Source organism: Streptomyces sp. NPDC058086 (genome assembly GCF_042885015.1).
GTDB lineage: Bacteria > Actinomycetota > Actinomycetes > Streptomycetales > Streptomycetaceae > Streptomyces.
In genome coordinates this window covers 104,970-161,155 of sequence record NZ_JBHVST010000012.1, presented here as the reverse complement: position 1 = coordinate 161,155, position 56,186 = coordinate 104,970, and the positions used below count along the sequence as shown (strand labels likewise).

At 74.1% G+C, this 56,186-nt stretch carries 49 protein-coding genes and 2 pseudogenes (1 of these 51 only partly in view); 11 read left to right on the top strand and 40 right to left on the bottom strand.

Going from position 1 to position 56,186, the window contains the following annotated elements; genetic code table 11:
* From ACFVWD_RS12645 to ACFVWD_RS12635, 3 genes are all read right to left on the bottom strand, one after another.
* Positions 1–65: the start of a YoaK family protein gene (locus tag ACFVWD_RS12645; protein ID WP_389595656.1), read on the bottom strand. 556 nt of this gene lie to the left of the window's left edge; 65 of the gene's 621 nt are visible here — the first part of the coding sequence; the start codon lies at positions 63–65; its stop codon lies beyond the left edge, outside the window.
* A 389-nt stretch (positions 66–454) separates the two neighbouring features.
* Positions 455–1,117, bottom strand: coding sequence for a hydrolase (locus ACFVWD_RS12640; protein WP_389595627.1), 663 nt, complete (start codon positions 1,115–1,117; stop codon positions 455–457).
* A 1,438-nt stretch (positions 1,118–2,555) separates the two neighbouring features.
* Positions 2,556–3,740 carry a glycosyltransferase gene (locus ACFVWD_RS12635; RefSeq protein ID WP_389595625.1) on the bottom strand — a complete coding sequence of 395 codons (1,185 nt, stop codon included), beginning with the start codon at positions 3,738–3,740 and terminating at the stop codon, positions 2,556–2,558.
* 194 nt (positions 3,741–3,934) lie between these two features.
* Here ACFVWD_RS12635 and ACFVWD_RS12630 point away from each other — a divergent pair, with 194 nt between their 5' ends.
* Entirely contained in the window at positions 3,935–5,335 is a 1,401-nt protein-coding gene (locus ACFVWD_RS12630) for an NDP-hexose 2,3-dehydratase family protein (RefSeq protein WP_389595623.1), read from the top strand.
* A gap of 35 nt (positions 5,336–5,370) precedes the next feature.
* Positions 5,371–6,336 (top strand): Gfo/Idh/MocA family protein, encoded by a 966-nt coding sequence (locus ACFVWD_RS12625; protein WP_389595622.1) that lies wholly within the window; start codon positions 5,371–5,373, stop codon positions 6,334–6,336.
* Between the two features lie 133 nt (positions 6,337–6,469).
* Here the strand turns inward: ACFVWD_RS12625 and ACFVWD_RS12620 are convergent, their stop codons facing one another.
* On the bottom strand, positions 6,470–6,892 hold the full coding sequence (locus tag ACFVWD_RS12620) for an ester cyclase (protein WP_067383410.1): 423 nt from the start codon (positions 6,890–6,892) through the stop codon (positions 6,470–6,472).
* A gap of 166 nt (positions 6,893–7,058) precedes the next feature.
* Between ACFVWD_RS12620 and ACFVWD_RS12615 the strand changes: the two genes are divergently transcribed.
* The 3 genes from ACFVWD_RS12615 (at position 7,059) to ACFVWD_RS12605 (ending at position 9,718) form a co-directional block, all read left to right on the top strand.
* Entirely contained in the window at positions 7,059–8,126 is a 1,068-nt protein-coding gene (locus tag ACFVWD_RS12615; protein WP_389595620.1) for a glucose-1-phosphate thymidylyltransferase, read from the top strand.
* A complete protein-coding gene (gene rfbB, locus ACFVWD_RS12610) occupies positions 8,123–9,115 on the top strand; it encodes a dTDP-glucose 4,6-dehydratase (RefSeq protein ID WP_389595619.1) in 993 nt (330 codons plus the stop codon). The genes ACFVWD_RS12615 and rfbB overlap by 4 nt, the downstream gene beginning before the upstream one ends.
* A gap of 129 nt (positions 9,116–9,244) precedes the next feature.
* Complete coding sequence (locus ACFVWD_RS12605; protein WP_101403471.1) at positions 9,245–9,718, top strand: carboxymuconolactone decarboxylase family protein; 474 nt, start codon at positions 9,245–9,247, stop codon at positions 9,716–9,718.
* 27 nt (positions 9,719–9,745) lie between these two features.
* Here the strand turns inward: ACFVWD_RS12605 and ACFVWD_RS12600 are convergent, their stop codons facing one another.
* Positions 9,746–11,077 carry a hypothetical protein gene (locus ACFVWD_RS12600; protein ID WP_389595617.1) on the bottom strand — a complete coding sequence of 444 codons (1,332 nt, stop codon included), beginning with the start codon at positions 11,075–11,077 and terminating at the stop codon, positions 9,746–9,748.
* Positions 11,078–11,255: 178 nt separating this feature from the next.
* Here ACFVWD_RS12600 and ACFVWD_RS12595 point away from each other — a divergent pair, with 178 nt between their 5' ends.
* Together ACFVWD_RS12595 and ACFVWD_RS12590 are read left to right on the top strand one after the other, a co-directional pair.
* Positions 11,256–11,918, top strand: a complete 663-nt coding sequence (locus ACFVWD_RS12595; protein WP_389595615.1) for a hypothetical protein — start codon at positions 11,256–11,258, stop codon at positions 11,916–11,918.
* A gap of 70 nt (positions 11,919–11,988) precedes the next feature.
* A complete protein-coding gene (locus ACFVWD_RS12590) occupies positions 11,989–12,213 on the top strand; it encodes a hypothetical protein (protein ID WP_389595613.1) in 225 nt (74 codons plus the stop codon).
* 113 nt (positions 12,214–12,326) lie between these two features.
* Here ACFVWD_RS12590 and ACFVWD_RS12585 read toward each other — a convergent pair whose 3' ends face one another.
* The 21 genes from ACFVWD_RS12585 to fabD form a co-directional block, all read right to left on the bottom strand.
* The gene (locus ACFVWD_RS12585; RefSeq protein ID WP_389595611.1) at positions 12,327–12,773 is read right to left on the bottom strand and encodes an NUDIX domain-containing protein; all 447 of its coding nucleotides are present in this window, start codon (positions 12,771–12,773) and stop codon (positions 12,327–12,329) included.
* A 29-nt stretch (positions 12,774–12,802) separates the two neighbouring features.
* Complete coding sequence (locus ACFVWD_RS12580) at positions 12,803–13,417, bottom strand: dTDP-4-dehydrorhamnose 3,5-epimerase family protein (RefSeq protein ID WP_389595609.1); 615 nt, start codon at positions 13,415–13,417, stop codon at positions 12,803–12,805.
* Positions 13,418–13,510: 93 nt separating this feature from the next.
* A complete protein-coding gene (locus tag ACFVWD_RS12575; protein WP_190173737.1) occupies positions 13,511–14,974 on the bottom strand; it encodes a DHA2 family efflux MFS transporter permease subunit in 1,464 nt (487 codons plus the stop codon).
* 185 nt (positions 14,975–15,159) lie between these two features.
* Positions 15,160–15,630 carry a nuclear transport factor 2 family protein gene (locus tag ACFVWD_RS12570; protein ID WP_075032262.1) on the bottom strand — a complete coding sequence of 157 codons (471 nt, stop codon included), beginning with the start codon at positions 15,628–15,630 and terminating at the stop codon, positions 15,160–15,162.
* A gap of 107 nt (positions 15,631–15,737) precedes the next feature.
* Positions 15,738–16,307: a cupin domain-containing protein gene (locus ACFVWD_RS12565; protein WP_168500421.1), complete on the bottom strand. Its 570-nt coding sequence runs from the start codon at positions 16,305–16,307 to the stop codon at positions 15,738–15,740.
* Between the two features lie 37 nt (positions 16,308–16,344).
* Positions 16,345–17,826 carry an MFS transporter gene (locus tag ACFVWD_RS12560; protein ID WP_389595607.1) on the bottom strand — a complete coding sequence of 494 codons (1,482 nt, stop codon included), beginning with the start codon at positions 17,824–17,826 and terminating at the stop codon, positions 16,345–16,347.
* Between the two features lie 90 nt (positions 17,827–17,916).
* Positions 17,917–18,825 (bottom strand): TauD/TfdA family dioxygenase, encoded by a 909-nt coding sequence (locus ACFVWD_RS12555; protein WP_389595605.1) that lies wholly within the window; start codon positions 18,823–18,825, stop codon positions 17,917–17,919.
* Between the two features lie 328 nt (positions 18,826–19,153).
* Positions 19,154–20,785 (bottom strand): AMP-binding protein, encoded by a 1,632-nt coding sequence (locus tag ACFVWD_RS12550; protein WP_389595603.1) that lies wholly within the window; start codon positions 20,783–20,785, stop codon positions 19,154–19,156.
* Positions 20,775–21,428 (bottom strand): thermostable hemolysin, encoded by a 654-nt coding sequence (locus tag ACFVWD_RS12545; RefSeq protein ID WP_389595601.1) that lies wholly within the window; start codon positions 21,426–21,428, stop codon positions 20,775–20,777. The genes ACFVWD_RS12550 and ACFVWD_RS12545 overlap by 11 nt, the downstream gene beginning before the upstream one ends.
* Before the next feature lie 44 nt (positions 21,429–21,472).
* Complete coding sequence (locus tag ACFVWD_RS12540) at positions 21,473–22,654, bottom strand: FAD-dependent oxidoreductase (protein ID WP_389595599.1); 1,182 nt, start codon at positions 22,652–22,654, stop codon at positions 21,473–21,475.
* 50 nt (positions 22,655–22,704) lie between these two features.
* Positions 22,705–23,697 (bottom strand): aldo/keto reductase, encoded by a 993-nt coding sequence (locus tag ACFVWD_RS12535; protein ID WP_389595654.1) that lies wholly within the window; start codon positions 23,695–23,697, stop codon positions 22,705–22,707.
* Positions 23,698–23,838: 141 nt separating this feature from the next.
* Positions 23,839–24,705 (bottom strand): ester cyclase, encoded by an 867-nt coding sequence (locus ACFVWD_RS12530; protein WP_389595598.1) that lies wholly within the window; start codon positions 24,703–24,705, stop codon positions 23,839–23,841.
* 82 nt (positions 24,706–24,787) lie between these two features.
* A complete protein-coding gene (locus ACFVWD_RS12525) occupies positions 24,788–25,921 on the bottom strand; it encodes a 3-oxoacyl-ACP synthase III family protein (protein WP_389595596.1) in 1,134 nt (377 codons plus the stop codon).
* Between the two features lie 2 nt (positions 25,922–25,923).
* Positions 25,924–28,293, bottom strand: a complete 2,370-nt coding sequence (locus tag ACFVWD_RS12520; protein ID WP_389595594.1) for a beta-ketoacyl synthase N-terminal-like domain-containing protein — start codon at positions 28,291–28,293, stop codon at positions 25,924–25,926.
* Positions 28,294–28,337: 44 nt separating this feature from the next.
* Positions 28,338–29,627, bottom strand: a complete 1,290-nt coding sequence (locus ACFVWD_RS12515; protein WP_389595592.1) for a beta-ketoacyl-[acyl-carrier-protein] synthase family protein — start codon at positions 29,625–29,627, stop codon at positions 28,338–28,340.
* Positions 29,624–30,241 carry a 3-hydroxyacyl-ACP dehydratase FabZ family protein gene (locus ACFVWD_RS12510; protein ID WP_389595590.1) on the bottom strand — a complete coding sequence of 206 codons (618 nt, stop codon included), beginning with the start codon at positions 30,239–30,241 and terminating at the stop codon, positions 29,624–29,626. The genes ACFVWD_RS12515 and ACFVWD_RS12510 overlap by 4 nt, the downstream gene beginning before the upstream one ends.
* The gene (locus ACFVWD_RS12505; protein WP_389595588.1) at positions 30,238–31,515 is read right to left on the bottom strand and encodes a beta-ketoacyl-[acyl-carrier-protein] synthase family protein; all 1,278 of its coding nucleotides are present in this window, start codon (positions 31,513–31,515) and stop codon (positions 30,238–30,240) included. The genes ACFVWD_RS12510 and ACFVWD_RS12505 overlap by 4 nt, the downstream gene beginning before the upstream one ends.
* Complete coding sequence (locus tag ACFVWD_RS12500) at positions 31,512–31,964, bottom strand: 3-hydroxylacyl-ACP dehydratase (RefSeq protein WP_099938754.1); 453 nt, start codon at positions 31,962–31,964, stop codon at positions 31,512–31,514. Before ACFVWD_RS12500 ends, ACFVWD_RS12505 begins: the two co-directional genes overlap by 4 nt.
* Positions 31,965–31,997: 33 nt before the next feature.
* Complete coding sequence (locus tag ACFVWD_RS12495) at positions 31,998–32,765, bottom strand: SDR family NAD(P)-dependent oxidoreductase (RefSeq protein ID WP_054229243.1); 768 nt, start codon at positions 32,763–32,765, stop codon at positions 31,998–32,000.
* 128 nt (positions 32,766–32,893) lie between these two features.
* Positions 32,894–33,316 carry an acyl carrier protein gene (locus tag ACFVWD_RS12490; protein ID WP_225900738.1) on the bottom strand — a complete coding sequence of 141 codons (423 nt, stop codon included), beginning with the start codon at positions 33,314–33,316 and terminating at the stop codon, positions 32,894–32,896.
* Positions 33,317–33,580: 264 nt separating this feature from the next.
* Positions 33,581–34,699, bottom strand: coding sequence for an ACP S-malonyltransferase (fabD, locus tag ACFVWD_RS12485; protein ID WP_389595587.1), 1,119 nt, complete (start codon positions 34,697–34,699; stop codon positions 33,581–33,583).
* 75 nt (positions 34,700–34,774) lie between these two features.
* Here fabD and ACFVWD_RS12480 point away from each other — a divergent pair, with 75 nt between their 5' ends.
* Positions 34,775–35,371, top strand: coding sequence for a TetR/AcrR family transcriptional regulator (locus tag ACFVWD_RS12480; RefSeq protein ID WP_389595585.1), 597 nt, complete (start codon positions 34,775–34,777; stop codon positions 35,369–35,371).
* A 95-nt stretch (positions 35,372–35,466) separates the two neighbouring features.
* On the opposite strand, the gene ACFVWD_RS12475 is transcribed toward ACFVWD_RS12480, so the two are convergent.
* On the bottom strand, positions 35,467–36,678 hold the full coding sequence (locus ACFVWD_RS12475; RefSeq protein WP_389595583.1) for an FAD-dependent monooxygenase: 1,212 nt from the start codon (positions 36,676–36,678) through the stop codon (positions 35,467–35,469).
* Between the two features lie 252 nt (positions 36,679–36,930).
* Between ACFVWD_RS12475 and ACFVWD_RS12470 the strand changes: the two genes are divergently transcribed.
* Positions 36,931–37,404: a DUF1772 domain-containing protein gene (locus ACFVWD_RS12470; protein ID WP_389595581.1), complete on the top strand. Its 474-nt coding sequence runs from the start codon at positions 36,931–36,933 to the stop codon at positions 37,402–37,404.
* A gap of 96 nt (positions 37,405–37,500) precedes the next feature.
* On the opposite strand, the gene ACFVWD_RS12465 is transcribed toward ACFVWD_RS12470, so the two are convergent.
* From ACFVWD_RS12465 to ACFVWD_RS12415, 11 genes and pseudogenes are all read right to left on the bottom strand, one after another.
* Complete coding sequence (locus ACFVWD_RS12465) at positions 37,501–37,629, bottom strand: hypothetical protein (RefSeq protein WP_389595579.1); 129 nt, start codon at positions 37,627–37,629, stop codon at positions 37,501–37,503.
* Between the two features lie 297 nt (positions 37,630–37,926).
* Positions 37,927–39,153, bottom strand: a complete 1,227-nt coding sequence (locus ACFVWD_RS12460; RefSeq protein WP_389595577.1) for a helix-turn-helix domain-containing protein — start codon at positions 39,151–39,153, stop codon at positions 37,927–37,929.
* 713 nt (positions 39,154–39,866) lie between these two features.
* A complete protein-coding gene (locus ACFVWD_RS12455) occupies positions 39,867–40,649 on the bottom strand; it encodes a response regulator transcription factor (RefSeq protein ID WP_389595575.1) in 783 nt (260 codons plus the stop codon).
* 310 nt (positions 40,650–40,959) lie between these two features.
* Positions 40,960–42,252: an AMP-binding protein gene (locus ACFVWD_RS12450; RefSeq protein ID WP_389595573.1), complete on the bottom strand. Its 1,293-nt coding sequence runs from the start codon at positions 42,250–42,252 to the stop codon at positions 40,960–40,962.
* A gap of 210 nt (positions 42,253–42,462) precedes the next feature.
* Positions 42,463–42,867: pseudogene (locus ACFVWD_RS12445) on the bottom strand (class I SAM-dependent methyltransferase); the annotation flags it as partial.
* Positions 42,868–43,034: 167 nt separating this feature from the next.
* Positions 43,035–43,916 carry a 4'-phosphopantetheinyl transferase family protein gene (locus ACFVWD_RS12440; protein ID WP_389595571.1) on the bottom strand — a complete coding sequence of 294 codons (882 nt, stop codon included), beginning with the start codon at positions 43,914–43,916 and terminating at the stop codon, positions 43,035–43,037.
* A complete protein-coding gene (locus tag ACFVWD_RS12435; RefSeq protein ID WP_389595569.1) occupies positions 43,913–45,940 on the bottom strand; it encodes a polyketide synthase in 2,028 nt (675 codons plus the stop codon). The genes ACFVWD_RS12440 and ACFVWD_RS12435 overlap by 4 nt, the downstream gene beginning before the upstream one ends.
* Positions 45,941–45,970: 30 nt before the next feature.
* Positions 45,971–46,789, bottom strand: a complete 819-nt coding sequence (locus tag ACFVWD_RS12430) for a phosphopantetheine-binding protein (RefSeq protein ID WP_389595567.1) — start codon at positions 46,787–46,789, stop codon at positions 45,971–45,973.
* Between the two features lie 287 nt (positions 46,790–47,076).
* Positions 47,077–47,901 (bottom strand): BTAD domain-containing putative transcriptional regulator, encoded by an 825-nt coding sequence (locus tag ACFVWD_RS12425; protein WP_389595565.1) that lies wholly within the window; start codon positions 47,899–47,901, stop codon positions 47,077–47,079.
* Positions 47,902–48,238: 337 nt separating this feature from the next.
* A complete protein-coding gene (locus tag ACFVWD_RS12420; protein ID WP_389595563.1) occupies positions 48,239–49,873 on the bottom strand; it encodes an acyl-CoA carboxylase subunit beta in 1,635 nt (544 codons plus the stop codon).
* A gap of 75 nt (positions 49,874–49,948) precedes the next feature.
* Entirely contained in the window at positions 49,949–50,143 is a 195-nt protein-coding gene (locus tag ACFVWD_RS12415; protein WP_389595562.1) for an acyl-CoA carboxylase subunit epsilon, read from the bottom strand.
* 573 nt (positions 50,144–50,716) lie between these two features.
* On the opposite strand from ACFVWD_RS12415, the gene ACFVWD_RS12410 reads away from it, so the two are divergent.
* Together ACFVWD_RS12410 and ACFVWD_RS12405 are read left to right on the top strand one after the other, a co-directional pair.
* On the top strand, positions 50,717–51,538 hold the full coding sequence (locus ACFVWD_RS12410) for an AfsR/SARP family transcriptional regulator (RefSeq protein WP_054231258.1): 822 nt from the start codon (positions 50,717–50,719) through the stop codon (positions 51,536–51,538).
* Between the two features lie 587 nt (positions 51,539–52,125).
* Positions 52,126–52,326, top strand: a pseudogene (locus tag ACFVWD_RS12405) (hypothetical protein); the annotation flags it as partial.
* Positions 52,327–52,379: 53 nt separating this feature from the next.
* Here ACFVWD_RS12405 and ACFVWD_RS12400 read toward each other — a convergent pair.
* Both ACFVWD_RS12400 and ACFVWD_RS12395 read right to left on the bottom strand, forming a co-directional pair.
* Positions 52,380–54,590, bottom strand: coding sequence for a condensation domain-containing protein (locus ACFVWD_RS12400; RefSeq protein WP_389595560.1), 2,211 nt, complete (start codon positions 54,588–54,590; stop codon positions 52,380–52,382).
* A gap of 456 nt (positions 54,591–55,046) precedes the next feature.
* Positions 55,047–56,051, bottom strand: a complete 1,005-nt coding sequence (locus tag ACFVWD_RS12395) for a 4'-phosphopantetheinyl transferase family protein (protein ID WP_389595558.1) — start codon at positions 56,049–56,051, stop codon at positions 55,047–55,049.
* Positions 56,052–56,186: the final 135 nt, after the last annotated feature.

The window sequence follows — 56,186 nt, the reverse complement described above, 5'->3', positions numbered from 1 at the left end:
AAGACGTGTCCCAGCCCCAGATAACTGATCGCGTCGATGAGGCCGCTCACCGCCGTCACGATCATCAGCGCCGGCAGCAGCGGCTCACGACCGCCCGGCGCGCCGGGTGCCGAGGAATGATTGAGGTTCACTGTCGTTCCCTTGGGCCACAGCCCGTGTCCGGTTCGGGTTGATCTCGCATGCAGACGTGGTGCGACGTATCGGCTGGACGCCCTGCGGCAGGATCTTCGCGAGTGCCCTCGTCCGCCCGGCCGGCAGCCGCGCGGACGAGGCGTTCGGGCCACTCGCGCGCAGTTCGACGCCTGCCTGCGACATGTGGCGTTCGCCCTGCGGCGCGGGATCATTTCCGCGCCGCTGAAACCCCGGGCATCGGGCGCATCGAGGTCCTGCTTGGCCGGCCGGCGCCGGCCCGGGGCGGAGCGCCCTCGGGCCCGGCGGCCCAGCGGGCCGGCGGTCAGCCCGCGGCGTGGGCGCCGATGACGGACTGGGCGTAGACGACGCCGAGACCGTAGGCGCCGCCGTGCTCCTTGACGATCTCCATGACAGGGAGGTACGTCTCGGCACGGGCCCAGTCGCGCTGCAGCTCGAGCAGCACCTGGATCCAGGTCACCGGCACAGCACCGGCACTGACCATGCGCTCGATGGCGTGCTCGTGCGCCTGCGGGCTGATGCCGCCGGAGGCGTCGGCCACCACGTACACCTCATAGCCCTGCCCGAGCGCGGACAGCACCGGGAGCACGAGGCACACCTCGGTCCAAAGGCCCGAGATGATGATCTTCCTGCGGCCCGTGGCCTTGATCGCCTCGACGACCGCGTTGTCCTCCCAGGCATTCATCGTGGTGCGGTCGATGATCTCCCCGCCCGGGAAGACCTCGGCCAGCTGGGGCAGGAGCGGGCCGGAGAACGACTCGGCGGCCACGGTGGTCAGCACCACCGGGACGCCGAACGCCTTGGCCGCCTTCGCCAGGCCAACGGTGGCATTGACGATCGCAGTGCGGTCGCCACTGCCGGTACCGAAGAACATCTGCGGCTGGTGGTCGACGAACAGCATCACCGAGTTGTCGGGAGTCAGCAGGTCCGGGCTGGGAGCGGCCTTGACGTTGGCGATGTTGAACATGATGGGTTCCTTTTCTTCTGGTACAGGCAGGGACACACGCCTGGCGTGTCTGCCGGCGGGTCCGCCGAAGAGGCGGCCGACCCGTGCGAGCAGTCCCTGCAGTCGGTTCTTGGATGCCGGCATCGCGGCCTCCTTGGGTGTCACGCCGGGGCGGGTGGCCCGTCCCCGGGTAGGACGCTCACACCAATCAATCTTCCACGCGAGATGCTTCCGTGCAAGAAGTTGAATTGTGAACCAGATGGGAGGTGTGTCACGTGAGGGGTGTCACTCCGCGCCTGCGGACTCATGAGCCCACGGCTTCGCCATGTCCCCCGAGTGCGCACGTACGACAGCCGGCCGTACTCGGTGCGCTCGGCCACCCGGACCGGGGAGACACGGGCTCCCGACCACGCCCGGAAAGGCGGCGTGGTGACCTGCGGACACGCCGTCAGGCGCCTGGCGGGTGCGGACAGTTGCCGGCCGGGATACCGGAGAGGTTCCCAACGGGCCCCTCGGCACGCATCGCACTTTCCCGTGGCACGCAGCCCGTCCGGCAACGGGTGGATCCGGTCGGATTGGGTTGGGTTGGGTTACGGCTTACATGAGCCCCGCGTCGGCGGGCGCCACCGCTGCATGGGGCCGATGCAGGTCAGCACGCCTCCCCGGCCTTCGACCCCGGGCCGGCCGTAGTTGCCGTCGACGGCGTCGACGATGACCGCGGCGCCCTTCACCGGGTCACCGGGCTGCTGGTGGTTGAAGCCGGCCGTGTCCGTACGGCGGCGGGGGCGTCCGGTGCGCGCGTGCCGGGGGAATGCACGCGCGCACCGGAGCCGGCGCCCGGGCGGCCGGCGGGCCGGCGCCCGGGGGGGCGGGGTGCGGATCCCTCCGGGGGTTGGGCGGGATACGCACCCGAGGCGGGCTCGGCCGGGCGGACCAGGGCCCCGGGGAGGGGATGGCTCCCGGGAGCGGAAGCCGTCCCCGCCCGGCGTGCGGGAGTCGGTCCTGCGGCGGAGCGGGCGTCACTCCTTCTACGGACGGGACTCCCTTTCTACGGACGGGACTCCCTCGGGAGGGTGGCGGTGAGCGCCCCGGAGGCGGGGCCGGGAACCCCGGGCGCCTTGCCTCCGTCCCCGGGGGCCCGGTCCGCAGGCCCCGGCCGGGGGCCCGGTCCGCAGGCCCCGGCCGGGGGGGCCGGTCCCGCCCCGGGGACGGGAACCGGACACCCGCAGACCGGGTCCGGGCGCGCCGGGTCCGGGCCAGGCACCCGGGACGCGTGGGATCGAGCGCCCGCGGACCCGGGGCCGGGCATCCGGGACCGGAGGCCGGGCACGCCGGACCGGGGATCCGGCGGCCTGGAGCGGGTCCCCGGAGACCGGGGCCGGACACCCGCAGGCCGGGGGTGCCCCTCGGAGACCGGGGCCGGACACCCGCAGGCCGGGGGCAGATGCCCGGGCCGGAGTCAGGTCGTGAACTGCGGGAGGCGGGTGGCGGTTTCGGTGGGGGCGGGCATGGAGGCGATCTCGGTGGCGACCTTGCGGGCCGCGTCGCGGTAGGTCTCGTCGCCCAGGATGCGGCGGGCCTGTGCGGTGACCGCGCCGGCCGTCAGGTCGGCGGCGAGGACCACCTCGCCCGCGCCCGCGTCGCGTACGGCGGCGGCGTTGGCGGGTCCGTCGGCGCCCTGCGGGAGGATCAGCTGGGGCACTGCGGCCGCGAGCGCGGCCAGGGTGGTGCCGGCGCCACCGTGCTGGACGACCAGGGCCGCCCGCTTCAGCGCCTCGGGCTGGGCCACCCACGCGGCCGCCACCACCCGCTCGGGCAGTTCGCCCAGGTCGGCGACGTCCACCACCGGGCCGGTGGCCACCAGGACCGGCACCTCGAGCGGCAGCAGCCCCTCGATGACCGTGCGCAGGACGTCCACCGAGCCCAGTGCGGTGCCCAGGGTCAGGTAGACGAAGGGGCCGTCCGCGTCCCGGATGGCCGCGGGCAGTTCGCCCGGCTCGCCGTAGGCGACGGGGCGCTGCTCGACGCGGGGCAGCGGGGCGGCCAGGAAGCCGCGGTCCTGCAGGGAGGGCGGGCAGATGTCGATGTAGGTGCGGGCCAGGGCCAGCAGCTGGCCGCCGGGCACGCGCACGCCCAGGTCGGCGGCGGTGGCCAGCAGTTCCTCCTGGATACGGGCCTCCTCGGGGCCCATCGCCATCACGCCCACGCCGTGCGCGACGGCGGGCACGCCCGCCAGGTGCGCGGCGAAGGCGGCGCCGGGGTTGAGCGCCTCGTAGACGACGAGGTCGAAGCTCCCGCCGGCCAGGACGGGGGCGAGGTCGGCGGCCACCCAGCGGGGCAGCACCGAGCCGAACACCTTCACATGCAGGTCGGCCAGTACCTCGGGCGGCACGTCCTGGGCGCCCAGGTCGCCGTCGCCCTCGCCGTGTTCGAGGCCGGCACTGCCGCGTACTGCTTCCATGAACGCCTCGGGAACCGAGCGGCCCGCCGCCACCGGCTCGAGGCCGGCCGCCCGCAGGGCCGGGTGCAGCTGCTCGCCGGTGGCGAAAGCGACCTCGTGGCCCGCGGCGCGCGCGGCCTTCGCCAAGGGAAGCAGGGGATACACGTGCCCGAAGTTGCCCGCGCTGGCAAAGAGGATTCTCATACCGCCCCACGGTAGGGACGCCCCCACCCTTTGTCTAGCAGTGACAGGAGATGTAGCACCGGCAGAGCCGGGGGTTCGAGCGGGCGTGCGGGGCGTTTCGAGGCGCTCTCCAGTCACGGCCGATCGCTCTGGCGGATCGTCGTGGCGGCGGCCTGGCCCCGGGCGCGCGGCACACGGCGAAGGAGTCACGACTGATGGCCATCACCCAGGCGGTGCCCCCGGGCGCCCTCACCCCTCTGGGGCGGCGCTTCACGCTGTCGGCCCAGACCCTGGACAGCCCGGTGACGCCCAATCCGGTCTTTCGCGAATGGTTCGCCGAACAGCGCCGCACCAACCGCTACGAGGTGCGGCGCATCCCCTTCCGCGACCTGGTCGGCTGGCGTTTCGCGGACTCCACCGGCAACCTCGTGCACGACAGCGGCCGGTTCTTCTCCGTGGAGGGCCTGCAGGTGCGCGCCGAGTGGGAGGGGCACGCCGCGTCCTGGTCGCAGCCGATCATCAACCAGCCCGAGATCGGCATCCTGGGCATCGTCGTCAAGGAGTTCGACGGCGTCCTGCACTGCCTGATGCAGGCCAAGATGGAACCCGGCAACCTCGAGACCGTGCAGCTGTCCCCCACCGTGCAGGCCACCCGCAGCAACTACACCGGCGTGCACAAGGGCGCCCGGGTGAACCACATCGAGTACTTCGCCCCGCCGCGGACCGCCTCCCGGGTGCTGTTCGACTCCCTGCAGTCCGAACAGGGCTCCTGGTTCCTGCGCAAACGCAACCGGAACATGGTGGTCGAGGCCCTCGGTCCCGTCCCCGCGCACGAGGACTTCGTCTGGCTGACCCTCGGCCAGATCCACCAGCTGCTGCGCGAGTCGAACGTGGTCAACATGGACGCCCGCACCGTGCTGTCGCTGATCCCCTCGTACGCCGACGAGGGAGTCCCGCTGCACAGCATGGAGCACCTCCTCAACCGGCTCACCGAGATCAAGGCCCACCGCGAGCTCGTGCAGACCAGCATGCCGCTGGCCGCCGTGCAGAACTGGCGGCGCACCGAGGACGCGATCGCCCACGACAGCGGCCACCACTTCACCGTCATCGCCGCGTCCGTGGCCGCCGCCAACCGCGAGGTCACCCGCTGGACCCAGCCCCTGCTCGCGCCGGCCGAACAGGGCCTGTCGGCGTTCCTGGTGCGCCGCATCGGCGGCGTGCCGCACCTGCTCGCCCACGCCCGCTCCGAGGCCGGCGTCCTGGACGTGGCCGAACTCGGCCCCACCGTGCAGTGCCAGCCCGGCCGCGCCCTGGCCCTGCCGCTGCCCCGCCGGCCCCGCTACCTCGACCTCGTCCTGCGCGCCGATCCCGGCACGCTGCTGTACGACACCGTGCAGTCCGAGGAGGGCGGCCGCTTCCACCACGCCGGCAACCGCTACGTCCTGATGGAAGTGGGCGGCGAGTTCCCCGTCGACGTACCCGGGGACTTCCTGTGGGTGACCGTCGGCCAGCTGTCCGCCCTGCTGCGGCACAGCAACTACCTCAACATCGAGGCCCGGACCCTGCTGAGCGCACTGCGCGCGGCCTGGGCCCGCGGCGGGGCGTACGCCCGGTGAACGGGCCCCAGCGCACACGAGGAGCGGGCGGGCCGGTGCTGCGGATCGGGGTGCTGGGCTGCGCGGACATCGCCGAGCGGCGCATGCTGCCCTCGATGGCCCGCCAGCCGCTCGTCGAGGTGACCGCGATCGCCAGCCGCAGCCTCGCGAAGGCGCGGGCGTTCACCGGCCGGTTCGGCGGCACGCCGGTGGCCGGCTACGCCGGGCTGCTGGAGCGCGACGACGTGGACGCCGTCTACCTGCCGCTGCCGCCCGAACTGCATGTGGAGTGGACCCTGCGGGCCCTTCAGGCCGGCAAGCACGTGCTGTGCGAGAAGCCGTTCGCCGCCCGCCTCGCGGACGCGGACAAGGCGGTGTCCCTCGCCCGTGAGCGCGGCCTGCTGCTGATGGAGAGTTTCATGTTCCTCCACCACTCCCAGCACGCCCGCGTCCAGCAGCTGCTCGGCGACGGGCTGATCGGCGAACTGCGCCTGTTCGGCTCCGAGTTCGGCATCCCGCTGCGCCGCGACGCCGACAACACCCTGCGGCGGGCCAGCACCCTGCCCGAGGTCGCCGCCTATCCGCTGCGCGCCGCCCAGCTCTTCCTCGGCCCGCACCTGCGGGTGGCCGGCGCCCAGGTGAGCCCCGCCACCGCGCACGGGCCGGCGCCCGCCGGCGGCGCCCTGCTGACCGCCGCCTCCGGGGCCACCGCCCAGCTCGCCTACGGCGTCGAACACGCCTACCGCAGCGGCTACGACCTGTGGGGCAGCCAGGGACGGCTGCGCCTGGAACGCGCCTTCAGCACCCCCGACGAGCACGTCCCCGTCCTGCACGTCGAACAGGGCGGCACTGTCCGCGAGATGCGCCTCGCCCCGGACGCCCACTTCACCAACATCGCCGGCGTCTTCGCCCGGGCCGTCCTCGACCGCGAGGACTTCACCCCGCACACCGAGGCCCTCCTCGCCCACGCCCGGCTCACCGACGCCGTCGAACAGGCCGCGGCCCACCCCGGCCCCGTATAGACAACACACGGACGGCCCGGCCCCCTACCAGCTCACGCACGGGCTCACGGACGGACTCGCGGACGGGCTCACGCACGGGCGGCCCGGTGCGCACCTTGTGCGCGCCGGGCCGCCCGCCCCTGCCCGGCGACGGCTACCGGCCGTCCTGTCCGGCGTGGATGTCGACGCCGAGCTGGCGGAACAGCCCCGCCATGTCCAGCTGGTCCCAGTGCTCGGCCAGCAGCCCGTCCTCGACCCGCCAGAAGTCGATCGACTGGAAGTTCAGCGGCCGCCCGGTGGCCTCGACGCCGAAGAACGTGCCCTGGTGGGTGCCCGAGTACTCGAAACGCCCGGCGATGCGGTCCCCCTCCACGACCAGGTCGTGGGTGACGACCTTGACGTCGGGGAACGCGGCGAAGATCTGCTCCCAGAACGCCGTGTTCGCCTCGATGCCGTCCTCCACGACCGGGTTGTGGTCGATGTGCCCGGGCGCGGTGTGCTCGCTCATGGTGCTCACGTCATGAGCGTTGATCATGTCGACGAAGCGCTGGACGAGTTCACGGTGGTTGTCTGCCATGCCTCAAGCCTTCCTGGGCTCGCGTCACCGAAGCGGGCAGGCGCAGCCGCCCGCCCCGCCGTGTCACCCGAGGATCCCCACCGCCTCTCGAGCCGCCCTGGAGGGGGCCTGTGGGCGCGGCCCATCCCCCATCCCGGCTCAAGTGCCCGCTCCTAGCCTCACCTCCATGAAGGCTCTCGTACTCTCCGGCGGGGCCGGAACCCGCCTGCGCCCCCTCACCCACACATCCGCCAAACAGCTGGTGCCCGTGGCCAACAAGCCGGTGCTCTTCTACGGCCTGGAAGCGATCGCGGACGCGGGCATCACCGAGGTCGGGATCGTCGTCGGGGACACCGCCGACGAGATCATGCAAGCCGTCGGCGACGGCTCCAAGTTCGGCCTCACCGTCACCTACATCCCCCAGGACGCGCCGCTGGGCCTGGCCCACGCCGTCATCATCGCCCGCGACTTCCTCGCCGACGACGACTTCGTCATGTACCTGGGCGACAACTTCATCGTGGGCGGCATCTCCTCCCTCGTCGACGCCTTCCGCGCGCAGCGGCCCGCCGCCCAGATCCTGCTCACCCAGGTCCCCGACCCGCGCCAGTTCGGGGTCGCCGAATTCGGCGCGGACGGACGGGTCATAGGGCTGGAGGAGAAGCCCAAGGCCCCCAAGAGCGACCTCGCGCTGGTCGGCGTCTACCTGTTCACCCCGGCCGTGCACGAGGCCGTCCGCGCCATCACGCCCTCCTGGCGCGGCGAACTGGAGATCACCCACGCCCTGCAGTGGCTCATCGACCAGCAGCGCGACGTACGCTCCACGACGATCTCCGGCTACTGGAAGGACACCGGGAACGTCGGCGACATGCTGGAGGTCAACCGCTCCGTCCTGGAGCACACCGAGCCGCACATCGAGGGCGACGTCGACGACGCCAGCGAGATCATCGGGCGGGTGCAGATCGACGAGGGCGCCCGGGTGAGCGGCTCGCGCATCGTGGGCCCGGCCGTCATCGGCACCGGCAGCGTGATCGCCGACTCCTACGTCGGCCCGTTCACCTCCATCTCCCGCGACTGCCGCATCACCGACAGCGAGATCGAGTTCTCCATCGTCCTGGACGGCTCCTCGGTGCGCGGCGCCCGCCGCGTGGAGGCCTCGATCATCGGACGCAACGTGGAGGTGACCCCCGCACCCCGGGTCCCCGCCGCCCACCGGCTCATCCTCGGCGACCACAGCAAGGTGCAGATATCGTCATGACCACCACACACATCCTCGTCACCGGCGGAGCGGGGTTCATCGGCTCGCACTACGTACGCACCCTGCTCGGCCCGGCAGGCCCCGGCGACGTCGAGATCACCGTCCTGGACAAACTCACCTACGCCGGCAACCCCGCCAACCTCGACCCGGTCCGCTCCCACCCCGCCTTCCGCTTCGTCCATGGCGACATCTGCGACACCCGCCTCGTGGCCGAACTCGTCGCCGGCCACGAGCAGATCGTGCACTTCGCCGCCGAGTCCCACGTCGACCGCTCCATCCTCGGCGCCGCCGAGTTCATCACCACCAACGTGCTGGGCACCCAGACCCTGCTGGACGCCGCGCTGCGCCGGCCCGGCGGCCCGGCGCGCTTCCTGCACGTCTCCACCGACGAGGTCTACGGCTCCCTGGCCGAGGGCTCCTGGCCCGAGAGCGACCCGCTGCGCCCCAACTCCCCCTACGCCGCCTCCAAGGCCTCCTCCGACCTCGTCGCCCTCTCCTACCACCGCACCCACGGCCTGGACGTCCGGGTGACCCGCTGCTCCAACAACTACGGCCACCACCACTTCCCCGAGAAGGTCATCCCCCTGTTCGTCACCAACCTCCTCGACGGACACCGCGTCCCGCTGTACGGGGAGGGGCTCAACGTCCGGGACTGGCTGCACATCGACGACCACGTGCAGGGCCTGGAACTGGTGCGCACCGGCGGCCGGCCGGGCGAGGTGTACAACATCGGCGGCGGCACCGAGCTGAGCAACAAGGAACTGACCACCCTGCTGCTCGACCTCGCCGGGGCGGCCTGGGACAGCGTCGAGCACGTGCCCGACCGGCTCGGCCACGACCTGCGCTACTCGGTGGACTGCACGAAGATCTCCCGCGAGCTCGGCTACCGCCCCCGCAAGGACTTCGCCCAGGGCCTGGCCGAGACCTTCGCCTGGTACCGCGACCACCGCACCTGGTGGGAACCCCTGAAGCACAAGGCCGCCCTGTGAGCCGGTGAGCGCGCCCCAGGGGGCGGGACCGGGCCTGGAGAAGACGGGCATTTTTTCCGGTGCTGTCACATCCTGCCGGGCTGGTCCGTCAGGGAGGTGTAACCACCGGCAACGGCACAGGAGCTCACCATGGATGCCCGCTTGAACCTCTTCGGCAACCCGGTCGCAGGCAAGGTCCTGAGGCACATCAACTCGGCAGGCAAGGCGGTCTCGGACTCCACGCTGCCGGCCGCGACGCAGGAGCTGGTGAAGATCCGCGCCAGTCAGATCAACGGCTGCGGTTTCTGCACCGACATGCACACCAAGGACGCCGCGCACGCCGGGGAGACCCCGGTGCGCCTCCACCTGGTCGCGGCCTGGCGGGAGGCCACGGTCTTCACCGACGCCGAGCGCGCCGCCCTGGAGCTGACCGAACAGGGCACCCGCATCGCCGATGCGGCCGGCGGGGTCACGGACGAGGCCTGGGCGAACGCCGCCAAGCACTACGACGAGGACCAGCTCGCCGCGCTGGTCTCCCTCATCGCCCTCATCAACGCCTACAACCGTGTCAACGTCCTCGTCCGGCAGCCCGCCGGCGACTACCAGCCCGGCCAGTTCGGATGACCGGGCGCCCGCTGCGGCACGGGACGGTCACGGGCTGTACTCCACGGTCACCGGGGCTGTGTTGTTGTCCTGGTCCGGGTCGGCGGCGGGACCGGGCGGGACCGTGACGCTGCCGCGGGCCCCCTCGACGCGCTTGTCGATACGCACCAGCAGGACGACGGCGTAGGGCTCGGCCCCCGGTCCGCAGGCGACGGGACCGCCCTTCGCCGGGCCCTTTCGGCAGTAGGAGTCCTCGCTCTGCAGGTCTTGCGGTGGCCGGGTGACGAGGCTGACGCCGTCGGGGAGCGTCACCCACATCGTGTCGCCCCGGTAGCCCCTCGGATACGGCACCTCGGTCCGGACCTCCTCGCCCACCCCGCCCCGGATGGTGAAGCCGACGGCCTCCACGTCGTCGACCCGCGTGGTCTCGAAGTCCAGTGCCCCGGCGGCTCCCCGGCTCCTGCGCGACTCGCTCCCGGTGAACGCGCCGCCGTCCACCGGCCGAAGCCGCAGCACTTCACCGGTGCCGCGCACAGCCCGCCCGGGAAGTTGTGACGGACCGTCGATATCGGCGGTGGGCCACACGCTGTAGTGCAGGCTGCCGCTCCTCGTGTCCTGGCCGGTCACGGCGGTGACCGGATGGTCCGTCTCGTACGCCGTCCCCGCGGGCAGCGGGCCGGGAAAGTCGCACTGTGCCTCGGTGGCCGCTGCCGCCTTGTTGTAGCGGCAGTTGCCGTACCGGGGCAGCAGGGTGCTGCCGTCCGCCACCACCATGACGGTGATGCCACCGTCGACACCGGTGTCCCCCCGGTTGCCGAAGGCGGGTGTCAGCCGCACCTCGCCGCCGGGGCGCACCCCCGTCAGTTTCCTGTTCCGGGTGGTCAGATACGGCGAGCCGACCCTCACACGGGTGGTGTGCCGGATGGTGGGCGCGTCGGCGCTGTGCACGGTCACCACGATGGATCCGGCCGGGCCGGGGGCCGTACCGGGCTTCGGCTTCACCTGGAAGGGAAGGAAATCGGCTCCCTCCCCGTACTTGATGTCCTGCAGCGCGCAGGTCACACGAAAGCCCGACCGGGCGCAGCCGTAGCCCTTGTTCTCCCCCCAGATGTCGGCCTTCCCCTTGAAGACGGACAGGTCGAAATCCGCCTCGACCTGCCTGGCGGACCCCTGGCTCCCTCCGGACGGGGCCGCGGCCGCCGCCAGGCGGATCCGGTATTCGGGGGCCCAGGGGGCATGGCCGGGCGCGGTGTAGCGCGGCAGGTAGAACGTGTTCAGCACGGACCGGAACGTCAGCACGGCCCCGGGCGCCTGCGCCGGGTGACGGGTCTTCAGGGCGACGGCGCCTGCCCCGGCCGCCGCCAGTACCACTGCACACACCACGGCCGCATACCGCCGCTTCCTGTCCGCCCACCACGCCCTCATACCGCATCAGACGTACCGGACGCCGGATGGTTGCGCGAGGGGGAGGGCGAAGGCTCCGACAGACACGCCCGCGCCTCAGGGGCGCGGGCGTGTCACTTGCCCCGGCGGTCAGGGCTAGGAGGTCTTGGTCGGCTTGGCGGTCACGGTCGGGTGCGCCGTCCTCGTCTTCGAGGGAGTCGGCTTCGGCGAGTACTTGTGCGTCTTCGACGGCTTCGGCTTCGGCGAGTACTTGTTCGTCTTCGACGGCTTCGGCTTCGGTTTGTGGGTCTTCGACGGAGTCGGCTTCGGCGAATACTTGTGGGTCTTCGACGGAGTCGGCTTCGGTTTGTGGGTCTTCGACGGCGACGGTTTCGGCGAATACTTGTGCGTCTTCGACGGCGACGGTTTCGGCGAATGCTTGGTGGTCGTCGTCGGCGACGGCTTGGTGGTGGTCGTCGTCGGCGCCGGCGCGGTGGTCGTCGTCTTCGACGTCTCCGGCGCCGATGTCGCAGGTGTCGCCGCGGGTGCGGCCGGATGCTGGGATCCGGTGGCCGCTACCGCGATACCGCCCGCTGCTCCCCCGGACAGCAGGGCCGCTGTCAGGGTTCCTACGGCGAAGGTGCGCCCCCAGTGGCTGCGGAATGTGGCATTCACGATGTTCTCCCATCTTGAACAACTGCCCCATTGGTCACTGTCGGCCTCAACCGAGGTTAGGTCGGTGCCCCCCGATCGGCGACCGGAGCAAACCGGTTCGCACTTTCAACAGAAGTGGCAGCTGCCCGGGCGCGGCCACCGTCCCTGGGCAGGCAGGAGTTGACGCCCCTCCCGCCTGCGGAACTGTGGCCTCCACCGCAGCGTGCGGGGTCCGCGCCTGATCGACTGGCCGGATGCTGATCAGCCTGATTCTCCGCGCCCTCGCGTTCTGGATCCGCGAACCGCTGGTCATCGCCGTCAGCCTCTTCTTCACCGGCCTCGCCCTCTGCTGGTTCGTCATGGCCGGAGGGTGGGCCCGGGGCGGCACCGGTCCCGCGTTTCTCGCCGCCGCGGCCCTGCGGTTCCACCTCCTGCGCCGCGAGTGGAGATCCCGCCAAGCCGCGAGAGAAGCCGTGTGAAGCCCTGACGCCGGGCCCGCTCCAACCTGCGGACAGGGCAGGCTGGTTCACACCCGGCGCCTGCCGGCGGCAAGGCTCCTGGCGGACGGGGTTCCTGGTGCCGGCCGCCGGACTCACCGTGCCGGATCTGCCAGGGCGGCCAGGTCGGTCCCGGCCGTCACCGCGGCGCGCAGCAGTGCGGCGATCTCCTCCGGCTCCAGGCCGAGGGCGTCGAGCGCCCGGATGCTCAGCGGGACTTCCTCGAGCCGGTACTCTCCGCGGTCCGGGTCGGCGAACTCCGGACCGGTGCGGTCCGCCTCGGACCAGGACCGGATGCGGGCCAGGTAGAAGTACTGGCGCTGGTGCTCGTCGGCCAGCACGTGCAGCAGGCCCGTGATCTGCGGCTCGGCGCCGGTCTCTTCGCGTATCTCACGGACCAGGGCCGCGCGCAGGCCCGGATCGTCCGGTTCGACGTGCCCGCCGGGAAAAACCCGGTAGGGCGTGGCGCCCGGCCAGGTGCGCCGGATCAGCAGCAGCCGGCCGGCGGGCGTGACCAGTACCGCCCGGACACACTCGATCACCGCGCCTCCCGCCGCCGTCACCCGTCAGGCTACGGGCGGCGGCCGTCGGCGGCCGCGGGATGGTAGGAGGCGAGGGCCTGTTCGTAGGTGGGCAGCAGGCCGCGGGCGGCGGCCTCGGAGAGGCCGGGGGCGTGGGTGTCCTTGTCGGAGCGGATGAGTTGTCCGGTGGTGTTCCAGGGGATGCCGATGTCGGGGTCGAGGGCCTGGACGTCGACCATGGTGCCGGGCACGTACTCCTCGGAGCACAGGTAGTTCATGCAGGTGTCGTCGCTCAGGGCGAGGAAGGCGTGGCCGAGGCCGTCGGCGAGGTAGACGCCGATGCCGGAGCCGGCTTCCTGCAGGGTGGTGTCGAACATGCCGAACGTCGGGGAGCCGACGCGCAGGTCGACGACGACGTCCAGGGCGGCGCCGCGCACGCAGGTCACCAGCTTCGCCTGGCCCGGCGGCAGGGTGGTGCCGTGGATGCCGCGCAGTGTGTTGCGCCGGGAGACGGAGAAGTTGACCTGCCGGACGGTGAAGGGCTGGCCGCTCGCCGCCGTCAGGCCGCCCAGCCGCCAGGCCTCGAAGAACAGGCCCCGGTTGTCCGGCAGTTGCGACGGTGTGATCCGGAAGGCGTCGCGGACCTTCATCTCCTCAATGGCCATGCGTCCTCGGTTCGTCGGGGCGTCGGGGCGCCGGTTCGTGGGAGGGCGCCGGGGCCGGTGCCACCCGGGGGTGGCACCGGCCCCGGCGCCAGGTCAGTGCAGGGGGGCCGGTGCACTCTCCTGCGCGGGGGCGGCCTGTGCGACGGGGGCGCTCGCGGCGGCGCGCCGGCGGGAGGGGGCCAGCAGCATGGCGAAGGTGGCAAGGGCCACCGCGGTGGCGCCCACCCACATGGCGGGCACCAGGCCGTCGACGAAGTTGCGCGGTGAGGCGTAGCCGCCGTTGGCGCTGAAGATGGAGGCGAGGAGGGCGACGCCGAGGGCGGCGCCGACCTCGCGGGTGGCGGCGGTGACGCCGGAGGCGATGCCCTGTTCGTGTTCGGCGACCGAGCCCATGGTGAGGTTCATCAGCGGGGCGTAGAACAGGGCCATGCCGGCGCCGCAGATCATCAGGGAGGGCAGCTGGGCGGCGTAGGAGACGTCCGGTTTGAGGACGAAGGCCCAATAGACCATGCCGGCGGTCATCATGGCGAGGCCGAGGGTGACCACGGGTTTGCCGCCGATGCGGTCGGAGACCATGCCGCCGATGGGGGCGACCACCATCGGCATGGCGGTCCAGGCCAGCAGCCGTACGCCGGCCTGCATGGCGGTGTAGCCCTGGATGTTCTGCAGGAACTGGGTCATCAGGAAGATCGCGCCGAACATGCCGACCGACATGAGGGCGCCGGCCAGGTTGATCGCGGTGAACGCGCGGTTGCGGAACATCCGCATCGGCACCATCGGGTGTTCGGTGCGGTTCTCCCACACCACGAACAGGGCCATCACGGCGGTGCCGCCGATCAGTGCGCCCAGGACCTGCGGGGATGTCCAGCCGTCTCCGTGGCCCTTGATCAGGCCCAGCACGATGCCGAACAGGCCCAGGCTGGCCAGGGCGGTGCCGACGGCGTCCAGGCGGGAGTGGGCGATGCGGCTCTCGGCGAGTTTGCGGAAGGACAGCGGGGCCAGGGCCAGGCCGATCGGCACGTTCAGCCAGAAGATCCACTGCCAGGACAGGTGCTCGACGATGGCGCCGCCCACCAGCGGGCCGGCGGCGATGGACAGTCCGTTGACGGCGCCCCAGATGCCCAGGGCCGCGCCGCGTTTCTCGGCGGGCACGGCGGCGGTCAGCAGGGTCACCGACAGCGGCATGATGATGGCCGCGCCGACGCCCTGGACGGCGCGGGCGGCGACGAGTTCGTTGATGCCGGGCGCGAGGGCGGCGGCCGCGGAGGCGGCGGTGAACAGCAGCAGGCCCAGGCTGAAGACCTTGCGGCGGCCGAAGCGGTCGCCGAGGGCGGCGCCGAACATCATCAGGACCGCGAAGGACAGGGTGTAGGCGTTGACCGTCCATTCCAGGTCGGTGAGGCTGCCGCCGAGTTTCTCCCGGATGGTGGGCAGCGCCGTGATGATGACGAGGTTGTCCAGTCCCGCCATGAACGAGGCGAGGCTGGTGGTGAGAATGGCCCAGAAGACCACCCTCCTGGTTTCACCGCCCGGGGATGGGGGGTTGACGGTGCTCATCCGAGCATCCTTTCTGGAGGCGGGTCGTGCGAGATGCTCATCGCCGTGACCGGTCCGGCCCGCGGCGCCCTGGTGCCCGCGCGCGGGCCGGTACGGCGCCGTCGACGCTACGGACGCCTGCTCAAGTTCTCCTCGAGCCCCGCTCGGCACACGCGGGCGCGGCGCGTCTGCGGATGGGGAGGGGGTCAGGCGAGCTGGCGCTGGAAGGTGGCGATGTCGAAGTAGAGGGTCTCGTCGATCAGGACGTCGCCGTCGAAGTGGAAGAAGACGGCGACGGGGGCGTCGATGGACTTGCCGCGGTTGGGGATGCCGCGCCAGTCGGCCTCCTGCTTGCCGCGGGCCTGTGCCTCGAGGATCACGGCGGTGGGCGTGTGGTGCACGTGGTGCAGTTCGTGCTCCAGGTCGGGGAAGGCGGCCTTGAGGTCGGCGAAGTAGCCCTTCTTGATGGCTTCTTCGCCGATCAGCGGGCCCTCTTCGAAGGCCTGGATGCGGTAGACGCCGCCGCGCGGGAAGGTGGCCAGCACGCCGTCGATGTCCCAGGCGATCTCGGCGACCGTGTGCTGCAGGACGACCGCCTCGCGCTTCTTGCGCAGTTCGGCGTCGGGCTGCGGGAGATCCGCGCCGGGCAGGGTGAATTCGTGTGCTTCGGTGGCCATGACCATTCCTCCACGCATCGGCCGTATGTCGGTTGGGGCCGACGCTAGGGCGCACGGCTCGCCGCGCCCTGGTGTCCGGCTCGAACCCCGCTCCTGCGGCGGTGTGTTCAGGCGGTGGGCTGGAGGGTCGCGGTGTTCTGGGGCGGGCGGTAGGTGGGGCGGTAGCCGCAGGCCAGGGAGAGCGGGGAGAGCAGCAGGCACAGGGCCGTGTCGAGGGGGTAGGGGCGGCCGGTGACGACGCGGTACTCGTCGCGGAAGGCGAGGGCGAGCAGCGGCATCTGCAGGCGGGGGGTGCCGTCGGGGCGCAGCCGGCCTTCGTTGGTCAGGCCCCACAGGGTCTCGAAGACGGTTTCGGTCTGGTAGGCGGGGGTGGTGCGCCAGATGACCCGGGTGGGTTCGGGGCCGGGGTTCCACATGGAGTGGACGGCGCCCGGCGGGATGTAGAAGTCGGCGCCTTGTTCGTACTCGTGCAGGACGCCGTCCAGTTGGAGGCTGAGGCGGCCGCTTTGAAGGCGCATGTGTTCGGTCTGGCGGGGGTGGTAGTGCTGGGGCGGTTTGATGACGGCGGGGGCGTACTCGACTTCGACTTCGACGAAGGCGCCGTCGGTTTCGGCGGCGGTGGTCAGGAAGGTGAGCTTGTCCTTGCCGAGGTGGAGGGTGTCTCCGGGGCGTGCCATGGGCCTCTCCGTGTCCGTTGGGGGGGTTGGGGGGTGGTCAGGCGGTGCGGGGGCCGGCCGGGGCGGGGGCGCGGCGGTGGCGGGGCAGTGCGAAGTAGGCGGTGAGCAGGTTGAGGACGCCGATGCCGGTGGCGATCCAGAAGCCGAGGTGGAGGCCGTCCAGCCAGGCCAGGGCGGGGGCGGTGTGGTGGGTGAGTTCGTGGGTGGTGCGGGTCAGGGCGCTGGTGGCGACGGTGGCCACGCCGAGGGAGGCGCCGACCTGGAAGGCGGCGACCAGGACGCCGGAGGCGATGCCCTGCTGGCGGGCGGGGATGTCGGAGACGCCGTGCACGTTGACGGGGATGCCACAGCACTGCATGGACGCGCCGAGGATGAGCAGGGCGGGCAGCAGGTGCAGCAGGTAGGTGCCGTCGGCCGGGGCCTGGGTGAGCAGGAGGAGACCAAGGACGGAGCCGGCGGCGCCGGCGAGGTAGACGGGGCGGGGGCCGGCCTTGTGCATGATGCGGGTGGCGGGGGCGGTGACGAGGATGGCGACGACGCCCAGCGGCAGGAACGCGAACCCGGACTTGAGGGTGGAGTAGCCCAGGGTGCGCTGCAGGTAGTAGCTGCACAGGAAGAGCACGGACGCCTGCACGCCGCTGGTCAGGACGCGGCCCAGGCCCGCGGTGGCCAGGGAGCGGGTGGCGAACAGGTGCAGCGGCATCAGCGGGTCGGGGGTGCGGCGTTCGATCAGGACGAACGCGGCGAGCAGGGCGAGAGCGGCGGCGGCCGGGGCCAGGACGTAGGGCGTGGAGGCGGCGCCGTGGTCCTGGATGTTGACGATGGCGTAGACGAGGGCGGCCAGGCCCGCGGTGACGGTGACGGCGCCGGCGATGTCAGGGCGCGAGCCGCGGATACGGGTCTCGGGGCGGCCCCGGGACAGCAGCAGGACGCCGGCGACGGCGACGATCCCGAAGGGCAGGTTGATGTAGAAGATCCAGCGCCAGCTGAGGCTGTCGGTGATCAGGCCGCCGGCGATGACGCCGAGGGTGCCGCCGAGGCCGGCCAGTGCGGCCCACACGGCGAGCGCGGTGGTGCGTTCGCGGCCCTTGGGGAAGGTGGTGGTGACCAGGGACATCGCGGCCGGTGAGAGGAAGGCGGCGCCGCAGCCCTGCAGGGCGCGGGCGGCGATCAGCAGGCCGGCGCCCTGGGCGAGCCCGCACAGCAGGGAGGCGGCGGTGAACAGCAGGGCGCCGAGCAGGAAGGTGCGCCGCCTGCCCCAGCGGTCGGCGGTGCGGCCGCCGAGCAGCATGAGGCCGCCGAAGCACAGGATGTAGGCGGTCAGCACCCATTCGACGGCGGTGGCGCCGGCCTTCAGGTCGGCCTGGATGGCGGGCAGGGCGAGGTTCACCACGGTGGTGTCGAGGAGCACCATGAACTGGGCGAGGGCGACGAAGACGAGCAGGCGCCAGCGGCGGGGATCCGCGGCGGCGGGTGCGGTGTCCGTCGTGCGGGGGGCGGCGGTGTGGTCGGTGGTCATGGCTCCCTCTCGGATGGATCTGCCTCGCGCCCCTCCCGCCCCTCTCCCCTTCTTCGTCGGCTGGGGGTGGGGGCGGGAGGGGCGGCCCGGTCAGGCGGCGGGTGCCTCGATGTAGCTGAGGGCGTTGTAGATGGTGCGGTGGGGGTCGGTGATGGCGCGCCGGCCGTGCATGACGCGGGTGTTGTCGATGACGGCGGCGTCCTGGTCCTGCCAGTCGAGGTTCTCGGTGAGGCGGGCGGTCACCTCTTCGACCTCGGCCAGCAGCTGCTGGGACAGGGCGGTGCCGTCGGCGAAGGTGATGGTGGGCTTCTCGTAGTTGAAGGAGGGGCCCAGGATGCTGTTGGCGAAGGAGGGGCGCGGCCCGAACACGGTGGTGCCGGCCGCGGGGGTGGTGAAGGAGTAGCGCACCCCGCCGTCGTCCTGCGGCACGATCTCGGTGCCCGGCAACTGGCCTGCCAGCGCGAGGAGTTCTTTGACCTCGATCTCGTCGGCGGGCTTGGTGCGGCCCAGCAGGTGGTGGGCCATCGCCCGCCACTGCGGCTCGGCGACGTAGCGGCTGTAGACGATGTCCTGGGCCGCGAATGCCGTACGGGCCTTAGGGCTGAGGGCGTCCCAGACGCGGTAGCCGTCGCAGACGGTGGTCTGGGAGCCGGAGGAGGCGGCCTTCTCGCAGAAGAACCAGGCGAGGTGGGAGCGGAAGGGGCTGTTGCCGTTCTCGGTGTGCAGGCCCACCTCGTCGAAGCCGGCGTCGACCTTCTGGGCGACCTCGGAGTAGAAGTCGCGGGCGGGGTCGAGGGTGGTGGAGGTGGAGGTGTGCTGCACCAGGGCGGTGAAGGCGTCCATGTCCGCGCCGAAGCCGCGCAGCAGCAGGAAGCCGGCCTGGGAGAGCAGGTCGCGCAGTTCCTTGGGGTCGATGCCGTCGAGGCCGCCGGGGCCTGCGGGTTCGACCAGCAGGCCGCTGCCGGTGCCGTAGGGGGTGGTCTTCATAGCCGTGCTCATCTGGATTCCTCCGTGGATACCCCAGCCTTCGGGCCGGGGAGGAAACGGACTCCTGCGGAGCAGGGCAAGGGAAGACGATTCGCCGCCAGGGCGGATCGTCGTTCACCAGCAACTGCCCGCGGATGCAGTAGCGTTGCCACGCTCGGCCGGTGATAACCAAGCTGGCCGGGCCTACCGCCGGGCTGGCGGGATGTCAGGTCTGTGGAGCTGGCGTAAGACTGCTGGGCGTACCAACGTCCCCCGCCGTTGATTCGGGGCAGCTGCTGTCTGAGAAGCAGAAAGCTCAACCCGCGAGGGAAGAATCCCCCTGCTTCGGCTGGGGGAGATGTCAAGCCTTCTCCTTGGTCTCGCCGCCGCGGGGGGCCGGGGTGGGGGGCTGCTTGAGGACGTGCGCGCGCACGACGTCGCGGCGGGGGCGTCCGGTGACGGTGAAGCAGGTGGCGTAGGCGGGGTCGTCCTCGGACATGAGGTGGACGACGGCGGCGCGTTCGATGCCGGAGAGTTTCCGCCTGCCGAAGTCGGTGATCTCGCGGCGGGCCGTGGCAGGGTCGAGGCCGGCGTCGATGACGAACAGGCCGTGGACCTGGTCGAGGCCGTCGGCGACGACGGCGGCCTCGCGGACGAAGCCGAGTTCGCGGTAGCGGGCCTCGACCCATTCGGGGGCCACGTTGCGGCCGCCCGCGGTGATGACGAGGTTCTTCTTGCGTCCGGTGATCCGCAGATAGCCGTCGGCGTCGATCTCGGCGAGGTCGCCGGTGTGCAGGCGGCCCTGGTCGTCGACGACGACGCTGGAGGGGTCCTCGCGGGTGTAGCCGGCGAACAGGGAGGTGCTGCGGATGAGGAGTTCGCCGTCCTCGGCGAGTTCGGCCCGCACGTGGTCCAGGGGGCGGCCGACGGTGCCGAAGCGGACGGCGCCGGGGAAGTTCCAGGACACCACGGAGGAGTTCTCGCTCAGTCCGTAGCCCTCGTGGACGGTCAGCCCGTAGGCGTCGAGGCGCTGGAGGATCTCCGGGGGGACGGGGGCGCCGCCGCAGGCGACGAAGACCGGCCCGTCGTGTCCGAAGATCCGCCGGTGGCGCTCGGTGACGCTCTCGGCGGGCTGCTGGTCGCACAGGGCGAGGAAGAGGCCGGCGACGGTGGGCGGCACGACCAGGGCGGTGGGGCGGGCCGCGCGCAGCAGGGTGAGCATGCGGGGGGCGGCGTCGGCGGCGGTGCCGACCAGGGCGGTGCCCGGCGGCAGGAAGGACACCGAACCGCCCGCCAGGAAGGGCATGTAGAGGCCGGCGACCTGCTCGATGAGGAGGCTGAGCGGGACGATGGACAGGTAGCGCTCGAAGATCTCCGGGCGGGTGCGGGCGCGCAGCGAGGTGAGGAGTTCGTCCAGGCCGTGGCGGCGGATCTGTACGCCTTTGGGGGCGGAGGTGGTGCCGGAGGTGTGGATGACCTTGACGATCTGGTCGTGTCCGGGGATCTGCGGGGGCGCGGCGGGGCGGGGTGCGCGGGTGAGGTCGGGCAGGTCGAGGGCAACGGCGGGGCAGCCGTCCGCCAGGACGGGCTGGGGCTGGGGGGTGCTGGTGTGCCAGCGGGCCAGGGCGGCTTCGCCCGCGGCGTCGGTGAGGCACAGGTCGGCGTTCTGAAGGAGGGAGGCTGCCTGCTGTGCGGTGAAGGCGGTCGGGACGGGGATCTCGACGGCGCCGGCGAACAGGGCGGCCAGGTCGGCTACGACCCATTCGGGCGAGTTCTCCGCGAGCAGCCCCACTCGTGCCGGCCGGCCCAGCGCGCGGGCTCGTTCCTGGAGCCGGGCGGCCAGGGTGAGGGCGGCGCCGATCAGGTCGCGGTAGCTCCAGGCGGCGGGCGGCGAGCCGTCGGCGGCCAGCACGCGGACCATGACGGCGTCGCTGGCGGCCCGCTCCAGGAGTCCCTGGGCGAGAGAGAGGCGGGTGGGGGTGTCAGGCGGCACGGGTGAGCACCCCCTGCTGCGGGCGGTTGCTCAGCAGCCGCATGTCGACCGAGGTGAAGCAGTAGCGGCCGATGGCGGCCAGCAGGAGGGTGGACTGTTCGGCGGCCTCGGCGTAGCCGACGACGGGCCGGGTGTCGTAGTAGGAGCCCCACGCGGCCCGTTCGTCTTCGGGCAGGCGCTGCGCGCTGGCGTCGGCGAGGGGGTGGAAGACGCAGCCCAGGCGCTGCATGAGGGCGGCGAGCCGGCCGGTCATGGTCATCACCGCGTACGGGCGGCCCAGGCAGGCCATGATCAGCGGGATCGCCTTGATGATCTCGGCGCCGGCGGAGGCCCGTACCGAGGCGATGGAGCCGATCTGCAGGACCTGGGAGCGTTTGACGGGGGCGCCCACGGCCCGGGTGATGACGTCTTCGACGGGAGCGTCGAGGTAGCGCTCGAGCAGGATGCTCTCTTCCTCGGGGAAGGACAGGCCCGCGCAGGCGAGGACTTCCTCCTGGCCGTCGGCGGCGGTCTCGAAGAAGGCGAGGAAGCCGTCCGGGTCGGGCGAGATGCTCGCCTGGTACTGCTTGGCGAACACCAGCCGGGCGAGGTCCGCGGCGGTCTGCCAGTCCGGGGTGCCGCGCTCGGACAGGGTGATTCTCATGTGCTGCGCTCCCTAACAGGGTGGGGTGGGACGCGAAGGGCTGCTCATCGCCCGAGCACCGCGGAGCGGTGCGCCGCCGGCCGGGTGTTCACGGCGAGTTGGGCGGCCCGCAGGGCGCTGTTGATGGAGGTCTCGGCGAGGATGCCGGGGGCGGCGACGCTGTCGCCGGCCAGGTACACGCCGTCCCCGCGGTCGACGGCGGGCCTGTCCCGCCAGCTGAGGCCGGGCAGGTCCAGGGCGCCGGTGCGGCCGCGGGAGACGCCTTCGCGGCGCCACAGGAGGCGGGTGCGCCAGCCGGGGGTGGTCAGGTCGAAGAGTTTCTCCAGCCGGGCCAGGGCGTCGGCCTTCGACTCGCCGGGCCGCAGCGGCATCTGTCCCTGGAACAGGGCCTGGCCCTTGGGGGCGAGGGAGGGGTCGTGGTCGGAGTACTGGGAGGTGAAGCCGCCCTCGTCCATGTCGAAGGAGACGTTGCCGTCCTTCTTGGAGTGGGTGACGGCCATGTCCAGCAGGGCGGCGGTGCCGCTGGGCCATTCAAGGCCGGGGTCGCCGAGCAGGCTGCGTGCGGAGGCCAGCGAGGTCGCCACGATCACCGGTCCGCCGGCGGGCAGTTCGCTCAGCCGTGAGCCGGTCTCGATGACCACGCCGCGGGCGCGGGCGACGCGTTCCATGCGGGCGATCAGCGCGCCCCAGCCGCCGATGAAGTAGCGGCTGGGCAGCGGGAAGCGGGGGGTGCCCACGCGCAGCAGCCGCTCCCACACGAAGGCCGCCGACAGCCGTCCGGGGTCGCCGTCGAAGAGGATCGGGCCGAGGAAGCCGAGGGCCTCGTTCACGGTCTGCTGGGCGAAGCGTTCACTGGCCCAGTCCTGGAAGGAGCGGTCGACGGGCACCTCGATGCCGCGGTGGCGCCAGGTCATCTTCATGTAGCCGGACGGCAGGGTCATCCGCAGCCGGCCCTGGTGGCGAAAGCGCATCCGGGTCCACTCGTGGAAGGACAGCCGCACGTAGCGGCCGGCCAGTCCGCGCTGCAGCAGCCAGTGCCAGGCGTCGCCGTTGTCGAAGAAGGTGTGCGGCCCGTCGTTGGTGACGTAGGGGCCGGCGGCCGAGCGGGCGCGGCCGCCGGTGTGGGAGTGGGCCTCGTGGACGGTGACGCGGGCGCCCTGTTCGGCGGCGGAGATCGCCGCGGTCAGGCCGGCCAGTCCGCCGCCGATGATCGTGATGTTCGCCATGGTTATCGCACTCACTTCGCCTTCGAGGGCCCGCGGGCCGGGGTCGGGGGTCAGCCGTCGAGGGTGGCCATGGCACCGACGGGGTAGCGGTCGCCCGCCGTGGAACCGTGGGGGGCGATCTCGTCGAGGGCCGCGAGGTCCTCCGCGCTCAGTTCGACGGCACAGGCGGCGAGGTTCTCTTCCAGGTAGGTGACACGTTTGGTGCCGGGGATGGCGACGACGTCGTCGCCCTGGGCGAGCACCCAGGCCAGCGCGAGCTGTCCGGCGGTGATCTTCTTGGCGGCGGCCAGCGCCTGCAGCCGCTCCACGATGTGCAGGTTCGTCTCGAGGTTGCCCTGCTGGAAGCGGGGCACGACGCGGCGGAAGTCGTGTTCGGCGAGGGCGTCGAGGCTGCGGATGGCTCCGGTGAGCAGGCCGCGGCCCAGCGGGCTGTAGCCGACGAAGCCGATGCCCAGCTCGCGGACGGCCGCAAGGACGCCGTTGGCCTCGACGTCGCGGGTGGACAGGGAGTACTCGGTCTGTACGGCGGTGAGCGGGTGCACGGCGTGGGCGCGGCGGATGGTGGCGGCGGACGCCTCGCAGATGCCGAGGTGGCGGACCTTGCCGGCGGTGACGAGGTCGGCGAGTGCGCCGGTGGATTCCTCGACGGGGACGGCGGGGTCGACGCGGTGCAGGTAGTACAGGTCGAGGCGGTCGGTGCCCAGCCGGCGCAGGGTGGCGTCGATGGAGGTGCGGATGTAGTCGGGGCGGCCGTTGAGGCGGCCGGTGATGGTGCCGTCGGCGGTGACCTCGTTGCCGACCTTGGAGGAGACGGTGATGCTGTCGCGGCGGCCGGCGATGACGCGGGCGACGAACTCCTCGTTGCTGTGCGGGCCGTAGAAGTCCGCGGTGTCCAGGAGGTTCACGCCCAGTTCCAGGGCGCGGTGCGCGGTGCGCAGGGCCTCCTGGTCGTCGGCGGGCCCGTAGGCGAAGGTCATGCCCATGCAGCCGAGTCCCTGCTCGGAGACCTCCAGCCCCTGGCTGCCGAGTTTTCGTTGCCGCATCATCGGTTCCTTCCTGAGCCGTGCACGGGGCGGTTGTCGTCTAGCAGTGACCGTCTAGCAGTGGCTGTCTAGCAGTGACAGTGTCGGTGTCTTTGCTAGAGAAGTGGTGGGGTGCCGGTCCCCCGGTGCTCGCACGGCCCGTCAGTCGGCGGTGGTCAGTTCGCTGGTGACGGACATCCAGGTGTGGCCCTGGCGGGCGGCGTTGGCGGCCAGGTGGGTCCACGGGTCGGTGCCCAGCACCGCGGCCGCTTCCTGGCGCAGCCAGGAGTCGAAGGGGTCGGCGGAGGCCGCCAGCCGGCGGGCGGCGCCCTGCGGGTCGCGGGCCTCGATCCGGTGGACCAGCACGTCCTGGCCGCCCAGGGGCTGGAGGGCGAAGGACTCCTGGAGGATGCCCGCGCGGCGCCGGGAGGCCTCGTAGGCGCGCAGCCGCGCTCCGGTGAGCTCGGCCTGAAGGGCGCGCCAGGCGCCGGCGGCGCCGGGCGGCAGGGGCAGCAGGGCGCCGGCGCTCGTGACGGTGCGGCGGGCCGCGGTGCGGGCGGCGTTGCGGGCGGCGGGGGCGAGCCGGCGCAGGCCGAGGACGGCCAGCATGTTGGACTCCACGCCGATGCCCCAGCGTTCGGCGATCAGGCCGTCGGCCAGCAGCCGCCACACCACGACACCGGTGAACTCGATGGCCTGTCCGGTGGGCGGCGCGCCGAGGAAGTCGCCGAGGTGGGTGCCGCGCCAGGTGTTGTGGATGACGACGTGGTCGCCGTGGGCGCTCATGTCCTCGATGGTCACGTGCAGGTCGGGGAAGCCCTCGCGCAGGCCGGCGATGGTGTAGCGGACGCCTTCGAGGCCTTCGGGGGCGCCGGGCAGCGGCTGGTGGTCGACCATGTGGGGGCTGTAGATCTCGTCGACGACGGAGAAGTCGCCCTGGTTGACGAAGGCGTCGAAGACCCGGCGGATGGTCTTCTTGTTGCGTTCCTCCACGCTGCGGGCGGTGCGCTCCGTCTCTTGTATCGACACGTTCTCTCGTCCTTCGTCTCGGCGCCCCGCGGGTGCGGGGGCGCAGGTCACAGGGGGCGGCGTGCGGGGGGCGCGGGGCGGGTCAGCGGCCGGGGAAGGGGGCGTCCCAGGTGAGGGTGAGGCCCGCGTACAGGTAGCGGCTGGCCTCGATGGCCAGCAGCAGGACGGTGTCGCCGGGGCGGATGCGGCCCTCGCGCCAGCCGGCGTCGAGGGCGAGGGGGACGGCGGCGGAGCCGGTGGCGCCGACGTCGGTGAGGTTCTCCACGATGGTCTTGCTCAGGGTGGCCTGGTCGGCGGCCGACAGCCCGGCGGCGGCGTACTCGCTCGCGAAGTACTCGGCGTTGCCCTCGGGCAGCACGCACGCGTCGAGGTCGGCCAGGGCCAGGCGGGAGCGGGTGAGCAGGTCGTGGATGCCCTCGACGAACACGCGGGGGCCGAACTGGGCGGTGCCGGGGATGTCGAGGCGGATGTCCATCAGGCGGGGGCGGCGCTGCTGTTCGGCGAGGGGGGCGTCGGTGCCGCCGCCGACGATGAGCATGCCGGGTTTGCGGGCGCCGCCCAGGGAGCGGGTGGCGAAGACGGGGCGCGGGCGGCCGTGGGCGGAGCCCTCCTCGCCGGCGCGCAGCACCAGGGCGCCGGCGCCGTCGCCGAAGGTGTAGACGGTCAGCCGGTCGCGCATCCGTACGCGTTCGGGGTCGCGGCCCAGGAAGACGGGGGCCAGCAGCGGGGAGACGGCTTCGGCGCCGATGACCAGGGCGGTGGTGTAGGTGCCGTCGGCGAGCAGGCGGCGGGCGATGTCGTGGGCCTGGACGGCGCCCACGCAGCCGGCGCGGACCTCGATGACCGCGCAGCCCTCCAGGCCGAGCTGCTGCTGGACGTAGGTGGCGGCGACGGGCAGGAGGTAGTCGGGGCTGGCGGTGGACAGGACGATCAGGTCGATCTCGCCGGCCTGGACGCCGGCCCGCTCCAGGGCCTGGCGGGCGGCGGCGGTGGCCATCTGCGAGGTGCTGGTGGTGTGGGCGCCGGTGGCCGGGTCGACCATCCAGTGCCGGCGCTGGACCTGGATGCCGTCCAGGACGTCGGCGGGCAGCGGGCCGCAGAAGCGGGCCAGGGTGTCGTTGTCGAGGGCCTCGCCCGGCAGGTGGGCGCCGGTGGCCAGGACCGAGACATGGCGTGCGCGGGGTTCGGCGGGCGGGGCCGGCGGGGTGTGGGGCATGGTCAGTTCTCCGTTGCGGGACGCAGGACGAGGCTGATGTGGGTGCCGCCGAGTGAGGAGCTGTTGATGAGCACCGGCCCGGCCGGGATGCCGCTTGCCGGGGTGCTCCAGGCGGTGAGGGCGAGGAGGGCGGCCAGCTGGGCGCCCGCGCCGACCGGTTCGCCCAGGGTCTGTTTGGGGGTGTGCACCGGGCAGCCGGCCTCGGCGGCCAGCCGGCCGGTGGCGAGGGCCTCGGGGCCGTCGGCGCGGGTGAGGCCGGCGGCGTTGGCCCAGATGCCGGTCAGCTCGCCGGGGGTGAGGCCGGCGTGGGCGAGGGCGGCGCGCATGGCGCGCTCGACGCCCTCGCCCTCGGCATTCCAGCGGCCGATGCCGGCCGCGTCGCCGGCGGCGGCGTGGCCGGCGAACTCGGCCAGGATGCGGGCGCCGCGGGCGCGGGCGCTGGATTCGCGTTCCAGGACGAGGGCGATGCCGGCCTCGGCCAGGGTGTAGCCGGTGTCGTCGAACAGCGGCAGCCCGCGGTAGGCGGCCAGCACGCCCGGGGAGAGGTCCTCGACCGCCGGGCACAGCACCGCCTCGGCGCGGTGCTGCAGCAGCAGGTCGTGGGCGACGGTCAGGGCGGAGGCGCCGGCGGCGTGGCCGGTGGTGACGGTGGAGGTGGGGCCCTTGGCGCCGACGTGCATGGCGACCTGGCCGGCGGCGGCGTTGAAGACGGTGTTGGGGAAGACGGCGGGGCTGCCGTGGGCGGGGCAGCCGCCCAGCACCGGCAGCAGGAAGTCCTCGATGCTGCGCATCGGGCCCAGTCCGGTGCCCAGGACGACCCCGGTGTGCTCGTCGGCCTTGAGGCCGGCGTGGGCGAGGGCGGCGCGGCAGGAGGCGACGGCCAGCTGGGAGAGGCGGTCCATGCGGCGCCGGTCGCGGGCGCCGATGTGGGCGGCGGGGTCGAAGACGGCGCGGGCGACGCGCAGGCCGTCCTCGTCGGTGCCCAGCCGCCGCCCCTGCCGCCAGGCGTCCCACAGCGCTTGAAGGCCTTCGCCGGCGGGGGTGAGGGCGGCGCCCCCGGTGATGACGACCTTCTCGGCGGCGGGCGGGGCGGGGACGGTGAAGCGCCGTCCGGAGGGCCAGCCGAAGGCGACGCAGGCATTCGCGCCGGCGAAGGCGAAGTTGTTGGACAGGGCGGCGTTCATGGCCAGTTCGCGGCCGGTGTCGGGGACCGCGTCCAGCCCGCACTTGGGGTCGGTGCCGGTGAAGTTGGCGGTCGGCGGGGCGGTCTGTTCGACCAGGGCCTTGACGGTGACGATGGCCTCGACCGCGCCGGCCGCGCCCAGCAGGTGGCCGATCATCGACTTGGAGCTGCTCAGGGCGGTCTTCTGGGCGGCCTCGCCGAACGCGGCGCGTACCGCGTTGGACTCGGCGGAGTCGTTCTTGGGGGTGCCGGTGCCGTGGCCGTTGATGTAGCCGACGTCCCCCGGGGTGATGCCGGCGGCCTTCAGGGCGCCGCGGATGGCGCGGGCGGCTCCTTCGCCCTCGGGGTGCGGGGCGGTGGCGTGGTAGCCGTCGGCGGACAGGCCGTAGCCCAGGACCTCCGCCAGGACGGGGGCGCCCGCGGCGCGGGCCACCGACTCCTCGGCCAGCACCAGCATGCCCGCGCCCTCGCCCAGGGACAGCCCGTCGCGGTCCTTGGAGTAGGGGGCGGCGGGTTTGGTGGACAGCGACTGGAGGCTGGTGAAGCCGGCGAACGCGGTCTCGGTGAAGGCGTCGCTGCCGCCGGCGAGCATCGCGTCCGCGCGGCCTGCGGCGATCGCCTCGGCGGCGTGCGCGATGGCGTGCGCGCCCGAGGCGCAGGCGGTGTTGACGGACAGGGCCGGCCCCTTGAGAGCGAAGGCGGCGCTGAGTGCCTCGGCGATGGCCTGCGGCGGGACCAGCAGGTAGTGCAGGGCGTCGTCGGGCAGGGCGGTGCCCTCGCGGCTGCGGCGGGCGAGTTTCTCGGCGCTGCGCAGGCCGCCGTTGCAGGAGCCGAACGCCACCCCCCAGCGTTCGGCGGGCAGGCCCATGAGGCCCGCCTCCTGGAGGGCTTCGGCGGCGGCGGTCAGCGCGAAGTCGACGGCCGGTTCCCGCTCGCTGCCGCCGAAGGCGGCCAGGTAGTCGTAGGCGGGCCGGGGCAGGGGGGGCACTTCGCCGCCGATGGCCGTGCCGTAGCCGTCCATCGGCATGCCGGTGACCGGGCCGATGGCCGAATGCCCGGCCCGGATGCCCTCCCACAGCGCGGCGGCGCCCTCGCCCTGGGCGGTCACGGCGCCGACACCGCAGACCACCACGGTCCGGGGCCGGGCCGCGGTGTCCGGCCGTACGGCGCGGTCGTGGACGTCGGTCATGGCCGCACTCCTTTCGGATATGGCGGGTGTTGCGGGTGTGTCGGTCATGAGGTCCGTCCCAGGGCGAGGGCGACGGCCTGGCCCTCCAGGCCGCGGGCCAGGGCCAGGGCGCTGTCGGGCCGGGTGTGGCGGGGGGTGAGGGGGACGTAGTCGAGGTCGCACTCGGCGGCGGGGTGGTGGAGGTTGAGGGTGGCGGGCACGGTGCCGCTGTCCAGGGCGAGGGCGGCAACGGCCGCGTTCAGCGCGCCGGCGCCGCCGACGAGGTGTCCGGTCTGCGGTTTGACGCTGCTGATCTGGGCGGACTTGGCGGCCGTGCCGAGGGCGTCGTGCAGGGCGACGGTCTCGCTGGCGTCGCCCTGCAGGGTGGCGCAGCCGTGCGCGGCGATGTAGCTGCCGTCGGGGAAGGGCCGTGCGGCATCGGCGAGGGCGCGGCCGATGGCGCGGGCCAGGCCGCGGGCGCGGGGCTGGGGGCTGGGCGGGCGGACGCAGTCGTTGCCGGCGCCGAAGCCGGTGATCTCGGCGTAGCAGCGGGCGCCGCGGGCCAGGGCGTGTTCGCGTTCCTCCAGGACCAGGAGGGCGGCGCCCTCGCCGAAGACCGAGCCGGAGCGGTCGCGGTCGAAGGGCCTGAAGGCCTCGGCGCCCAGGTCGGTGCGGGTGCTCAGGACGCCCAGGCCGTCCATCTTGGACATCGCCCACCAGCCGGTGGCGTCGTCGTAGCCGCCCGCGAGCACGAGGTCGGCCTCGCCGCGGCGTACGGTGCGCATGCCCCGGCCGATCGCCATCGCGCCGGAGTCGGCGGTGCCGGCGAAGTAGGCGTTGGCGCCGCGGATGCCGTACTTCTCGGAGATGTGGAAGGCGGCGGCGGGCTGCAGTCCCTCGACGAAGAACAGCGGGGCGATCACCGAGGAGGCGCTCTGCCCGAGCTGGTGCAGGTCGGGGGTGCCGTCGTCGGCGCGGACGGCCTGCAGCTGGGCGATGAGCTCGTCCATGCGGGGCATTTCCTTGTTGCTGCCCAGGAACAGGCCCGTGCGGTGGCCCAGGTCGCTCCCGTCGTCCAGGCCCGCATCTTGCAGGGCGAGGGTGGCGCCGGCCAGGGCGAGCTGGTCGCCGCGGCACAGCATGCGCAGGGTGCGGCGAGAGGCCCACTGGGCGGGGGTGAAGGAGGGGATCTCGGCGCCGATGCCGGTGCGCAGCGGGGCGGGGTCGTAGGCGCGCAGCGGTCCGATGCCGCAGCGGCCCTCCAGCAGGCTGTGCCAGGTCTCGGCGGCGCTCTGGCCGATCGCGGTCATCAGGCCGATGCCGGTGACCATCACGCGGCGGCGCTGCTCGCTCATGCTGTGCCCTCCCGGGTCGTCTCGTCGCTGACCAGGGCCAGGACGCGGGCGGTGGCGACCACCCGGCCGCCGGCCCGGGCGGTGGCCCGGCACTCGGTGCGGTGCGGGCCGTGAGCGGTCACCTCGACGGTGAGGTGGACCTGGTCGCCGGGGCCGACGAAGTGCTTGAAGCGCACGCCGCGCACGGCGGCCAGGCGCCAGGTGCCGGGGCCCGCGGCGGTGCGGGCGAGCGCGGCCATGCTCTCCAGCAGCAGCACGCCGGGCAGCACGGGGTGGCGCGGGAAGTGGTCGGTGAAGCAGGTCAGGGTGGCGGGCACGTTGCGCACGGCCGCCGCCCGCTCGCCGACGACGGCCTCCAGCAGCCGGTCGAACCCGCCCAGCCCGCCACCGGGCACGGCGGCGGCCGTGGAACCCGCGCCGGCAACGGGGCCGGCCGTGACCGTCGTTAAGCCCGCGGCGGAGACGGGGCCGGTCGTGACCGTCGTTAAGCCCGCGGCGGCGACGGGGCCGGCCGTGACGGCCGTGGGTCCCGCGCCGGATCCAGGGGCAGGTGCGGGTCCCGCGGCGGGGACAGGGGCGGGGGCGGGTCCCGCGGCGGGGACGGTGGTGGTCATGTGTCCTCCCGCGGGGCGCCGACGACGAGGCTGGTGTTGCTGCCGCCGAACGCGAACGCGTTGATCAGGGCCGCCGCCACCGGCATCGGGCGGGCGGTGTGCGGCACGTAGTCGAGGTCCAGGCCGCGGTCGGGCCGCTCGAGGTTGACGGTGGGCGGGACCAGGGAGTGGCGGATCGCGCCGAGCGCGGCCAGCACGCCCAGGCCCAGGCTGGCGGAGGTGAGGTGGCCGGCCATCGACTTGGGGGCGCTGACCACCAGACGGCGGGCGTCGTCGGCGAAGACCTTCTTGATGGCGACCGTCTCGGACTGGTCGTTGCCGTGGGTGCTGGTGCCGTGCGCGACGACGTAGTCGATGCCGGCGGTGCCCAGCCCGGATTCGCCGATCGCCGCCTCCATGGCCTGGACGGCGCCGGAGCCGTCCGGCGGGGAGTCGGTGATGCGCCAGGCGTTGAGGGTGGAGCCGTAGCCGAGGACCTCGCCCAGAACGGGCGCGCCGCGCTCGCGGGCGGCGTCGAGGTCTTCGAGGACGACGGCGACGGCGCCCTCGCCGATCACGAAGCCGGAGCGGTCGGCGTCGAAGGGCCGCGAGGCGTGCTCGGGATCGTCGTTGTGACGGTCGGTCAGCGCGCCCAGCAGACTGAAACCGAGCAGGTCGAGCCAGGTGGTCAGGGAGTCGTAGCCGCCGGCGACCATCAGCCGGGCGTCGCCCTCCTGGATGGCGCGGTAGGCCTCCCCGATGGCGTGCCCGGAGCCGGAGCAGGCGGTGGAGATCCCGATCATCGGCCCGGTCGCCGACATCATCCGGGCCATCGCGCTGAGCGGCACGTTCTGGTCGTCGGTGAGGGTGACGGCCGGGGGGTGGCACAAGAACGCGTCCGCGCGGCCGGTGGTGGCGCGCAGGTGGCCGACGTCCAGGAGGGCCTGCAGTTCGGGGCGGCCGACGCTCGCGCCCATCGCCACCCCGCGCTCGCCGAAGTCGTACACCTCCTCCCCCAGGTCCTCGGCCCGCGCGGAGCGCAGCGCCTCCCAGGCGGCCGCGACACCGAACAGGCCCACCCGGGAGAGGTGTTTGCGCCCGATGCGGGCCGGGATCGCCGCGGCCGGGTCGAAGTCCTTGACCTGGGCGGCGATACGGACCGGGAAGCCGGCCGCGTCGAAGGTGGTCAGCGGCCCGACGCCGCTGCGGCCGGCGGCCAGGCCCTGCCAGGTGGTGGCGGCGTCGTTGCCCAGCGGGGTGACGGCGCCGACGCCGGTGATGGCTACTCGGGTCATCCCACCGGCCCCCCGCCCTGCAGCTGGTGCGCCATGCGCCGGGTGGCGGCCGGGTCCTCGAGGCGTTCGGCGTCGATGAGCGCGCACAGGATGCCGCTCGCCTCAAGGACGTTCTCGCCGTCCACGGTGACGGTGCCGTCCAGCAGGGCGGCCTCCTCGGTCATCGACTCGACGGTGGCGTGCATGCGCAGCACCTCGCCGGGGCGCACCGGGCGGTGCGCGGTGGCCTCGCCGACCGCCAGCAGCGCGGCGCGCAGCCGGTGGTCGGTGGAGAGCATGATCAGCCAGGTGGCGGACTGGCACAGGGCCTCCAGGGCCAGCCCGAAGGGCAGCACGGGTCCGTCGCCGGTGTCCTGCCAGTAGGTCTCCTCGGCGGAGGTGACCTTGCGCGCGGTGATGTGCTCGCGGGGCGCGCAGGTCTCGATCCGGTCGATCAGATGGAATCGCATCGTCGTCTCTTCTTCCGTTCCCTCGCGCGTCCGTTACGGGCGGCCGATGCCGAGCTGGGCGGAGAACCCGCCGTCCACGCAGAGCAGTTCGCCGGTGGTGTAGCCGGAGTCGGGGCCGGCCAGGAACACCGCGGCCGCGGCGACCTGACCGGCGGTGGCGAACCGGCGCAGCGGGATCTGCCGCTTGATGCTCTTGCCGCCGTCGCGCTGCAGCACGCCGTCCACGAGTTCGGTCGGGGTGAACCCGGCCAGGACCGCGTTGACCCGTATGCCGAAGCGGGCGAGTTCGACGGCGGCGCAGCGGGTGAAGGAGTTCAGTGCGCCCTTGGAGGCCGAGTAGTTGGCCTGGCCGATCCAGCCGCGTTCGCCCATCGCGGAGGAGATGTTGACGATGGTGGCGTCGCCGCGGGCCATGAACTGTTCCAGGACGGCGTGGGTGCAGTGCCAGGCGCCGCCGAAGTTGGTCTTCATGACGTTCAGCCAGGCGTCCGGCGGCGCGTCGTAGATGAGGCCGTCGTCGCTGGTGCCCGCGTTGTTGACGAGGATGTCGAGGGGGCCCAGGAGGCGGGTGGCCTCCTGCACCAGGCGGGCGGCCTGCTGCGGGTCGGCGACGTCGGCGCCGACGGCCGCGGCCCGGCCGCCCGCCGTCTCGATCTCCTTGACGACCGCGGCGGCGTCCTCCTGGCGGGAGCGGTAGTTGACGGCGACGGCCGCCCCCTGCTCGGCCAGGGCCAGGGCGATGGCCCGGCCGATGCCGCGTGAGGCACCGGTGACCAGGGCGGTGCGGTCCTTCAGCTTCATCTGTCTCTTCCCGTTTCTGCTACGAGGGGGCGGTGGCCGGCCGGGGCCCGCGCGGGCGGGAGGGGCGGCGGGGGTGCGGGACGCCGTTGGCCCGCACCGCCACCGGCCCCGGGGGGAGGGGTCCGGGTTCAGGCGGCGTGCTGGGCCGCGGCCCGCTCGGTCAGCAGGTCGGTGAGGTTCTGCACGGTGAACAGGCCCAGCACGCCCTCGGCGGTCAGCGGCTCGCTGAGCTGGCTGCGGTCGAACTGCGGCAGGACCTTCTCCAGGTGGGTGAGGCCGGTGTCGTTGACGACCTCGTTCTCGTCGCCGAACTCCTCGTCGGGGATGCCGCCCTGCAGCAGGGCGGCGATGTCGGCCACGGTGATCTTCACCTTGGTGGCGCGCTCGATACGGAAGAGGATGTCGAGCAGGTCGATCGACTCGGCACCCAGCTGCCCGAGCAGGGTCGCCTCGGGCACGGCCTCGGCCTCGTCGATGCCCAGGGCGTCGGCGATGGCGGCCTGGACCGCGGAGAAGTAGTCGGTCGAGGTGGGGGTCAGGGTTTCGGACACCGTTGGCTGCCTTTCAGATGGGTCGTTCCGCCGGTACCGGCCCGGGGGCCCGCACCGGACGGACGGGAGAGGAAAAAGAAGAGAAGAGACAGGGAAGGGAAGAGAGGCGGAGGCAAGAGGGGCGGAGGGAAGAGGGGCGGAGACGGGAAGGGGCTGGACGGGCGGGGGCACGGGGGCGCTGAGGGGGCTGGGACCAGGGCCGGCGGGAGCCGGCGGGAGCGGGAGTGGGCGGTGGGGCGGGCGGGGGCCGGTCCGCGCGCCGGGTCAGGCGGCGGCGCCGGGGGCGGGCTCCTGCCCGAGCTCGCGCAGCAGTGCGGAGATCCGGCGCGCGTCGTGGGTGCTGCGCACCACGGAGTGGACGCCGGTGCGGTTGGCGAAGCCGCTGAGCACCCGGCCGGGACCGACCTCCAGGCAGCCGCCCACGGGGTGCGCGGCCACGGCGCCCAGCACGTCCACCCACCGCACCGGCCCGGCCAGCTGACGGCGCAGCAGATCGCGGGCGTGGCCGCCGTCGCGCACCAGGGTGCCGGTCACCGAGCTGATCACGGGCAGCCGGGGCGCGCTGAAGCGCACGCGCTCCAGTTCGGCGGCGAACTCGTCCTCGATCGCCCGCATCAGGGAGCAGTGGAAGGGTGCCGAGACCTTCAGCGCCACCGCCCGTTCGGCGCCCGCGGCCAGCGCCCGGCGGGCGGCCTCCTCGACCGCGGGGCGCTGCCCGGAGATCACGCTCTGGCCCGGCTCGTTGTAGTTGGCGATCTCCACCACGCCCAGCGGGGCGCAGTCCGCGCAGATCTCCTCGATCCGGGCGGCGCCAAGGCCCAGTACGGCCGTCATCGCCCCGCCGGCCCGGCGGGAGACCCCCGCCATCAGCTCGCCCCGGCGGCGCACCAGCCGCAGCGCCTGATCAGCCTCCAGGACCCCGGCGGCCACCAGCGCGGGGTACTCCCCCAGGCTGTGCCCGGCCACCACGGCGGGCACGAAACCCGCCTCCTCGCGCAGTATCTGAAGGACCGCGAGGCTGGTGGCGACGATGGCGGGCTGGGCGATCTCGGTCGGGGCCAGCTCCTCCTCCGGCGCGGTGCTGCACAGCGCGGTCAGCGGCAGGCCGGTCGCGTCCTCGGCGCGGGCCAGGACGCGTCCGGCGGTGCGGGGGTGTTCACGCAGCAGATGCCCGGCCATGCCCGCGCGCTGCGAGCCCTGCCCGGGAAACATCGTGAAGAGATTGTCGATCATCCCCGTTCCTGCCTCACTGAGTTGTCGGAAGAACTGCCGGAAGAGCGGGTGGAAGAACTGTTGGAAGAACTGTTGGAAGAGCTGTTCACAGAGCCGGAGAAAGGTCATCGAGCCGTCGGCGAGCGGTGCCCGATTCTGTGAATCTGCCACGGGGTTCTGGCGCATTCCTTGAATGCGTCTGGACCGGCACTACGGCGCCCGGCAATCAGCCACTAACTTGCTGGCATGGTGAGGATGAGTGCAGACGAGCGGCGCCGGAGCGTCATCCGCGCGGCCGTGAGCGAATTCGCCCGGGGCGGGTACGACGGCACGTCCACCGAGGCCATCGCCCGGCGTGCGGGGGTGTCGCAGCCGTATCTCTTCCGGCTCTTCGCGGGCAAGCGGGCGCTCTTCCTCGCGGCGGCGCGGTGCTGCCTGGCCGACACCGCCCGGCTGTTCACCGAGGCCACCGAGGGCCTGGCGGGCGAGGAGGCGCTGCGCGCCATGGCCAACGCCTACACCCGCGTCATCGTCAAGGAGCCGGAGCGGCTGCTGATGCAGATGCAGGTGTACGTCGCGGTGGCGGCGGGCGAGGCGGACGGTGACGCGGCGTTCGGGGAGGCGGTGCGGGCCGAGTGGCGGCGGCTGTGGGAGACCGTCCACCGGCCGCTCGGCGCGGACACGGGCCAGACCACCACGTTCATGGCGTACGGGATGCTGGTCAACGTCCTGGTCTGCCTGGGGTTTCCGCCCGGGGACCCGCTCTGGGACGGGCTGTATCCGGCGGCGCGGGCCGGGGCGCGCCGGCCGGACGCCCTGCAGCGGCGCCCGGCGCCCGGCTGACGCCCGCCGGGCGGCCCGCCCCCCGGGGCCGGGGGCCGAAACCGGGCCTGGAACCGGGGGTTGCGGGGCGGGGGTCCGGGCCGCGGGGGCGGGTGTCAGTCCACGGTGGCGGTCGGGGCGGGGGCCGGGCGGGGGGCCGAGGCCCAGCGGGTGCCGTAGGCGACCTGGCCCTTCTCCGCGGCGGCGAAGGCCTTCGTGTTCCAGTTCTTGCGCATGAACGCCTCGCGTGCCCGGATCAGCAGCGGGTTCTCCACCGCGCCCATCCGCCCGATCCGCCAGGCGATGCGCTGCAGCGGCGCGGTTCGGGCGCGGCGTTCGCGCTCGTAGCGGCGCAGCGCGGCGACGGGGTCGCCGGCGTGCTCCAGGTGCTCGGCGAGGACCAGGGCGTCCTCCAGGGCCTGGCAGGCGCCCTGGCCGATGTTGAAGGTGATGGGGTGCGCGGCGTCGCCGAGCAGGGTGACGCGGCCCTGGCCCCACCGGCGTTCGGGGCTGCGGCCCTCGACGTCGCCGCGGATGATGCCCTCCTCGGGGGTGGCGGCGAGGATGTCGGCCACCGGGCCGCCCCAGCCGCGGTGGCGGCGCAGCAGCATCTCCCGTACGCCGGACGCGTCGCGTCCGCCCGCGGGCCCGTTGGCCACGCTCATCCAGTGGACCAGGCCGGGTGCGACGTCGTAGTAGGTGAAGCGGGTGCCGGGCCCGAACATCGCGTTGAAGGTGCCCGGCGGGATGTCCGGGTGCCGCAGGGGGGAGCGGCCGCGCCAGGCGATGTAGCCGCTGTAGCGGTTGCGGGCGGGGCCGAAGAGGGCGTCGCGGACCGTGCCGTGGATGCCGTCGGCGCCGATCAGCAGGTCGCCCCGTTCGCTGCCGCCGTCCGCGAACCGTACGGTGACCCCGTCCTCGTCCTGCTCGAAGCCCCTCACGTGGGCCCCGGTGCGCACCGGGGAGCCGTGCAGGGCCTCGCGCAGCACGCCGTGCAGGACGGAGCGCTCGACGGCGATCGTGGGCGCGCCGTAGCGCTCGACGAAGTCGCCGACCGGCCAGGCGCCCAGCACCTCGCCGCGGTGGGTGCTGAAGTGCGCGACCTGCTGGGCCGGGGCCGTCTGGAGGACCTGTCCGGCCACGCCCAGGCAGTCCAGCGCGAGCACGCCGTTGGTCCAGATGTGCAGGCCCGCGCCGCCGTCGCGCAGCTCGCCGGCCCGTTCGAAGACGACGGGCTCAAGGCCGGCGCGCTGGAGCGCGAGGGCCGCGGCCAGGCCGCCGATCCCTCCGCCGGCGATGAGTATGCGACGGGCACGTCCAAGGGCCATGGGTCTGTCTCCTCGTGGCTGTCCGGGCGGATGTCCCCCGCGGGGAGGGGACGGCACTCCGCTGCGGCCCGGGGTGCTCCCTCGTCGTTCTTGCGGAATCCCCTGCGGACCACTGGAGTTGTCAACGCTAGCATTCGAAGCACTGAACTTGATAGTGTCGGCAGTACATCTAGCGTTGATAAATGCAGGCGTTGACACATCCACGTGGCGGCAGGCCATGTGGCAACCGGCAGACGGACAAGGGTGGTTGTGATGGAAACCCTCGTACAGACCCTGGCCGTGGTGGCCACGATGGCCAACGCGGTGGTCTACGGCACCGATGTCTTCTCCGCGATCGTGCAGCGGCCGGCCCTCGCGCACGTCGACGACGCGGTACTGACCAGCACCATGGGGCAGATCCACCGTTTCGGGGACCGCCGGATGCCCGTCCCGGGCGTCTTCGGCCTGCTCGCCACGGTGGCCACGGCCGTCGCGGCCGGGTTCGGCGGCCATGTGACGGCGGCCGCCGCGGCCGCCGTCGCGGCGGCGGCCCTGGTGGTGTGGCTGGCCGTCTACAACAAGGTGAGCGCGCCGGTGAACAAGGAGCTGACCGACGCGGCCCTCGACTGCCGCACCGCGCCCGACGCGCGGGGCCTGCAGCGCACCTGGGACAGCGTCATCAACGCCCGGGTCGTGCTGCAGGCGGTGGCGCTGGGCGCGATGTGCGTGGCACTCGTGGCGTCCTGACACCGCACAAGGCGGGCGCCGGGGCGGACGGGAAGGGGGTGGGGCAGGGAACCCGCGGGTCTCCTGCCCCACCCCCTTCCCGTCCGGCGGCGGCCCCTACTGCAGGGCGATGCTGCCCAGGACGGACGTCTCGGTGTCCTCGTCCAGGCCGTCGGTGATCTCACTGCCGAATACGGGGCTGAGCTCCGGCTCGTTTCCTGCGGGATTCTTCTTCTTGCTGACCATGGTGGTGTCCCTTCGGGCGTGAGCGGCCGATACCGTACCGAGATTCACGAAGGGCCGTACCGCGCGTCAAGGCGCATTGCGCCGCGTCCACCGAAATGCGAGGCGCCCTCGAGAAATCCGGCAAAAGAAATACGCATTCCGCACCGCGCTCCCCCGCGGCCGGCGGGAATCAGTACGCCGCCCGCCCCGCCCGGATTCCGCCCCGCTCCCCGCTCCCCGCTCTCCCGCCTCTCCCGCCTCTCCCGCCTCTCCCGCTTTTCCTCCCGCGGCGGTCTGTCCGGGCGGGGCGGGCGGCGCTCACGCCGGTTCGGCCGGGGCGGGCCGGGACTGGGCGAGGGCGTCCGCGAGGGTCCGCCAGATCTCCGCCGCGAGGTCGATGTTGGCGTCCGCCTGGGCCTGCTGCGCCAGGGTGCGCAGCCCGTCCACACCGGAGGCGTCGCCGCCCAGGATCAGCAGCTGCTGGCGCAGGATCTCCAGCCGCACCCGGTCGCGGTAGGTCATCCTCGGCTCGTCCCCGGCCAGGTCGCCCAGCAGGGCGCGGGCATCGTCGTAGCGGCCGGTGGCGAACGCCAGATCGGCCTTCAGCGCGGTCAGGTCCTGGCGCAGGGCGGGCGTGCCGACGAAGGCGAGAGCGGCCTCGGCCTGAGCGGCGCAGGCCTCGGCCCGCGCGGGGTCGGGAGGCAGGGTCTGCAGGTGCAGCCGGCCCGCGGCCAGCCGCAGCCTGAGCCACAGCACCAGGTCCTCCTGGCTGCCGAAGCGCTCCAGGGCCGCGTCCAGGCAGGCCTGCGCCCCGGTGTGATCGCCCTGGCGCACCCGGACGGCGGCGGCCGTCCACATCGCCTCGGCCCACAGCGCGTCGGTGCGGCCGTCGACCAGCGCGGCCAGTTCGTCGGCGTGCACCCGCGCCTCCGGCACCTGCCCGGCCTCCGCCTGCACCGACACCAGCGCCAGCAGCGCGGCGGCCCGGTCCTCCACGCCCAGCTCCTCGCCCAGGGCGAGCCGGTGGGCGGCGACGGCCGCGTCCAGGGCGGGGGTGATCTCACCGAGCGAACGCAGGCAGCGGGCCAGCCGGGTCAGGCCGCGCACCCGCAGCTCGGCCGAGCCCACCTCGTCGCCGAGCGCGACCAGCCGGTCGAGGTCGGCCCGCTCGGCGGCGTGGTCGCCCTGCAGCCGGGCGGCCCGGGCCAGCAGCCACAGCGCCTGCCAGCGCAGCACCGCGCTCTCGTGGCCCTCGGCGGCCAGCGCCGCGCGCAGCGCCCCGATGGCGTCCGCGGAACCGGTGGAGGACGCCAGCGTCAGCGCGTGCGCCAGGGAACCGGTGACCGGCTCCTCGAAGTCGGCGACGTCCAGGCCCAGCCGGCCCGCCAGATAGCCCACGGCCCGGTCGGTGGGCTGGCGCGCCCCCGATTCCAGGCGGGAGAGATAGCCGGTGGACATGCCCTCGCCGGCCAGCGCCGTCTGCGACAGCCCCTGGGCCGTCCGGAGCTTTTTCAGGCGGTGTCCGAACGCGGGCTGTCGCAGCATGACCGAATCCCCTGGGGTGAGCGGGCAAGAAAGTTTCGCCGGGAGCCGCCCCGAGCGTAGGGCGCCGGGCAACACGCGGGCAAACCTTTGCCAGGCTCCCGCCGGGAATCTCGTGCCGCTCTCACGCGCCTCTCGTGGACTCCTCCAGCGTTCCTCCAGCGCGGCGGGGCACGCTCGGCAGGACCCGGCCGGCGCACCCGGCCGGGTGCGGAGCCCCTCCGCAGGTCAACGCCCGGGAGTCGACGATGAGGCCATCGGTGTGCGCACCACCCCGGGCGGCGTGGACGGCCGCCGCGGGACACGGCAGCGGCCCCTCCCCGGCGGCGGACACCGGCCGCCCCGCCCCTCCCGCACCGGACGCGCCGTCCGACGAGGACATCGGCTGGCCCAAACGATGCGTCCCGCCCGGACCGTAACCCCCGTAATCCCCGCAATCCCCGCAACCCCCGTGCCCCTTTGCACCCCTGTGCCCCCGTGCCCGTGCCGTGCCCGTACGTACCCCCGCCGCCGGGCCGGGCGGGGGGTGCGGGTGCGGATGCGACGGATCAGGACGCCGGCGCGGCATGCGCCTGCACCTGTGCTTGCGTCTGTGCTTGCGTCTGTGCCGCGTTTCCTGCCGTGACGGAGCCCTCGGGCCAGGCCCGCCCGGCCGCGGGCGTGGACGTGGACGTGGACGTGGGCGGGAGGCTGCCGCTGCTGCTGTGGGCGGGCGGTCAGGCGGAGGGGGCGTCGGCTGCGACGGCGGCCGGGCGCAGGGGGCCGGCCGGGGGGCGCAGGCCGGATTCGAAGGCGTAGATCGCGGCGTGGACGCGGTTGCGCAGCCGCAGCTTGTGCAGCAGGTTCTGCACGTGGGTCTTCACGGTGTGCTCGGAGAGGGTCAGCGCCCGGGCTATCTCACCGTTGGACAGGCCGCGGGCCAGCAGGTCCAGGACCTGGCACTCGCGGTCGGTGAGCCGGTCGGGGCTGACGGGCGAGATGGGCGAGATGGGCGCCAGGGGCCCGGCGGCCGGCCGGCGCCCGGGCGGGGGCGGGGTGGGGCCGTGCACCAGGGTGTATCCGGCGGCGGCCAGGACGACCGCGGAGGCCAGCTGCCCGGCGGTGGCGGTGGCCGGCAGGTGGCCGCCGGCCGCCCGGCCGGCGGCGTCGGTGCGGCCCGGGCCGCCGAGGGTCAGCAGCGGCAGGTCCCCGCCGCCGAAGGCCGGCGCGGCGGGCTGTCCGCCGCCGGGCGCGCCATGGGCGACCAGGACGTGCGGGGGCAGGGCGGCCAGCGCGCGCAGCAGCGGCGGTCCCGGTTCGCTCTCGCCGGTGACGCGGATGTCGGGGTGGCCCTCGAGGAGAGCGGTGATGCCGCGGCGGGCGAGCGGGTCCTCGCCGATCACGTGCACACGCACGGCGGCCTGCGCGCCCGGACGGGGGGCCGGGGCCGGGCCGGCCGCCTCGCCGGGGGCGGGGGCCGGTGCGGGGAGCACGCGGAGTGTGGCGTGCCGCTCGTCCATGGCGGTCTCCTCCCTGTCTCCCGGGATGTCCCGCCGGTCCTTGGATGTCCCGCCGGTCCTTGGATGTCCTGCCGGGTCCTGGGATGTCCCGCCCTGTTCACCGTAGGCGGCGGGCGCGGCCGTGTCCGGTGCGCTCCAGCGGGCCACGACCCGTCCGCTACCCCCTCTCACCCCGTCTCACCCCGCGCCGGGGGTGAGGGCCAGGAGGCCTCCACGGCGGCCCGGGCGTGCAGCCGGCGGCGCGGCTCACGGCCGGCGAGAAACGGCGTCGAGGGCTGAACGCCGGGGCCGCCGTGGAGGGATCAAAGGATCAGGCGGAAACGGACCGGGGCGCGTCCACCAGGTGCAGTCCGCCGTCCGCGTCGAGATAGCCCGCATCTCCGGTGGACAGCCAGCCGTCCGCGTCCTGCGGTACCCCGGCCGGGCCGGCCGGCAAGCCGGGGCTCAGCTGCGGTCCGCGGATCTGCACCTGGCCGGTCGACCACACCGGCGCGGGCCGCTCGCCGCCCGGCAGCACGACCCGGCACTCGGTGCCCGGCAGCGGCACCCCGACCGCGCCGAGACCGGGCCGCGAGCCGGGCGGCTGGTGGTGGGAGAGGGCACACACCTCGGTGAGGCCGTAGCCCTGCAGGACCGGTACGCGCAGCGCGTCGCGCAGCCGGCGGGCGCGGCAGGGCTCCAGCGCGCCGCCGCTGACGTGCAGGGCGCTCAGCCGGTGCCCGCCCGTCCGGGCGGCGGCCCCGCCCAGCCGGGTGTCGCCGGCGAGGCGGTGCAGCCGGGCGGGCGGGGCGTAGAAGTGGGTGGCCCCCGTCCGCACGGCTGCTTCCAGCGCCCCGAAGGGATCCGGGTTCGGGCACAGCACCTGCCGGGCCCCGGCGTGCACGGCCGAGTTGAGGTGCGCGGCGTGGTAGTGCGGCAGGTGGTTGAGGACGACGGAGGAGGGGCCCAGCCGGTGGGCGAGGGCGGTCTGGGCGGCGCCCGCGAGGAGGTTGCGGTGCGTCAGCCGCACCCCGTTCAGCCGTCCCGCACCGTCCGGGGCGAACTGCAGGCACGCCACCGCGTCCACGCCCGGCGTCGGTGTCCGCGCGGACCGGCCGGCCGGCACCGACGCCAGCGCCCGCGCCAGCGGCACACCCCCGCCCGCACCCGCCGGCGTGTCTGCTGCCGCGTCCGCCGGGGTGTCCGTGAGGACGACGGTGTGCAGCAGGGGCAGCCGGTCACCGAGCCCGGCGAGCAGCCCGGCCAGCGCGGCGGGTACGAAGGCGATCTCGGCCCCGGCCGCCGAGCACACCTCGTACAGGGCGGCCGGCCCCATCAGCGGGTCGAGCAGGGCGAGCGGGTGACCGCTGCGGACGGTGCCGTAGTACACGGCGGGGAAGACCGCGTCGAGGGTGGCGGCCGCGGCGACGACCGCGCCGGCCCGGCCCGCGGCGCGGCGCACGTAGTGGGCGACACGGTCCGCCTCCCGGTCCAGGGCCGCGAACGACACCCCGGCCCCTGCCCCTGCCCCTGCCACGGTGACGGCCGGGGCGTCCGCGTCACGGGCCGCGGCCCGCCGCAGCAGGTCGTCCAGCGGGCTCTCCAGATACCTGAGGATGGGCACGGCACGACCTCCCGGCGGCAGACAGCGAAAACAGCGGATGTCCGGATGCCCCACGGTCGGCGCCCGGGCTCGAGACCCCTTCGAAACCCGCTGGAGATGGGCGCGCCCCGCACCCTCGCACCGGCCTCAGCCCGTACGGGCGGTACGGACAGTGCGGGCGGTGCGGGCGGTACGGCGGGCGGTGCGGGCGGGGGCCGTGCCGCCGGCGGCGGCAGCGGGTCCGCCGGGGCGCAGCACCCGGACGGCTTCCGGGACGGACCTGCGGGGGGCGGTCCAGTGCCAGGCCTGGGCGTAGGTGAGGATGTCGACGGATCCGGAGGCCAGCGGCAGGCTGTTGCCGTCCCCGGGCACGAGAGGGACGTCAGGCAGCCGCAGGCGGAACTGCGCGGCCATCGCGGGGCCGGGCTCGACCGCGATGACGCGCGCGCCGCGGGCGTGCAAAAGGGCGGCCGCCAGCCCGGTGCCGGCACCCGCGTCCGCGACCCGGGCGCCCTTTAAAGGACGGTTGGCGAGTTCCTCGACCGCAGGGAGCAGGGCGGGCGGACAGGAAGGGCGGTCCGCGGCATGGCCGGCAGCGGCCTGGTCGAAGGAACGGGCCTGCGAAGTGAGCGTCATACGGCCGTCCTCGGCGGGCCGAAGGCGCCCGGCACAGGGTCTTGCTGCCGTTGTCCGGCGCTGCCGCCGGCAAGTGCGGCGGACCGCCAGCGGGTGGACGCGGGCCGCTTCCCCGCACCTGCCGCACGCGTGGCGTGTGGCGTGTGGTGTGTGTGGCGCCTCATGTCTTATGCGGGGAGTGCTGAGGGGTGTCCGCCCACCGGGTGGGGCAGGGGGAAACTGCGCAGTGCCGCGCGGCTCCAGGGAAAGCCGTAGCCGAGGTGCACGACCGGGTCCTGCGCCTCGTCGGCGGGCACGGCGACGGCGACCAGCACGCCGGGCACCGGCTCCAGTTCGACGAACCGCCACGGGCGGGCCGTGTCGTCGGCCGGCGGGGTGAAGGCCCGTACGCCGCGTGCGTCGTCCAGCGTGAAGACGAACGCGTCGAAGGGCAGCCCGAGACCGAGGCCGCGGGCCTTGGAGTAGGCCTCCTTGAGGGTCCACACGCGCAGCGCGCGCCGGTCCCGGGCCGGCCCCTCGGGGGCCTGTGCGACCCATTCCCGCTCCGGGGCGGCGAAGGTCCGCACGATGGTGGTGATGGCCCGCTCGTCCCGGTCCTCCAGCCGTTCCACGTCCACACCGATGCGGTGCCGGCGCACGATGCCCAGCAGGCTGTAGCCGCCCGCGTGGGAGAGGTTGAAGTCCAGCTGGGACCCGCCGCGCGGCCCTCCCGCGGCGGCGGGCCGCAAGAAGGGCCGTCCCCGCGCGGAACGCCAGATGACCAGCTCCGCCTCGGCCAGGCCCGCCTCCAGCGCCAGCGCGCGCCGCACCAGTGTGTGGGCCAGGAGGTACTGGCGCCGGTCGCGTTCGAACAGGAAGCGGCTCGCGGTCTTCTGCTCCTGCGCGTCCAGCCAGTGCGTGGCGAGCAGGAGCGCGACCTCGGGCGGCAGGCCGTCGTTGGGACACAGCCACAGCTTGACCACCTCCCCGCCCCCCTCCCCGGAAGCAGGGGCGGGCCCGGGGGCGGGTCCGGGTCCGGGGGTGGCCGGGGGTGCGGGGCGGGCGGTCACCGCGGTGCTCCGTCCGTGCCGGGGCCCAGCTCCGGCGGGCGGGGCCGCAGCACGGTGGCGGGCAGCTCGACGGCGGCCGGGCCGGGATGCGCGGGCAGTACGGCGCAGACGTCGACCCCGGCCAGCCACAGCCGTGTCAGCTGCTCCAGGCGGCCGCCCTGCCACAGGGCGGCCACATAAGCGCGGGTCTCCTCGAGTCCCTCGATCAGCGGCGGGCCTGCGGCGGTGCGCAGATCGGCGCTGCGCACGCCCGCCGGGCCTGTGCCCGGGCCGGCGTGCGCGGCGAAGCCGGCCAGCGCGTCGGCCAGTTCGGCGACCGTGCGGACGGTCACCGCCAGACGGCAGCGCAACACCGCCCGCCCCAGGCGCAGTTCGTGCGCGACCGCGGCGAGATCCGGGCCCGCCGGGCCGCCGTCCCGGCCGCCGCCGTCGGACAGGCCGGCCGCGAGCCGGCCGGCGGTGGCCGCCAGGTGCGCGGGCGTGGCGGCGGACAGCAGCACCAGTTCCGCGGGACGCGTGCCCGGCGGCGGGCCCGTGCGGGCCGGGGCGCGGGGGACGGCAGGCGCCTCCTCCACGACCAGCACCGCACCCACACCGTCCGTGCCGTCCGTGCCTTCCCCACCGTCCGTGCCGTCCGTGCCGTCCGTGCCGTCCGTGCCGTCCGCCGCGTCCACTGTGTCTGCGGGGCCTACGGCGTCTGCGGGGGCTGCGGCGTCCGCAGAGCCTGCGGGGGCTGCGGGTCCGGGCACGCTGACCAGCGCCCTGCGGGGCAGCACGGTGCCGTCGTCGCGGCGGGCCGGCTCCCAGGCGGCGGGCGCGGGGCGGTCCGGGCCGGCCAGCAGCACGGCGTGGCGCAGCTGCCCCACGGCGCGGGCCAGGGCCGCCGCCCCGGTCACCGCCCCGGCATCGCCCACCAGCGCCGCCACCGTCCGGGAATTCTCCTCCAGACCGACCCCCAGAGCCTTCAGGGCGGCGTCCGGGACCTGCGGGCCGGCGCCCGGCGCCTCCCACCGCGGTCCGGCGTCCGGGGGCCGCAGGCCGGCCGCGGCCAGCGCGCGGCCGACCAGCCGGCCGTGCTGCGGGCCGGGAGCGGCGCGGCCCGGGTGGCCGACCGCGCTGGAGCGGATCACGGCGTGCACGCGGTCGCCGTCGGCACGGGCCGCGGCCAGCGGCTTGAGCAGCACGGCCGCCACCCCCTCACCGCCGCCGGGCCGCTGGCACGCCGGATGCAGGCGCAGCTCGACCGCGCCGACCAGCGCCGCGGCGCACTCGCCCGCGCGCAGCGCACCGAGCGCGAGGTGCAGCGCGGTCAGGAAGGAGGAGTCACCGGTGTCCACGCTCAGACTGGGCCCGCGCAGATCGAGCAGCCGCGACAGCCGCGCGGCCGGTCCGGGCCGAAATGCCGCGGGGGCGGTGTGCCGGCGCCCGGTGCCCGGCAGCGCACCGCCGGCCGGGCCGAGAGCGGCATACACACCCACGCTGCGCGCCGTGCCGTCGGCGGCGGTGAGCCGCTCCAGACGCGCTCCGGCGTATCCGGCGCTCTCCAGCGTCTGCCACGCGCTCTGCGCCAGCAGCCGCTCCCGCAGGTCCAGACCCGCCGCCTGCCGGGCATCGAGCCCGAACAGGTCCGGGTCGAACTCCTCCACACCGTCCAGGAAATGCCCCCGCCAGCCCGCACACGCCGACCGCCGCCCGCCCGGGAGCGCGGCCGCGGCGATCCGCCCCTGCAGCCCGTTGCGCCAGAACGCGTCCAGATCCCCCGCCTGCGGGAAACGGCCCTGGATCCCCACGACCGCACACGGCACACCCGCCCCCGCCCCTGCACCGTCGCCGCCACCGGGAACAGTGCCGGGGCCGGGAACAGTGCCGGGGCCGGGGCCGGGCAGCGGCTCACGCTCCGCCGCCACCGGCAGGGCCACCACCGGCGGGGCCACCACCGGCGAAGTGCCGGCCAGCAGGGCCACGGCGTGCTCACGCCGCAGGGTGCCGCCCTTGAACCGCGTCAGGATCTCCCGGGTGTCCATCACCGTGCGCCCTTCGTCTCGGACGGTCCGTCAGGCGGAGCGGGCCGCCAGCAGGGCAGCCGCCTCGTCGATGCTGAGCACCTCGTCACGTACCGCGTCGAGCAGCGCGTTCAGATCGACCTCCGCCGCCGGCAGACCCTGGGCGACGCCCGGCGCCGGATGCGCCGGGGACGGCCCCGCCCGCCCTGCCGGGACGGCAGAAGCCGCGCCAGGGCGGCCGGACGCGGGCATGCGGTGCGCGCTGTGCGCCGCCCGCGCGCTGACGTACGCCGCCATGGCCTTGAGGTCGGGCTGGTCGTAGAGCAGGTCGGGCTGCTCGCTGAGGCCGTAGGTGCGGTTGATGCCGGCCAGGAACTCCGCGGCCAGGATCGAGTCCAGCCCCAGCGCCGCGAACGGCGCGCTCACATCGATGTCCCCCGGCCCGCAGTGCAGGATCCCGGCGAGCTGCCCCCGCAGCGTGCCCGTGACCGCCTCCACATCCACAGCCGCGACCGCAGCCGCGGCCGCATCTGCCTCCGCGGCTGCCTCTGGGGCTGTGGCTGTGGTTGTGGCTGTGGTTGTGGCGGGGCGGGGGGTGCCGAGTTCGGCCGCGACGTGCCGGGCCAGTGCCTCCGGCGTCGGGTGCTCATACAGTGCGGTGGCCGCGATCCGGGTGCCGTAGCGGGCGTTGAGCGCCGCGACGAACTCGACCGACAGCATCGAGTCCAGGCCCAGCAGCCGGAAGGGCTCCTGCGCGTCGAGGGTCTGCGGCTCGATGCGCATCATGCCCGCCAGCACCGCGGTGAGCTCGGCGAGCACGTCGGCCGCGGGCGTCGGCGAGACCGCGGGCGGCTGAGGGACGGATGTCATGGTGGGCGTCTCCAAGGGTCGTATCCCGGGTGGCCGTTGTGGCATTGTGGGCGCCGCCGGCACCCCGCCACATCCCCGGCCGTGGTGATCCCCGCCGGTGGTGACTGGCTCCCGGGAACCAGCCGCCGCCGTGGCCCTCCGCCCAAAGAATGAGCCGCCCGCCGGCGCCGTCACCGCATCCCCCACGCATCCCCCACGCGTCACTTCGCGCACTGCCCCGCGAAAGCTGCCCTGCCGCGCCCTGCCGCACTGCCCTGCCGTGCCGGCCCGCGCGGGTCCGCGCCGTGTCAGCGGACCCGCGCGGGTGCGGGCGGGCCTGCGCCGTCGGCCGGGGCGGGCGCCGGTGCCGCCTCCGGCGCCGCGGTCTGGATCGAGTGCTGCAGCCGCCGCAGCCGCGGCGAGGGCTCCAGGCCCAGGTCCGCAACGAGGGTGGCGCGCAGCTGGTGGTAGACGCTGAGCGACTCGCTGCGCCGCCCCGAGCGGTGCAGGGCCAGCATGAACTGCGCGTGCAGGTTCTCGTGGGTGCGGTAACGGCTGGTCAGCACGGTCAGTTCGGGCAGCAGTTCGCGGTGGCGGCCCAGCCGCAGATCGGCCTCGATGCGCTGGTCCAGCGCGCACAGCCGGCTCTCCTCCAGCCGCCGGGCCTCCATCGCCAGCTGCGCCCCGGCCTGGACGTCGGCGAACGCGGTCCCGGTCCACAGCGCCAGCGCCCGGCCCAGGGTGCGGGCCGCCTCGGCGAAGGCGCCCTGGTCCATGGCCCGGTAGCCCTCCCCCGCAAGCCGCTCGAAGGCGCGCACGTCACTGCTGCCGCCGCCGGAGGCGAGCAGATAGCCGCCCGGCAGGGTCATCAGGACGTCCTTGGCGGCGGCCCGGTCGTCCCCCAGCGCCTGCGCGATGAGCTCGCGCAGCTGCAGCACGTACGTCTGCAGCGTGGTGCGGGCGCTGCGCGGCGGGGCCGCGCCCCACAGTTCCTCGGTGAGGGCCGCGACCGGCACCACCTGGTCGGCGTGGAGCGCCAGCAGAGCCAGGACCTGCCGCGGTTTCGGCGCGGTCGGGGTGATGGACACCCCGTTCTCCCGCACCGCCAGTGCGCCCAGTACATCGATGTCCACGCCGTCTCCCCTGGTCGGTGTGCCGTGCCGCACCCACGATTACAAAACAGCACGTCCGGTCTGTCAATACTAGACCGTTCGTGCTGTTTCTATCGGGTGACGGGCCGGCAGCAGGCCGGCGACAGACAGGCAACAGGCCGCCGGAGGGCCGGAATTCTCCGGTCCGCACCCTCCGGGAAGGGGCCGGGCCCCGGCCCTGCCCGCCGCGGCCGGCGGCCCGCAAAGCAGACCGCAGGGTCTGCTCCCGGGACAGGACGGGGGCAGCAAGGGGCAGGACGGGACGGGGAAGGGGCGGGGACGGGGCGGGGAAGGGGCGGGGCGGGGGCGGGGCGGGGGGTTACTGCGGGGGGTTGCCGTGTTTGCGGGAGGGCAGGTCGGCGTGTTTGGCGTGCAGCATGGCCAGGGAGCGGATGAGGACCTCGCGGGTGGCGGCGGGGTCGATGACGTCGTCGACCAGGCCGCGTTCGGCGGCGTAGTAGGGGTGCATGAGTTCGGACTTGTACTCCTTGACCATGCGGGCGCGCATGGCCTCGGGGTCGGCGGCCTCGGCGATCTGCCGGCGGAAGATGACGCCTGCCGCACCTTCCGCGCCCATCACGGCGATCTCGTTGGTGGGCCAGGCGTAGGTGAGGTCGGCCCCGATGGACTGGGAGTCCATGACGATGTAGGCGCCGCCGTAGGCCTTGCGCAGGATGAGCGAGATCCGCGGCACGGTCGCGTTGCAGTACGCGTACAGCAGCTTCGCGCCGTGCCGGATGATCCCGCCGTGCTCCTGGTCCACCCCGGGCAGGAACCCGGGCACGTCCAGCAGGGTGACGATCGGGATGTTGAAGGCGTCGCACATCTGCACGAACCGGGCGGCCTTCTCGGAGGCCTCGATGTCCAGCACGCCGGCCAGGGCCTGCGGCTGGTTGGCGACGATGCCCACCACCTGGCCGTCCAGACGGGCCAGCGCGCAGATGATGTTGCGGGCCCAGCGCTCGTGGACCTCCAGGCAGTCGCCGTCGTCGACGATCTCCTCGATGACCTTCGCCATGTCGTAGGGGCGGTTGCCGTCCGCGGGGACCAGGTCCAGGAGAATCTCGCCGCGCCGTCCGGCCGGGTCGTGGGGGGTGGTGTGCGGGGGGTTCTCGCGGTTGTTCTGCGGGAGCATCGACAGGAGGTAGCGGACCTCGGCGAGGCAGGTCTCCTCGTCGTCGTAGGCGAAGTGCGCCACGCCGGAGGTCTCCGCGTGGACGTCGGCGCCGCCGAGCCCGTTCTGGGTGATCTCCTCGCCGGTGACCGCCTTGACGACGTCGGGGCCGGTGATGAACATCTGCGAGGTCTCGCGGACCATGAACACGAAGTCCGTCAGGGCGGGGCTGTAGGCGGCGCCGCCCGCGCACGGGCCGAGCATCACCGAGATCTGCGGGATGACGCCGGAGGCCTTGGTGTTGCGCTGGAAGATGCCGCCGTACCCGGCGAGCGCGCTCACACCCTCCTGGATGCGGGCGCCCGCACCGTCGTTGAGGGACACCAGCGGCGCGCCGGCCGCGATGGCCATGTCCATGATCTTGTGGATCTTCGTGGCGTGGGCCTCGCCCAGTGCGCCGCCGAAGATGCGGAAGTCGTGCGCGTAGACGAAGACCGTGCGGCCCTCCACCGTGCCCCAGCCGGTGACGACACCGTCGGTGTACGGCTTCCTGGCCTCCAGGCCGAACCCGGTCGCCCGGTGCCGGCGCAGCTGCTCGACCTCCTGGAAGCTGCCGTCGTCCAGCAGCAGGGCGATGCGTTCCCGGGCGGTCAGCTTGCCCTTGGCGTGCTGCGCGGCGGTCGCCTTCTCCCCCGGGCCCAGCCGGGCCGCCTCACGGATCGCGTGCAGTTCGGCCACGCGACCGCGGACACCGGCCGGCCCCCGCTCGGCCGGGGCCGGGCCCGCGGCCGGGGCCGGGCCCTGGGCGGAAACGGGGGCGGGGGCGGTGGTCATTGCCATGTCAGGTCCCTTTCTGGGGCGGGTAGTTCCGCATCACCGCCGGCCGCGCGGGGCCCGGTGGGTGCGGGGCCGGTGTCACTGCCAGCTGCGCGGGGCCCGGCGGGTGCGGGGCCGCCACCAGCGGGAGCCGTTGACCGGCTTGCCCCGGCGGGGGAACGCGCCGCCTGCGCGCAGCGCGAGCAGCACCACGGTCAGTGCGGCCAGTTCCTCGTCGCTGGCCTGCCCGCGCTCCACGCGCAGGACGGGCTCGTGGTGCTCCGGCGTGCCCATACCCCTCCTTCGGTCGTGGGGACACCGTCGGCCACCCGGCTCAAGAACCGCTCTCACTGCGCTCGAAGAGCACTGCACACGGCGGCGGACCGGGCGCGGGGGCGTGTGCCGCGAGGCGGGGGGCGGGGGGCGGGGGGAAACGCTTCGGCCAGCCGCCGCCCGTGCGGGCGGGCGGGTGGAGGGGCGGCGCGGGCCGGGCGGCGGCGCGGGCGGCGCGCGGTGCGGCGCGTACGCGGCGGGGCCGGGGAAATGGTGTCTTGACTGCGCCGGTGGCGGTGATTACGGATCCGGCCGGCCCCCGCGCCGGCGCGGGGAAAGGGGACGACGGTAGCCGTGTGGAGTGCGGCGACAGCGGAATCAGGAGTTCTCCTCGAGCGGCCGTACACACGTTCTCCAGAGCGTCAAACGGCGTACGCGGCACCGGACTTGGAAGTCCGCTCGAGAACGGATCCAGGAAAACGCTGGACGGGGACGGCCGCGGCTAGCGTGAGCGGCGGCGCGGATTTCTGGCCAACGGAATGGAACGGGACAAGGAGCTCGACGACATACGGAATGCGGAATACGGAGGAGACCGTGAGGATTCAGGTTCTGGGTCCGTTGAGTGCCGAGGTCAACGGGGGATCCATCGTTCCGAGCGCGGGCAAGCCGCGGCAGATCCTGTCGCTGCTGGCGTTGTATCCCGGGCGGGTGATGCCCGTCCCGACCCTCATGGAGGAGATCTGGGCGACACAGCCGCCGCAGAGCGCGCTGACCACGCTGCAGACCTACATCCTGCAGCTGCGCCGGCGGCTGGGCACCGCGATGGGGCCCGGTGCGCCGGGCGGCGCCAAGGAGGTGCTGGCCACCCGGCACGGCGGCTATCTGCTGCAGATCCCGCCCGACTGTGTCGACGTGCACCAGTACGACCGGCTGACGAGGGAGGGACAGGCCGCCTTCGAGAGCGGCGACGACGAGGTCTCCGCCGCCCGTTTCAAGGCGGCCCTGGGCCTGTGGCAGGGCCCCGCCCTGGTCGACGTACGGCTGGGGCCGGTCCTGGAGATCGAGGTGGTGCGGCTGGAGGAGAGCCGGCTGGTCACCGTGGAACGGCGCATCGACGCCGACCTGCGGCTGGGCCGGCACGCCGAACTCATCGCCGAACTCATCGAACTGACCGCCCGTCACCCCCAGCACGAGGGACTGCACTCCCAGGCCATGGTGGCGCTGTACCGCTCGGGCCGGCAGGCCTCCGCGCTGGAGGTCTACCGCCGGCTGCGGGTACGGCTGATCGAGGACCTGGGGGTGGAACCCTCCCCCCAGCTGCAACGCCTCCACCAGGCCGTCCTGACCGTCGACCCCCAGCTGGACGTCCTCGCAGGCCCGCGCCACAGCTCCACCTACGACCTGTTCACCGCCTGACGGGCCCTGCCCGTTGCTCCTGCCCGTTGCTCCTGTCCGTTGCTCCTGTCCGTTGCTCCTGTCCGTTGCTCCTGTCCGTTGCCCGCCGCGGTCGCGGCGGGCAGGGGCGGGCAACGGGCGGGGGCGGGAGGGGTGCTGCGGGCCGGTGGCATACGGGGCCGGGGCCGAAGCCGGGGCGGGCAGGCGGGGTCCGCCCGGGCTGCCCGGCGGGGTCGGCCGTCTCCCCCTCGGCGGCCCTCGACGGCTCGGCCGGGCCCCCTTCTGCGCGGGCGCGGCGCCGCGCCCGCGCCTTCCAGCGCCAGGCTCCCCGCTCGTCAGCACGGTGTGCCGGCGTGCTCAGGAACACCTCGGGCGGTGCGGAGCCGTGGACGGTATCGAGCGTCTTTGGCCGGCAGAACCAGGCCCCGGCGCACCTGCCGGCGAACCGATGGCCGGGCTGCCCTGACTTCTTCCACCGGTACGGGATACGGGGACCTGCGCACCGCCGTCGAGTGGCCGGCGGCCAGGACCGGCAGCACGCCCGGTGAGCTGAACCCCGTGATGGGACAAGGCCCGCTCTCCACCCCGCGGGCGGCCAGGCTCCCGGTACCGACCGCAAGGCGGCCCTCTGCGCGCCGGCCGGGCGCCTCACCGGCGTACGGATGCGCGAGGAACTCCTCGCGCAGGCCGCCTGCCAGAGGGGCGGGATACCCGAAGAGCCCGCCGGGGCACGGGAGGGCGTCACCATCGGCGAGAGGGACGCACACGGCGAGCGGACGTACGTCCAGCTCCGGCTCGGCCGGCCCTGACACGGGGCGGAGCGGGACGGCGGGGCGGGACGGCGGGGCGGGGCGGGGCGGGTTCAGGGGGGCGGGGTGAGGACGGAGCGCACCCCCCGGGCGAGGGCGGACGCGCAGGCGGCGGCGTCGCCGATGCCGGTCATGACCACGGCCGCCGCGGCGCCGGGAGCATGCGGCGTGCGCTGGGCGAGTTCGTAGGCCGCCCTCCCGCCGGGCCCGCACCCGCACAGCACCAGGCGCCGGCCCGGCCCGGGTGCCTGGTGCAGCACGGCCGGCAGTACGCCCGGCGCGCCGTCCCCGTGCACGGCCACGATCTGCTCCGGGCCGCGGTGGCCGCGGACGAACAGGTCGTAGCTGCCCGCCGGCACACCGGGGGCGGTGACCAGGCAGATCACGTCCGCGTGCGGATGCCCGGGCCGCAGCACGGTCAGGGCGGGGTGCGGCGGGGGCGGCACGGGCCGGGCCATACGCGGTATCGCGCTGTGGGCCAGCAGGTCCAGCAGTTGTCCGGCACTGGCCTCGGCCTGCCGGTACTCGGGCAGCGCACGCAGCAGGCGTACGCACTGGGAGTGCAGCGCGGCGGCGTCCTCGTCCGCCAGCTGCGCCCGGTCGTAGAACAGGCCCAGGACCAGGCCGCCTGCGCTGTCGTGCCGGGCGGCGAGGGTGACGGGCCCGCCGGTGGCGCCGGCCGCGCTGCGGGGGGTGTCCGCGTGGACGCCCTGGGCGGCGAGTTCGCTGCGCAGGGCCTTCGGCAGCGGGAGCGGGCCGTCGAAACGCACCAGGGTGCTGCCGGCACCGCAGACCGGACCGCAACCGGCAACAGGACCGCAACCGGCAACAGGACCGGGACCGGGACCAGGGGCGGGGCCGGGACCAGGGCCGGGGGCGGGGGTGGTGGGCGGGCGGGGGGTCCACGCGCGGATCGTCTCGGTGCTGGCCCACGGGTAGGCGGCCAGGTCCAGCAGCGTGTCGCGGACCTGGTGCAGCAGGTCCGCCAGCGGGGCGGCCGGATCGACGGTCACGGTCATCGGCAGCGGGCTGTCCAGCAGGCCGGGAATGCCCGCGGCACCCGGCAGGGCGATGTCCCGGCCCGACAGCTGCACCCCGAAACTCACCGGCAGCGGCCCCGGGGCGCGAGCCGCCCGGTACAGCAGCAGCGCCCACACCAGGTGCAGCGCGCTGGACTCGGCGGCGCCGCGCAGCGCGGCCCAGGAACGCAGCCGGAAGGTCTCCGGCGCCCGCAGCCGGGTGCGCAGCAGACCGGGCCCGCTCTGCCCGGTGGCACCGCCCGGCCGTCCCGGGCGGGCGGCGGCCCGCGGCGGCGGCGCGGCGCGGGCCCAGAACTGCCGCGCGGCCGTGGTGTCCTGGCCCGCCAGCCAGCGGGCGTGGTCGCGCAGGTCGGGACGGCGTTCCCCGCCGGGCAGGACACCGCCGCCGGCATAGGCGCGGTAGAACTCCCGCAGCAGCAGATGCACACCCCGCTCGTCGAGGAGAGCCGGGTGATAGGTCAGCAGCACCCGCGGCGCCGCACCCGCACCGCCGCCGGGCTCCGCCTCCAGCACGGTCAGCCGCAGCAGCCCCGGCCGGTGCAGCACAAACCCCCGCGCCCGGTCCCGCCGCAGAAGCTGCGGCCAGGTGACGGCGGCCGGGGAAAACACGGCGATGTCCGCCTCGGCCCGGGCGTGCAGCACCAGACGCGGCGCGGCGACCCAGTCGAAACAGGCCCGCAGGACACACTCCCGGTCGACGACGGACTGCCACGCCGCGGCGAACCGCGCCACGTCAAAAGGCCCGGACCAGTCCCAGTACAACTGCTCGACCAGACCACCCCCACCACCGTCGCCGCCGTCGCTGCTGTCGCTGCTGTCGCTGCTGTCGCTGCTGTCGGTGCCCGTGCCGGCGGGGGCGGGAGTGCCGGCGGGGGTGGGGGTGAGGGCGGCGCGCAGCAGGGTCTGCTGGTGTCCGGTGACCGGGAGGATCTCCCCGCCCGGCGGGGGCGGGGCCAGCAGGTCGGCCAGCAGGTCCGCGGGCAGCGCAGCACACCCGCCCGCGGCGGGCGGGGTCAGGCGCAGCGTGTGGTGGCCGGGCCGGTGACTGTCCAGCGCGACCCCGAAGGCACGGTGGCGCTGCGCGAGCCGGGCGGCGACCGTCTCGGCGTCCGCCGGGCCCAGCGGGCCGCGCAGTTCCAGGACCAGCGGGCCGCCCGCCGGCAGCGGGACCGGCTCGTACACCACGGCAAGGACAGCGCCCTGCGGCACGTACTGGCTGCTCATCCGCCCTCCCGGACCCCAGAACCCGCCCCCGCGGCACGGCGGACCGGCCCCCTGCACCCCTTACCCGACCAGCAAGACCAGCAAGACCGGCAAGGACGGCAGGGGCGTGGGGAGGACACGCACGGCAGGCACGGCGGGCACGGCGGGCACGGCGGGCACGGCCACTGCGGGTGCGGCAGCCGCTGGCGCGGGCACGGCGGGCACGGCCACTGCGGGTGCGGGTTCGGGCGGGACGGCATCGGGCGGGGTGACGGCAAACGGGCCGGCTGCGCGGTGGGCGCGGGCCGCGGCGCCCGGCCCGCGACGGGCCGGGCGGCAGCGAAAGCTGCCGCCGGGACGTCCTACGGCGGCGCCGCCCCGCACGGGGACAGGCCGGGCAGGGACAGGCCGGGCGGGGGCGGGCCGGGCCGGGTGCGGTGGGGTGGCTGCACGGTGGTTCACGACGCCCGCCTCTCGTCATGTCGGCTGTGCGCCGGAGCTGCCCGGCAGCTGCCAGCCTAACGTCGCCGCAGGTGGGAGGCCTGTTTCCTCGAGCGGGTGTGGAGCGGGCCGCGAAGCGCTCTCGATTTCCTCCGGCGGACGGCGGGCGCTGCTGACCAGATACCGGCCGTGGACGAGATGAGTGGCCAGAATCCACCGCGCCACACCGTCCGGCTCGCCGGCCAGGACCGTACGGCCCTGCTCGTCGCGGCAAAACCCGACCGCCGAGAAACGGCGCCGCATGCCGTGCCCGAGCGCCTTGGTGTAGGCCTCCTTGAGGGTCCACAGGTGCAGCAGCCGCAGCGCCCGCTCGTCCTCGCCCAGCGCGGCGAGCTCCGCGGCCTCGTCCGGGGTGCACACATAGGGGTGCAGCAGCTCGAAGGAGGGCCGGCGGGTGACGGGCTCGGCGTCCACCCCGATCGGCCCGCTGCGGCTGATACCGACCACGATCAGCTCGTCGGTGTGGGCCAGGCTCACCTCGGCCTCGGCCAGGCCGCGCAGATGCGGACGGCCGCCCGGCCGGTAGGCGAGGTCGAGGGCGTCCGCCGGGACCTGGAGCACGGCGGCCGCGGTGTGCTTGAGGACCATCCGGGAGACGGCGAACCGCAGCCGGCCCTCCGGAGCGGCCGTCTGCCGGTAACGCGGCCAGTCACGACCGAGCAGAGACCGCAGCCCGGGATCCAGCAGCGCCGCCGTCAGCCACTGCCCCCAGGTGGTGTGCACCAGGGCATGGCCCTGCCCGGCGAGCTGGTCGTGCACCTGCTCCCACGGCCCGTCCGGCCCCGCCACGTGCAACGGCCGCCCCGGCGACAGCCCGGCCAGCCCCCCGGCCCCCCACCCGGACAACAGCCCGGCCGGCACACCGGACGACAGACCGGCCGGCAGACCCGGCGGCACACCGGACGACAGACCGGACGGCGGAACAGGCGAGGTCCCTGGCGGCAGGCCGGAGGGCAGTCCGGGCAGCAGTAGGCCGGGCACCCGCTCTCCCCCGCCGTCCCCCGCCCCGACCCGCCCCGGCCCGCCAAAACCCCGTCCGCCGGAACCCGCCCCGGCGGACACGGTCCCGGCGGGCACGGTCCCAGGAGGTGCGGCCCCGGGAGGTGTGTCCCCGGG

Bases quoted from the DNA above. Each gene is read 5' to 3' on its own strand.
- ACFVWD_RS12635 (WP_389595625.1), bottom strand. From the start codon at position 3,740: ATGAGAATCCTCTTTGCCAGCGCGGGCAACTTCGGGCACGTGTATCCC.
- ACFVWD_RS12430 (WP_389595567.1), bottom strand. From the start codon at position 46,789: ATGACATCCGTCCCTCAGCCGCCCGCGGTCTCGCCGACGCCCGCGGCC.
- ACFVWD_RS12400 (WP_389595560.1), bottom strand. From the start codon at position 54,590: ATGAGCAGCCAGTACGTGCCGCAGGGCGCTGTCCTTGCCGTGGTGTAC.
- rfbB (WP_389595619.1), top strand. From the start codon at position 8,123: ATGACCACCACACACATCCTCGTCACCGGCGGAGCGGGGTTCATCGGC.
- ACFVWD_RS12455 (WP_389595575.1), bottom strand. From the start codon at position 40,649: ATGGACGAGCGGCACGCCACACTCCGCGTGCTCCCCGCACCGGCCCCC.
- ACFVWD_RS12475 (WP_389595583.1), bottom strand. From the start codon at position 36,678: ATGGCCCTTGGACGTGCCCGTCGCATACTCATCGCCGGCGGAGGGATC.
- ACFVWD_RS12520 (WP_389595594.1), bottom strand. From the start codon at position 28,293: ATGACCGACGTCCACGACCGCGCCGTACGGCCGGACACCGCGGCCCGG.
- ACFVWD_RS12510 (WP_389595590.1), bottom strand. From the start codon at position 30,241: ATGACCACCACCGTCCCCGCCGCGGGACCCGCCCCCGCCCCTGTCCCC.
- ACFVWD_RS12465 (WP_389595579.1), bottom strand. From the start codon at position 37,629: ATGGTCAGCAAGAAGAAGAATCCCGCAGGAAACGAGCCGGAGCTCAGC.
- ACFVWD_RS12580 (WP_389595609.1), bottom strand. From the start codon at position 13,417: ATGGCCATTGAGGAGATGAAGGTCCGCGACGCCTTCCGGATCACACCG.
- ACFVWD_RS12565 (WP_168500421.1), bottom strand. From the start codon at position 16,307: ATGGCACGCCCCGGAGACACCCTCCACCTCGGCAAGGACAAGCTCACC.
- ACFVWD_RS12535 (WP_389595654.1), bottom strand. From the start codon at position 23,697: ATGCGGCAACGAAAACTCGGCAGCCAGGGGCTGGAGGTCTCCGAGCAG.
- ACFVWD_RS12435 (WP_389595569.1), bottom strand. From the start codon at position 45,940: ATGGACACCCGGGAGATCCTGACGCGGTTCAAGGGCGGCACCCTGCGG.
- ACFVWD_RS12515 (WP_389595592.1), bottom strand. From the start codon at position 29,627: ATGAGCGAGCAGCGCCGCCGCGTGATGGTCACCGGCATCGGCCTGATG.
- ACFVWD_RS12480 (WP_389595585.1), top strand. From the start codon at position 34,775: ATGGTGAGGATGAGTGCAGACGAGCGGCGCCGGAGCGTCATCCGCGCG.
- ACFVWD_RS12590 (WP_389595613.1), top strand. From the start codon at position 11,989: ATGCTGATCAGCCTGATTCTCCGCGCCCTCGCGTTCTGGATCCGCGAA.
- ACFVWD_RS12505 (WP_389595588.1), bottom strand. From the start codon at position 31,515: ATGACCCGAGTAGCCATCACCGGCGTCGGCGCCGTCACCCCGCTGGGC.
- ACFVWD_RS12545 (WP_389595601.1), bottom strand. From the start codon at position 21,428: ATGAGAATCACCCTGTCCGAGCGCGGCACCCCGGACTGGCAGACCGCC.
- ACFVWD_RS12495 (WP_054229243.1), bottom strand. From the start codon at position 32,765: ATGAAGCTGAAGGACCGCACCGCCCTGGTCACCGGTGCCTCACGCGGC.
- ACFVWD_RS12555 (WP_389595605.1), bottom strand. From the start codon at position 18,825: ATGAGCACGGCTATGAAGACCACCCCCTACGGCACCGGCAGCGGCCTG.
- ACFVWD_RS12420 (WP_389595563.1), bottom strand. From the start codon at position 49,873: ATGGCAATGACCACCGCCCCCGCCCCCGTTTCCGCCCAGGGCCCGGCC.
- ACFVWD_RS12605 (WP_101403471.1), top strand. From the start codon at position 9,245: ATGGATGCCCGCTTGAACCTCTTCGGCAACCCGGTCGCAGGCAAGGTC.
- ACFVWD_RS12570 (WP_075032262.1), bottom strand. From the start codon at position 15,630: ATGGCCACCGAAGCACACGAATTCACCCTGCCCGGCGCGGATCTCCCG.
- ACFVWD_RS12470 (WP_389595581.1), top strand. From the start codon at position 36,931: ATGGAAACCCTCGTACAGACCCTGGCCGTGGTGGCCACGATGGCCAAC.
- ACFVWD_RS12500 (WP_099938754.1), bottom strand. From the start codon at position 31,964: ATGCGATTCCATCTGATCGACCGGATCGAGACCTGCGCGCCCCGCGAG.
- ACFVWD_RS12415 (WP_389595562.1), bottom strand. From the start codon at position 50,143: ATGGGCACGCCGGAGCACCACGAGCCCGTCCTGCGCGTGGAGCGCGGG.
- ACFVWD_RS12615 (WP_389595620.1), top strand. From the start codon at position 7,059: ATGAAGGCTCTCGTACTCTCCGGCGGGGCCGGAACCCGCCTGCGCCCC.
- ACFVWD_RS12630 (WP_389595623.1), top strand. From the start codon at position 3,935: ATGGCCATCACCCAGGCGGTGCCCCCGGGCGCCCTCACCCCTCTGGGG.
- ACFVWD_RS12560 (WP_389595607.1), bottom strand. From the start codon at position 17,826: ATGACCACCGACCACACCGCCGCCCCCCGCACGACGGACACCGCACCC.
- ACFVWD_RS12540 (WP_389595599.1), bottom strand. From the start codon at position 22,654: ATGGCGAACATCACGATCATCGGCGGCGGACTGGCCGGCCTGACCGCG.
- ACFVWD_RS12575 (WP_190173737.1), bottom strand. From the start codon at position 14,974: ATGAGCACCGTCAACCCCCCATCCCCGGGCGGTGAAACCAGGAGGGTG.
- ACFVWD_RS12525 (WP_389595596.1), bottom strand. From the start codon at position 25,921: ATGCCCCACACCCCGCCGGCCCCGCCCGCCGAACCCCGCGCACGCCAT.
- ACFVWD_RS12640 (WP_389595627.1), bottom strand. From the start codon at position 1,117: ATGTTCAACATCGCCAACGTCAAGGCCGCTCCCAGCCCGGACCTGCTG.
- ACFVWD_RS12460 (WP_389595577.1), bottom strand. From the start codon at position 39,153: ATGCTGCGACAGCCCGCGTTCGGACACCGCCTGAAAAAGCTCCGGACG.
- ACFVWD_RS12620 (WP_067383410.1), bottom strand. From the start codon at position 6,892: ATGGCAGACAACCACCGTGAACTCGTCCAGCGCTTCGTCGACATGATC.